This window comes from Ectobacillus ponti (genome assembly GCF_024294785.1).
Lineage (GTDB): Bacteria > Bacillota > Bacilli > Bacillales > Bacillaceae_G > Ectobacillus > Ectobacillus ponti.
Window position 1 is genome coordinate 1 of the sequence record NZ_JANCLT010000004.1, and the last position, 55,742, is coordinate 55,742.

Consider the following 55,742-nt stretch of genomic DNA (forward strand, 5'->3'; position numbering starts at 1 on the left):
TTCTATTCAAAACACCTAAAAAAAGCGCCCTCGCTGCCAAAGGCAGCGAGGGCGCTTCACTAAAGTTGATGGCAATGCTCATTGGGTGTCTTTTTTTTGCTTGCCCTCAGTGCTCATTTGGCGCAACAAAAAAGGACAAGATCTACAGATCTTGTCCTTTTGCGGATGGAGATGATGAGGCTCGAACTCACGACCTCTTGCATGCCATGCAAGCGCTCTCCCAGCTGAGCTACACCCCCGCGCTGTGGTTATGTTCTTATTTTACTCATGGGCAAGCCATTCGTCAAGAGAAAACAGAAAAAAATCTGCAGTGATTTTTCCCTTCGTATAGAAATGCGGCAAAACACAAAAGGTACAGGTAGAACAGGACAAGGAGTGTGGCGATATGAAGCTCGACAAGGACGATCAAGCGATTATTGAGCAGGCCTTGAAGGCAGCGGCCATGAACAGCGCTGACTATCAGGAAATCTACCGGTATGAAAGTGTGCTGCAAAAGCTCGGGACAACATCCGGAGCCGCGCAGCCGGGCGGAGACCATCAGCAGGACGGCTTCCGCTATGATTATGATGATGCTTCTGATGTGCAGTAAAGAGGAAGGCAAGCTCACAAGCTTGCCTTTTTTGTCCGGGCCGGCTTCTTCGGCGCGGGCTTTGTTTGTTCAATGCTGGCGCTTAGCGCCTCCATGATGCTGCCGAGGTCCCGGTTTGGATTGATGACAGGCTTGACGATATCCTCCTGCTCGATTTTCAATTCAATGAGGTCAAGCAGGGCAGAGCGGTATTCGTCCTGATAGGCTTCCGGATCAAAGCGGACGGTGAGCTGGTTGACAAGGGTAATGGCTGCCACAAGCTCCTTCGTCTGGATCGTGAACTGGTCCGCGTCAGGCAGATTTGGCACTTGGTCCACAGTGCGGACTTCATCCGGATAGTGGATGGTCTCCAGAATCAGGCAGTCGTCCAGCACACGGATGATCGCCAGATGCTGGCGGCTGCGCAGCGAAATCTTCACCAGCCCGATTTTACCGGTGCGCTCCAGTGCCTGCCGCAGCAGCAGATAGGCTTTCTCCGAGCCTGGTGTCGGCGAAATGAAATACGAGCGGTCAAAGTAAACTGGATCAATTTCCTCCAGCTGGACGAAGGACATGATGTCGACGGCCTTCACCTCATATTCCTTTTTCAAGGCATCCAGCTCGTTATTGTTTAGAATGACGTACTGATGTGGCCCATACTCATAGGCCTTCACGATATCCTCCGGCTCAATGGCATCATCGTCGCAGCCCGGCGCGATTTTTTCATGGCGGATGGGAACAAGGCAGTCCTTATGAATGCTGATCAGCTTGACATCTTTTTCTTCGACGGCGCTATGCAGCTTAATGCCGATGCTGACGAGGCCGAATGTTAAATTTCCCTTCCAAACGGTATGCATTCCATCACCACACTCTTTTTTTCGTTACTGTGCCCAAACAGGGCAGAAAAAAACCTCTCAGGAGCTGAGAGGCTTTCGTTGCTGCATGCGCTGCACATGGATCAGGCGGAGCAGCAGGAACAGTGCGCCGAAGGCAAGACCGGAAATCAGGCCAATCCAGTAGCCTTTGGCGGCCCAGTCCGTGTACGTTGCCAGCACATGGCCGACCGGCAGGCCGAGCAGCCAGTAAGCGATAAGTGTCATGATGAGCGCCGCATTGACATCCTTGTAGCCGCGCAGGGCCCCCTGCACCGGTGTCGCAATGGCATCGGATGCCTGGAATAGAATCGCGAAAACCAGGAACTGCCGAGCCAGTGTCTGGACAGCCGGGTCTGTCGTATAGATGGAGACAACGGCTTCATCAAATACGAAGATGACGACGGAGTAGACAGCCGCAAAGGCAAGGGCAATGCCGATCCCGAGCCAGCTGTAATGCTTCGCGTCGCGGTACCGGCCGGCACCGACTTCAAAGCCGACCGCAATCGTCATGGCGGTGGACAGGCTGAGCGGTGTCATATACAGCATGGAGGCAAAGTTCAGCGCCGTCTGATGGGCCGCGATGGTTACTGTATCAAAGCGGCTCATCAGCAGCGTGACTGCTGAAAAAATACTTGTTTCAAAGAAGATGGCAAAGCCGATCGGCACGCCAAGCCGCAGCAGGTCTTTCCAGACAGGGAGGGACACCGCGTACAGACGCTCGAAAATCCGGTACGATGAAAACGGCTGCCGGGTGTGCACAATGTAGACCGCGACCAGGAAGATGAACCAGTACGTCACCGCGGAAGCAATGCCGGCACCGACGCCGCCGAGGCGGGGCATGCCGAACTTGCCGAAGATGAGCAAATAGTTCAACGAAATGTTCACGGGAAGAGAGAGCAGGGTAATCAGCATGGTCACCCTTGTTTTTCCGAGCGCATCGATAAAGCAGCGCATGACGTTATAGGCAAACATCGGCACGAAGCCAAAGCACAGCATCATCAAAAAGCGATGGGCAATGTCATGGACCTTTGGCTCCAGCCTCATGTTATCGAGAACAAAGGGAACCGCGAACAACACCGTCAAAATGACCACGGCTGCGACAGCAACCGACAAATAGAGCGCCTGCATGACAAACGGCGCCACTTCCTTATGCTTTTGCGCCCCGTTCAGCTGGGACACAATCGGAGTGACCGACAAGAGGATGCCGGTCAGGCCGGTGCTGATGGGGATCCACAGGCTGGAGCCGATGGCTACGCCGGCGAGATCGGCCGAGCTGGCATGGCCGGACATGGTTGTATCAAAAAAGCTCATGGCAAACAGGGAAATTTGCGTAATGAAGACAGGGATAAACAGATGGAAAAAATGCTTTGTTTTTTGCCAAAGCGTACTTGTTTCGTTCATAGTGCCGTCCTTTCTTTTGCAAAATCCTTCACATTATAGCACATTTTCAGCGCTGCAGCCCAAAAAAGGGAATCGGGTAAATCTGACACTTCCATGCAAAAAGCGTGGAAGGCTGACGAAAAGGCTATGCGAACATCAAGCAAATACGGTATGATGGAAAGTATGTGCATCAGGAATGGATATAAGGAGGTACCTTGCTTTGGCAGATTGGTTAATTGGTCTCATTATGGGGGCCGTGGAAGGCTTGACAGAGTTTTTGCCTGTCTCCTCCACCGGCCATATGATTTTGACAGGACACCTGCTTGGCTTTGAAGACGAAAGAGCCAAGACGTTTGAAATCGTTGTGCAGCTCGGCTCCATTATGGCAGTCGTGGTTGTCTTTTGGAAGCGGCTTTGGTCGCTTGTCGGGATTGGCCGCAAAAAGAATGGCCCGTCCTTGAATTTGCTCCACATTATTTTGGGTATGATTCCAGCCGGCGTGCTGGGTGTGGTGTTCCATGACACGATTAAAGGCGTGCTGTTCGGGCCGGGCCCGGTTGTCATCAGCCTTGTGGCGGGCGGCATTCTGCTGATTGTGGCGGAGCGCTTCTCCAAGCGGCCAACGGCAAACACGCTTGACGAAATTACGTACAAGCAGGCGTTTGCGATCGGCTTGTTCCAGTGTCTGGCGCTGTGGCCGGGCTTCTCCCGTTCCGGCTCCACGATCAGCGGCGGTCTGCTGGTGGGCGTGTCCCATACAGCGGCGGCATCCTACACCTTCATTTTGGCTGTGCCCATGATGGTTGCGGCGACTGGCCTTGATTTGGTGAAGAGCTGGCACTTGCTGTCAGCGGCGGATCTTCCGCTGTTTGCGACAGGCTTCATCACTGCGTTTGTTGTGGCCATGCTGGCGATTGTGTCATTCCTGAAGCTGCTGGCGCGCGTCAGCCTGACGCCGTTCGCCATCTACCGCTTCATCATCGCGGCTGTATTTTATTTCTTTGTTATGCGTTAAGCAACAGGGCGGCTCATCAGGCCGCCTTTTTTTTTGTTGCGGAGCAAGCCTCCTCGGCATACACATGCTGTAGGTACAGCGAAAAGGGAGGCTTTCATATGTATCATCAGCCGCCGTATGGCGTGAATTATTATTATCCGTATCCCGGCTATGAAATGAGAGGAGCAGAGGAAGAGGTATACCGGCCGGATGACGCCGAGGATGCCCCTGCAGGCCCGCCGCCTGCGCAAATGCCGGCGATGCCGGCCACATTCGGTGCGCCGGTGCAAGGCGACCAGCTGCGGAATCAGATGTGCCGCTGCCTTGGCAATTGGGGCGTGATCGGCCTGAACGCGCCGGGTCCGTTTGGCCGGGATTTCTGGTTCTATGCGACGGAAATCCGCAAAAACGGCGTGGCTGGCTACACGTGGCGAAACGGCCGCCGGCAGCGGGTCAGCTACCGCTACCAGCAAATCCGCAATTTTATCTGCTATGGATAGGCCGTCCCCTTGGGGCGGCTTTATTGCTGTCCAGATAGGGCATCTGCCGCCAAATTGCTGAATTCCCGCAAATACTGCAGGTAGTCCCTCCCGCCGTAGTTGTAGTACTTGTTGTACATTTTCACCACAACGGCATCATAGGCCGGCATCACAAGCAAGGTGGGTCCGGTCACGCCGAGAATTTGATAGGAGCCGGCCGGCACCCGTTCCCCCAGCTCGCTGAAAGCGGCCGGCGCCCCTTGTACATACCAGAATAAGCCGTTCCGGGGCAAGTCCGGATTTTCATAGCTCGGGCTTTGGTCCGTCACAGCCATCCGGATGACCTCCGGCGGAACAAGCTGTCTGCCGTGCAGACAGCCTTGCCGCATATGCAGCTGCCCCCAGGCGGCGAGTTCCGGGCGGAGGTGAACAGGTTGGATTCCATGCCGTTCCGGCGTTGCCCCAGCTTAGCCACTGCCGGCTGATCCGGCTCATATACAACCCGCACCAAATTGTCATTTTGCAGGCATATAATACGAGTTTAGCAGAAAACGGGGCATATAAGGGAAGCAGATTGCCCGGCTGTTTTTCAGGATACAGGCTTTGTGGCAGCGCGGTATGATAGAGCTAGAGGAAGCATACATTTCACCTTGTCAGTGTGCAACATCGGGCCTTTGGAGATAACAGTGGATACATAAGGGCCATGATGGCAACGGCCAGGCCTGGGTATGGGTTGCCAAAAATTTGTGAAGGAGGGTCTTGCCTGAGAATTGGGAAAAATGCTATGATGTTCTATATACCTCTGTATTCTAGGTAGGTGAAGAACATGTTTAATCGTGAGCTTGTAAAAGGAAGCACGTCGCTTGTCGTCCTGCAGCTGCTGCAGGAGCGCGACATGTACGGCTATGAGCTGGTGAAGGAGCTGGAGCGCCGCAGCGACCAGCATCTGCAGCTGAAGGAGGGCACCCTGTATCCGGCGCTGCACAAGCTGGAGAAGCAAACGTACATCGAATGCTACTGGCAGGAGCAGGAGAAGGGCCCGGCCCGCAAGTATTACCGCATGACCGAAGCCGGGCGGGAGATGCTGCGGGAGAAGACGCAGGAGTGGGACCAGTTTGTGCGTGTAATGAATCAAGTGATGCGGAGGCCGGAGCATGACCCGTCTTGAGGCAAAAGAGAGATATTTGAAGCAGCTGGGAAAAGAGCTCCGCAGGCACGCGGAGCGCGACAGCATTTTGTTTGACTACGACCTGCACGTATCCGAACTGCTGCAGGAGGAGGCACAGCAGCATTCCGTGGAGGAGTGGCTGGAGCTGATCCATCGGCGTATCGGTTCGCCGCAGGAGGTGGCAGCGATGTGGCGCGAGGAGCTGGCGGTCACACAAAACAGGACGATGCTCCATTTCCTGCTGCTGAATCTATGTTTTTTTCTGGGCGGCGGTTTGCTGACCTTCATCCATGTGTTCCACGGGTTCGCGTGGGTGCGGGTGCTGTGGGATATGCTCACGAGCGTTCCGGTGCTGATTATGGGCATGTATACCGCGTTTTGGGGGCTGCTTGGCTATGAAATCGGGAAAAGCTTTGGCGCCGGCGGGCGGAGGCTGATGCAGAAAACCTTCTTCATCGCCCTGGTGCCGAACCTGACGCTGATGCTGCTGGTTGTGTTCCATGTGGTGCCGCATGCGTGGTTTCAGCCTTTGCTGTCCACAACCTTTATTGTATTTTGTATCATTGCCACTGTTCTGCTCTATCCGGTGTGCTGTCTGGGCTACCGCTGGGGGAAGAAGCAATCGATATAAATTTTTTTGGGTATATACATAGAATTTCTATGTAAGTAGAAAAACGATATATAGGAGGAAACGATGAAACGGGAAGACTGGATCTTTTTGCTGCTGTGTCTGTTGCTTGGGGGGGTGGCTGAACTCGCTTTTTTTCATGCCATGCCGGCCGTGTCCTTCATAGTATTTGTTGCCGCCCTGTATTGGGTGTTTTTCTGGCGCTTCCGCCGTTATGCCTTTGCAAATCGGCGGATCGGCTATTTGCTGCTGACATGCGTTTGGGTGCTGGCGGCCAGCAATGCCATATACGGGGAGGGCATGCTGCAGGTGCTGAACCTGCTCGTCATTCCGGCGCTGTTTGTTATTCATATCGTACTGATTACGGCAAAAGGGCGCATGGCCTGGTACCGTCCGGTTTTTCTCATCCGGGTGCTGTCGCGCCTGTTTGGCGGACTGCTTTACAATAGCCGCTGTCTCAAGGCGGTGCGCCTGCAGTGGCTGGAGAAGGCGGGGAGCGGCGCGTACCGGCCGCTTGTGAAAGTGGGCTTGGGACTGCTTTTGGCGCTGCCGTTTCTGCTCGTGGTCACGCTGCTTTTATCCTCCGCTGACACACAATTTGGCCGGCTGGTCGGTGAATTGCCGAACTGGCTGCTGCGGGTCAGCCTGCTGGAGGGGCTGTTCCGCACGGTTGTGGTGCTCGCCGTGGCATCCGCGCTGTTTGGCTTCCTGCAGCATGTCCGCACCCGTGAACAAACGGAGCAGGAGCGTGAAGCGGCAGCTGTACGCTGGACTTGGGACGGCATCATGATTGCCACGCTGCTGCTGGCGATGAACGCGGTGTATCTGCTGTTTGCTGCCGTGCAGTTTCAGTACTTTTTCGGCGGGGCGCCACAGGATTTGACGTATGCCGAGTATGCCCGCCGCGGCTTTGCAGAGCTTGTCGTCGTCATGGTCATCAATTTGACGATGCTTGCCGGTGTGCTGACCTATACCCGGATGCAGGGCGGGCTGAAGCTGTTCGTCCGGCTGCTCCTGACGCTGTTCGTTGCGGCGACTGCTGTCATGCTTGTATCCGCTTTTCAGCGCCTGTCGCTGTACGAAGCGGCATACGGCTTTACCCTGCTGCGGCTCTTGGCTCATTCCTTCATGCTGCTGCTCGGCGTGCTGCTCGCGTACACGCTGGCGCGGGTATGGCTGGAGAAGCTGCCGCTGCGCCACTTCTACCTCATCGCGGGCCTGCTGTACTATACGGGCTTAAGTGTCGCTGACCTGAACGGCATCGTGGCGTGGCAGAACGTGGAGCGCTTTCATGGCACAGGGAAAATCGATGTGTACTATATGGGGTCCTTGTCGTATGCCGGCACGAGCGCCCTAATCGATGTGTACAAGGAAAAGCCGGATGTGCCGCAGCTGCGCACCGTACTGGTGGAACGGAAGAATGGGCTGCTGCAGGAGGAGAAGCACTGGCAGTCCTGGAGCCTGGCGAAGAGAAATGTGGATGAGAAGCTGCAGCGGCTGCAGTTTGGAGGGCAGCCGTAATGGCGGGCCGGCGGCTTGCAGCTCTGCTGTTGGCGGTATGCTTGCTTGCGGCGGGATACGGGCTGTACCTCCTGGGCGGGCCGCGGCAGGCGCATTTTGTTTGGACAGCGGGCACTTCACTGAAGGGAGAGCGAATTGGCCCGTACCATTTGCGTGAAGAGGTTGGAGAGGCGACGCCGAAAGGAAACTATGAAGAGTATCAGTATTATGCAACAGACGACGGGGCAGAGCTCGCTGCAGGAAAAGGCAGCCGCAGCATTGTGCGGATTCAGCTGAATGCACCAGGCGGCATGACGACGAAAAAAGGCATTGCGGTCGGTGATGCGAAGGAGAAGGTTATCAAGCTGTATGGCAGCAGCTTTTACAATCGGACGGAGCAGGGCATGGCTATTATGGGCTATGTTGATCATGAGCGGCGGGAAACGTTGGAGTTTTGGCTGAGGGAAGAACGTGTTGCCATGCTGCGGCTGGATGACAGCACGATGGAATGAGGGGGTATTCCCCCTTTTACTGATTTGTAATTTCACTTACCATATAAAAAGAGGAAGGACATCCCTGTTTCTATTACAATAGAAGAAAAGGGAGGAATCGTCATGTTTATTTATAAAGAGGCGGACATTCGCCGCGCGGATCAGCAAGCAGAGCAAAGCGGTCTTTCAGTCCAGGCTTTAATGGAACAGGCAGGCCGGAGTCTATATGAAGCGATGGTGCCGCACCTGACACGGCAGCAGCGGATCGGCATCTTGTGCGGCAGCGGCAATAATGGCGGCGACGGCATCGCGCTGGCCCGCTGGCTGCGGCAAAATGGCTATGAGGCGGAGGTGCTGCTGTTGGGAGAGCCCAAAACAGAAGCGGCCGCTTCCCACTTGCGGTATTATGAGGCCTGCGGCTTTTCTGCAGCCGCTTGGAATCGGGAAGCCCGCTATGAGGTGATTGTGGATGCAATGCTTGGCATCGGTGCACGCCTGCCGCTGCGGGGCCGGGTGCTGGAGGCGGTGCAATGGGCCAACGGGCAGAAGGCGCTGCGCTTCGCTGTGGACGTCCCGTCAGGCGTGGCAGCCGATACAGGAGAGGCAACGGAAGCCTTCCAGGCGCACCGGACATTTTGTCTGCACGGATATAAGCCGTCAGCCTTCCTGCTCCCGTCTTCCGTATATTATGGCAAAGCGCATGCTTTGGATATTGGCTTGCCGCAGCAGGGCGCATGGCGCATGTGGGGCGAAGCGGATGTGAAGCGGACGCTGCCGGCACGGCCGTTTGCCGTCCACAAGGGCATATTTGGAACAGGGCTGCTGCTGGGCGGATCTGATGATATGCCGGGCAGTGTGCTGCTGGCGGCCATGGGGGCGATGCGGGGCGGCATCGGCAAGTTGGTCATCGGCACGACCCGTTTTGCCGCGGGGATTGCCGCAGGAAGGCTGCCGGAAGCAACCTATTGGTTGGACGGGCTCGACAAAGCCGCACAAGGCAGCCTTCCCGATGGCATCCGGGCGGCGGCAATCGGACCCGGCTTGGATGATCCGGAGCAAGTGGAGCGGGCACTGGAGCATTTGCTGGTACGCAACATGCCGCTCGTGCTCGACGCGGGAGCCTTGGCCAAGCGCGGCTATCCGCGCCGAAATGCACCCGTTGTATTGACGCCACACCCGGGAGAATTCAGCCGGATGACCGGCTTGTCCGTCAAAGAGCTGCAGCAAAACCGCATGGCAGCAGCTTCGAGGTACGCCGTGGAGCAGGGTGTCATGCTGGTGTTAAAAGGGGCATATACCGTCATTGCCTTGCCGGACGGAACCGGTTATATCAATCCGACAGGCAACGCGGCACTGGCCAAGGGCGGCACGGGCGATACCTTGACGGGTCTGCTGCTGGCATTTCTTTGTACACATGAGGACGCGGCGGCTGCTGTCGCTAACGCTGTCTATGTACACGGGGCCTGCGCGGATGCCTGGACGTCCGCTTATGCTGCAGAAGCCATGCTGGCCAGCGACCTGAGTGGGCAGCTTCCGCTTGTGCTTAGGGAGCTGTCCTTGTCGAATCAAGAGTAAAAGAGTTGGAATTTTTCGGAAAGTTGTGGCGCGCGCTCCCTGTCCCGACCGCTACAATAGAACTAGCGAAAGGAGCGGGCGCTGGTGAAGAAGGTTTTGGCAGGAGCAGGCATATGCGTTTTGTTAATGGGAGCGGGCTTGGGCGCATACATATATAAGGAGGACAGGGAGGAGCGGCAGGCACAGCCGGCTGCTGCTTTCCCGCAGCGGCAGGGAGAATTGCCGCAGGATGAAAAAACGCTGCAGCAATACTTGCTGCCGGTGCCGCAGCAGCTGATTTTGATCAACCGGGAGAGCAATCAGCTCGCCTTTTTTCAGGAGGGGCGATTGGTCAAGGTATACCGCATTTCAACCGGCAAGCGCGCCACTCCGACTCCGGCAGGCGTCTTTCCGGTTGTGAACAAAATAAAGAACCGGCCCTTTTATAAGTTCAACATTCCAGGCGGCGATCCGCGCAACCCGCTCGGCGACCGCTGGATGGGCCTTGATATTGACGGCACGAACGGCACCACCTACGCCATTCATGGCAACAGCAATTCCGCAACCATCGGGTATCATGTCTCCAATGGCTGCATACGTATGTACAATGAAGATGTTCGCTCGCTGTTCGAGCAGGTGGCAGTCGGCACCGTGGTCATCATCGGGGACTTTGATGCGCCCTGGGCTGCTATTGCCCTGCAGCATGGCTACAAGCTGTACGGATAGGGAGGGGGAGTCCCCTCCGCTTTTCTTGGTAAAAAGGCCATGTACGCATTGGCAGTTTCTGATAAGATAAAGAATTTTTGATTATATTTGGAATTCAATTCAGGTACATAAGGGGAGAGACCATGAGTATTACGATGCAGACACTGTTATTTTCCTTTGCGACCGTTTCGCTGCTGACCCCGGTGCTCATCCGGTTTTTGAAGGCCTATAATTTGACCCAGCCGATCCGGGCGGAGCTGCCACCGGATCATCAGGCGAAAAAAGGGACACCACTCATGACCGGGCTTATTTTTCTGGTCAGCGTGCTCATCGCCTGCTTGCTCGTCAAAACATCAACGGTATATTTTCTCGGTGTGATTTTTGTGATGTTTGGCGCAATCGGCTTTTTGGACGATTTCAAAAAGGCGTATTTTCAGGATCCGCAGGGGGCTTCGGGCCGGATGAAGCTTGTGCTGCAATTTCTGGCGGCGGGCACGGTTCTGTTTCTGCTGCTGCAGATGAACATGCTGTCGCCGGAAATCCGCCTGCTCGGCCCATATTCCTGGGAGCTGCCGCATTACATATACATCGGGCTTGTCCTCTTGTTTGTTGTCGGCTCGGCCAACGCCATCAACTTTACCGATGGGCTGGATGGGCTGCTTTCGGTCATCTCCATTCCGACCTTCTTTTTCTTCTTCCTGATTTCCGATCATATTGAGGTGAAAGTATTTTGCTTTGCCATGATTGGCGGGCTGCTGGCGTTTCTGATTTACAATGCCTATCCGGCCAAGGCGTTCATGGGCGATACCGGTTCTCTTGCCATCGGCGGCATCCTGTCGTTTTTGGTGGTGATTGAGCATGTCGAGGTACTGGCGCCGCTCCTGTTCTTCATCTATTTTGCGGAGCAGCTGAGCGTCATTTTGCAGGTGGCTTTCTTTAAAATGACCGGGCGCCGCATCTTCCGCATGTCGCCGATTCATTACCATTATGCGCTGAAATACGGCTGGAGCGAAAATCAGATTGTCGTGCGCTTCGGCTTCGTTGCCTGGGCAGGCACCCTCGTGTCCTGGCTGTATTGGTATTATTACCTGTAACAAAAAAAAGCAGGAGGAGCTCCTGCTTTTTTTGATTTACAATACCTGCTGCAAGCGGTCGGTCACACTTTCCATGACGCTGCGCCAAATCACGGCATCCGTCGTCAGCACCTTCCGGAAGCGGCCGTACATTTCCTTCTGGCGGTCCGCAAAGGACGGGTCATCCTGCGGCGGCAGGGCAGCGCGTTCGGCGGTGATGAGCTCTTGCACGCGCGGCGAGCGGGGGCCCCACACCATTTTTTCGTTGCCGGCCTCATCCATGAAGATAAAAATGGGAATCGCACGGGAGGTGCCGTTTGTCAGATACTGATCCATCAGCTCCAAATTCTCATCGCGCACAAGGAAGCGCGTTTCAAAGCCGGCCAGCTCGCACAGGCGCTGCATGATCGGCACGCAAAGCATCGCGTCGCCGCACCAGTCCGCGGTCAGCACGACCACCTTCCAGTTTTGTCCCTGCGCCTTCGTGAAAACCTTGTTTGCCTCCTCAACAAGCTGCACGCTGTCATAAATGTGCTGCAGCTCCTCCTTGTTGACCGTCATGCTGTCAACATAGGCCTCGTACGTCATTCCTTTTGCAAACCAATCCAACAGTGTCATATGTATTCCTCCTTTTGTTTTATTGTAGCAAATACGGATCCATCTGCACAAAAAAGAAGGAAGGGCGACAGTACCCTTCCTTTTCAAGAATAGCTTGAAAGCAACTGTTATCTGTATCGCCATATTGAGGCCCGCTTATACACGGCTGAAAAAATTTGTTTTGGCGCGGCGAAACGAGGGATACTAAAACGGCAATCCTACAAGAAAAGGGGGGACTCCCGATGACAAGCCGCAATGGCAGCAAGGGCAGCAAAAACCAAGGGTCGCCGCAGGCCGGCCACTATCAGATGGAGCTTGGCGCTGATTTTCAGGCGGGCGACGACAACAAGGGAAAAACGTACCGCTCCCATACAGGGAACAAATCGCATTACAAGCATGAGGACTGATTGGAGTGCCCCGGCAGTATGGCTGCCGGGGTATTTTCTATGGGCGGCAGCCGGCAATCTCATTTCATGTACCATAATAGGTTGACCAACCTGCAAAAGGGCGGTAAAATTTGGGCAATACATAGCAAATGGAGGCTTTCTGAGCATGACAAATAAAGTGGCACTCATTACCGGCGGCACAAGAGGCATCGGCAAAGCAATCGCGAAGCGCTTTGCCCGCGAAGGCTATCAGCTTGTCCTGAACTATATGCGCAAAAAGAGCGATGCTGAGCAAACGAAAAACGAAATTGAAGCGGAATATGGAGTAGAGGTCCATCTGGTTAAAGCAAACGTCAAAGAGATGGAGCAAATTCAGGCGCTGTTTGCGGAAGTAAAGGAGCGCTTCGGCCGTCTTGATGTATTCGTCAGTAATGCTGCATCCGGCGTATTGCGCCCGCTGATGGAGATCGAACCGACGCACTGGGATTGGACCATGGACATCAACAGCAAAGCATACCTGTTTGCCGCCCAGGAAGCGGCAAAGCTGATGGAGCAGGGCGGAGCCATTGTGGCGCTGTCAAGCCTCGGCTCCATCCGGGTTCTGCCGAATTATGTGACTGTCGGTGTTTCCAAAGCGGCGGTGGAGGCGCTGACCCGCTATCTGGCAGTGGAACTCGCGCCAAAGGGTATCGTCGTCAACGCTGTTTCCGGCGGCGCGGTGGATACCGATGCGCTGAAGCATTTCCCGAACCGGGAAGAGCTGCTGAGCGAGGCGGCCCAGCGCAACCCGGCCGGACGCATCGTGGAGCCGGAGGACCTGGCCGAAACAGTCTACTTCCTCTGTACACCGGCTGCCGGCATGATCTGCGGCCAAACCATTATTGTAGACGGCGGATTGTCGCTGCTTTGCTAAGAAAAGGGACCTCGGTCCCTTTTTTTTCTTGCACACATCACCCATATACACAACCCTCCATACATCAGGGCTGTCGGCGCCCTGACTTTCCCGGAGCAGTTTTTTGCTTTCGCAAGGCACGGATTTCCTGCTTCAGCTGCTGATATAACGCAGGGGCACAGCTTGTGGCGCCGTACCGCTCCTGCTCGTAGGCTGCCAAAATGATTTGCGGCTGGCATCTGTTCCATAGGATGTATATACAAAGTCCAAGCCGGAAACAGGCTGTATCGCCGGATATACCATGACCTCTGTGGCCAGCCGCGGCACGGAGGGAAGGTGCACCTCCAGCAATCCAAACGGTTCGCCCGCAATCAGCTCCACCTGCTGAAACTGGTAGACACCGCGCCGCTTTGCCGTAAACGCGACAGTATGGGACAGGCGGGAGCGGGGCGGCATGTGGAAGCTGAAGGTGTGAAGACGGGCTGCCCCGGCCACCTCCAAGGCAGGATGGATGCGAAACAGGCATTTCCCATTGGCAAGCGGCAGCCAGCCGGCATTGTGCAAGGAGAGGGAAAGTGTCCCGGCTTCCTCTGGAAACAGCCTGATACAATCGTCCTCGCTGTCAAGGGACAGCTGCCGCTCCGAAAGCCGGCCGAATTGATGAACGCCAATGGCAAAGAAATAGTAAAGCAGCATAATCAACAGCAGGGGCTTGTACGGCGGCAGGAAGAGATAGCACAGCAGAAACAGCGGCAGTGTCAGCAGAACCGTTTGCTTCTGCAGCCAGATGGGCGCTGTGACAAGACGTTCGCCCCTCATCGCTGCAGCTCCACCGGCACATCCACTTCCTCCAGGATGTCCCGCAGCAGCTCAGACTTTGACACCCGCAGCGCCCCTTCCATGGACAGCATCAGCCGATGTGCCCATACATACGGCACCATCCGCTGCACGTCATCCGGCGTCACATAAGCGCGTCCCTTCAGGAAGGCATATGCCTGTACGGATCTCATCAAAGCCAGTGTGCCGCGCGGGCTGATGCCGGCTGCAAGATAATGATGGGAACGGGTGCGTTGTACGAGATGAAGGATGTAGTCCTCCACGGCTTCCGCCACCGTAACCTCCTTCACCTGCTCCTGCATGGCAACAATATCCGCGAGCGAAACCGCAGCCCCAAGCTGCTCCAGCGGCTGTTGGACGCGAAAGCGGCGCAGCATGTCCCTTTCCTCCTCCATTGTCGGGTAGCCAAGCGGAATCAGCATCAGAAAGCGGTCCAATTGCGCATCCGGCAGCGGGAAGGTGCCTTGTGACTCCAACGGGTTTTGAGTGGCGATCACGAGAAATGGCTTTGGCAGCGGCAGGGTGTGCCGCTCAATGGTTACCTGCCGTTCCTCCATGGCCTCCAGCAGGCTGGACTGGGAGCGCGGCATGGCGCGGTTGATTTCATCCGCCAGCAGCAGGTTCGTATGGATGGGTCCCTGCCGCAGTTCAAATTCTCCTGTCTTCGCATTGAAATATTCGATTCCTGTTATATCGCCAGGCAGTACATCCGGCGTGAACTGGATACGGGAAAAGGCGCCGTCAATCACCTTCGCCACGGTCTTGGCCAAAAGGGTTTTGCCTGTACCCGGCACATCCTCAAGCAGGATATGCCCATTGGCCAGCAAGCAGACAAGCATGGCATCAACAGCTTCCTCCTTTCCAATAAATACGGAAGAAATCGCTTGTTTTATGTTCTTCAACAATGATATACACCTCCTATATAGGTAGGTATATTTTATTAGAATATTCCAGATGTTGGAACTGAAGAATGGCTGAAACTGTTACTTATGAGGAGGGACGGCAAATTGCACACTAAGGAGGAGGAGGGATATCTCATGAAAAAAGTGTTTCTCGCCTTATGTATGCTCACGGTGTTCACTGCCGGCGCGTATTTCATGATCCGCCAAGTGATCTTTCCGTTAAAATATGAAGCCTTCATTGAAAAATATGCCCGTGAATACCATGTGCCTCCTCATTTGGCTGCGGGAATCATCCGTCTCGAAAGCGGGTTTCAGTCCGAGAAAAGCGGTGGACTGATGAATTTGTCCGACCGGACAGCGGCCCGCATTGCCAAGGAAATGGGCATGAAATATTTCGACCCGAGCCTTTTGACCCATCCGGAGACCAATATTAAGCTTGGTATGTGGTACTTGGGGCGCATATACAACCGTCATAACTTCGTGGCGGCTCTGGAGCAGTGGAACGCCCGCAACGGGAGGAAGCTGACGGAGCAGGAGCTGGACCGCTATGTACGGGAGGCTGCTTCCGGCAGAAGCTATTATCAGCTGATACACGGCAGCCGCCTACAGCAATAAAACCAGGAAGAAAGGCTCTTCCTGGTTTTATTATGGATTCTATCTTGTCCTGTTTAGAACAGGGAGAAGAAAAACGAAAGCAGGGCGACCCGGAAAATCAAGGCCAGCAGGGCGGCGGCTGCACCAAGCACAATGCCAATGGTGGCGCTTGCCCCGGCGCCGCGGCTGCGGGCAAATAAGCCGACGAGTACGGCTCCAATGCCGAGAATCACCGGAAAGGTGAACAGAGACAGAATACCGAGTGCCAAAGCGATGAAACCGCTGAGGGTTCCGCCGGCAGTCCGGTCATCCACATCTCCGCGTGTATAGGCTACAGGCCGTCCTGGCGCGACCTCTGCCGCATATTCTTCATCCTCTACAGTTCTTGCAGGAGTGATGTCAGCAGCATACTCCTCATCATCTACAGCTCTTGCAGGAGTGATTTCAGCAGCGTACTCTTCGTCATCCATGAAATCACGCAGCAGGTGACGATTGCGTTCATTGTCTGCCATAGTCATGCCTCCCTTATCAAAATGGCTTTCCATGCGGGAAAGCCTTCTTATTATGAGCCAAGGGCGCGCATTTTATCAGGAAAACCGGTCCTTGAAAAAACTTGGTATGAGAATGAGGTTTTAGGAAAACATAGGAGAGAAAACGACTGAAATGGGAGGATTTGTATGACACAGCATCCGATTGAAGACCTTATGCGCACTGCGATGGAAAATCTGAAAGAGATGGTGGATGTCAACACCATTATGGGCAAGCCGGTTTCCACCCCGAATGGCGGCACTATCTTGACTGTTTCCAAGGTGTCCTTTGGCTTTGGCGCAGGCGGCAGTGATTTTGGCAATGCCAGAGCGAAGGCCCGCCCGCACAATGGCCATCATGCACCTGAAGAACGCCGTGAAGTACAGCATCCGTTTGGAGGCGGAAGCGGCGCTGGTGTTTCCATTAATCCGGTGGCCTTCTTGGTTGTAAATCCTGGGGAAGTAAAAGTGATGCATCTGCAAAGCAGCACACATCTCATTGAAAAAGCAATGGATGTGGCGCCGCAAGCTCTGCAATCTGTACAAAATATGATGGGCTCCGGCTCGAACCAATAAAAAAGATGGCGCTGGCCATCTTTTTTTATTTGGTGTGGAGTGCAGCATGCGCGCTGCCGTGCTGCTTTGTTTCCGGGCGGACATAAGCGAAGGCCTGCCGCCCCATCTGGATCCAGGCCGCCTCGAAGGGCTTGCGCGGCAGCCGTCGGTTTGGCACATCATAGAGCGGATCGTTTACAAGCACGTGGGATGCGCTGCAGCCTGTCAGCAGTACACTATGCTCCGCATAGGTGACCTGCATCGGGCCGTTATTTGTATACCACGTTTCAAAGCGCTCCTCCGGCAGAGGGGCAAAGGTATCGTTGGTGATGAGCCACACAGGGGCGCCGTGGTCCAGCATGCGGTACATGTCCTCCGGTTCGCCGCCGCTGAGGTTCACAAGCCCCTCCGGCACGTAGAGGGAAGCGAGGCGCAGAATCGGCTCGATATAGACACCGAGGCCCGGTCGGCTGAAGGAATACATGTCGCCGACGAACCCCTCGCGCATGCTGCCGTTCAGGCCGTTTTCTTCAAAGGGAACGCAGTCCAGCCGGTGCGCCAGCTCCATTTTGTCCGCGGCGACGCCGGCATGCCGCAGCAGCATGGCCAGGCTCGTCACCTCGCAGCCACGCGGCAGCTCCGGATTTTGCCGGATATGCGGCGCCTGCACCAGCGCCATTTTCTGTGCCTCCTTCCATGTTCTGAAGCCGCAATACAAAGCGGCCGCAACCGGAATGGAGGCAAGCAGCTTCTTCTTGTGCCGTTTCATGATTCCCATCATAGGAACATCTCCTTTCTGTTTGGTATGCTGCCTTCTTACTTCTCGCTGTGGGCGCCTATTTCCTGTACGGGCAGCAGAAAGGAGAACATTCTCAAAATTGACAGCAAGCCTGCCGTATGGGGGGGAAGCCGGCGGTAAAAGCTGTAGAAGAGGAGGGATTGTATGATCAATATAAAACAGTTCTGTATTGGATTGATGATATTGGTTATCGCCTTTCTGATCTATTTCCTGAAGGAAAGGGTGTGCGGCGCCGCTCTCAGACTGGTGCGGGGACGCTGAGGTGAGCCGCTGTGACTGGCTTCTGTCACAGTGGCTTTTTTCTGTAACATATTTACATATTGACAATTGTCTCTGGAAGAGGTATGATTAACTTTCGTGTCTCAGTTACAAAGCAGCCTGTCATGAAACCACTTGTATGTGTGATGGATGAATTGCTGAAGATCGGGCTGACCAGCCAACAACTTCGGTGGTTCTTGAAAGTGAACGCACATAGAGGGAAACTGCCCCTGGCAGCATGCAGGTGAAGAGGAGCGGCCGACGGAGCCGCAGAGGTGGAAGAGAGGAAGGGCTTTCATCATACAGTTAACAGTTACTTTCCCGTATATACAGCATGACGCCCCTCCTGACAAGGAGGGGCGTTTGGTTTTGCGGCCAAGCTGAGCGTCCGCTCGGCGAACGGCAAAAAAATTAGTCGTTGTAAGCGGCTGTAAGCATTTGGCAAATGAAATCCCGGCTTTGATCCTCCTGTACATATTCAAAGGTCTGGCGTTCCGGACGCTGTGCTTCAGGCTTTGCCTGCTCCCCGACCAGCTCAAGCTCCACTGTGCACAATCCGTTTGCCTCCAAAGACTGAAACAGCTGCAGCAGCTCCAACACTTCTTGTTTTGTTCCTTTCACTTGCAAACTCGCCATAATTCGCGCCTCCTCAATTTTTGTTTTCGGTAACAGCTTTTTGAAAATAGGATTATGAGTGCAAAAACATGAATATGCCTATTATTTTTATTCGTGCTGCATGTTTTGTTTTCCACGATGTGGAATACACAAACTCTTGTGGGACAAGGCGTTGCGGCTGCAGCAGTACGGCATATATTGAGTACAATACATTCGGGATTGTTGCATAAATTCCTCCCTCCGGTAAAATATTTTGTATTGCAAAAATTGTCGAAATTCTTTTGGGTATATTTTGTAACCGTTAACAACCTTGATGTGTCAAGGGTTTGAGACTTGTTGTGCAATTCCAATATTTAAAATTTTCTAAAAATTGTTTTGATTTCTGTTTTAACTAGGCGTAAACTAAGTAACAATAAACGCACCAACAACGACATAGAAGCAAATAGGGGGATTGTAAGTGAGCGAGCAGTGGATTTATTTAAACGGGCAATTCGTTCCAAAACACGAAGCAAAGGTTTCAGTTTATGACCATGGCTATTTGTATGGAGACGGGGTGTTTGAAGGAATCCGAGTCTACAGCGGAAACGTATTCCGTTTGAAGGAGCACCTCATCCGCCTATACGAATCAGCGAAATCCATCATGCTGGACATTCCATATACATTGGCAGAAATGACCGAAGCAGTAGCTGCGACGATCCGCCGCAATGAGCTGGTGGACGGCTACATCCGTCTCGTCATATCGCGCGGCGATGGCAACCTGGGTCTTGACCCGGCATCCTGCCCGCGGCCGAACATCGTCATCATTGCTGAACAGCTCGCTTTGTTCCCTGCTGAATATTATCAAACGGGTATCCCGATTATTACGGTGGCGACAAGAAGAAACCGTCCAGATGTGCTGAGCCCGCAGGTCAAATCCCTGAATTACCTGAACAACATTCTTGTCAAGCTTGAAGCGAAGCTGGCCGGTGTGCAGGAAGCGCTGATGCTGAACGAGCAGGGCTATGTGGCAGAGGGCTCCGGCGACAATGTGTTTCTTGTGAAAGGAAACAAGCTCATCACGCCGCCAAGCTCTGCCGGCGCCCTGGAGGGCATCACCCGCAACGCCATTATGGAGCTTGGGGAGCAGCTTGGATACGATGTACGCGAGGAGGTGTTCACCCGCCACGACGTATATGTCGCGGACGAAGTGTTCCTGACCGGCACAGCAGCTGAGGTAATCGCTGTTATTAAGGTGGATGGCCGCACAATTGGCGATGGCACACCGGGTGCGCATACAAACCGTTTACTGGAAGCCTTCCGACAACTTGTTGTACAAGACGGAGAAAAGATTTACACAGCAGATCAGGTGAGTTGAGGGAGGAGATCGTTTTGCGAAGCAATATGATTAAAAAGGGAATTGACCGCGCGCCGCACCGGAGTTTGCTGCTCGCGGCCGGCGTCAAGCCCGAGGATTTTGACAAACCGTTTATCGCCATCTGCAATTCCTACATCGATATTGTGCCGGGGCACATTCATCTGCGGGAAATGGCTGATGTGGTAAAGGACGCCATCCGCCAGGCAGGCGGCGTTCCATTTGAATTTAACACAATCGGCGTTGATGACGGCATTGCCATGGGCCATATCGGCATGCGCTACTCGCTGCCAAGCCGCGAAATCATCGCGGATGCAGCCGAAACGGTTGTAAACGCCCATTGGTTTGATGGTGTGTTCTACATGCCAAACTGCGACAAAATTACGCCGGGCATGCTGATGGCGGCGGTGCGCACGAATGTGCCGGCCGTGTTTGTATCAGGCGGCCCGATGGAAGCGGGCTTGTCCAAGGACGGAAAAGCGCTCTCCCTCGTCTCTGTATTTGAAGGCGTAGGCGCTTTGAAATCCGGGCAAATGACGCTTGAGGAGCTGCTCGATATCGAACGCTCCGCCTGCCCGACCTGCGGATCCTGCTCAGGCATGTTCACTGCAAATTCCATGAACACCATCATGGAAATGCTCGGGGTGGCGCTGCCGGGCAACGGCACCATTCTGGCAACGAGCAAGGAGCGCCATGAATTGATTTATCAGGCGGCCCATCACCTGATGGATCTTGTCCGCAATGATGTGAAGCCAAAAGATATTATCACGAAGGAAGCCATCGATGATGCCTTTGCGCTCGACATGGCAATGGGCGGCTCCACAAACACGGTGCTGCACCTTCTCGCCATTGCAAACGAAGCAGGCATCGAATATGACCTGGAGCGCATCAACGAAGTGGCAAAGCGTGTGCCGTATCTGGCCAAAATCAGCCCGGCTTCCCACTATTCCATGCACGATGTGCATTTGGCGGGCGGCGTGGCTGCCATCATCAAGGAGCTGTCATCGATTCCAGGCGCCATCCATCACCAGCGCATTACGATTACAGGCAAGACGCTGCTTGAGAATGTGGAGCATGCCTCCATCCAGAATACGGAGGTCATCCATCCGAAGGAGCAGCCGTACAGCCAGACGGGCGGACTATCCATCCTGTTCGGCAACCTGGCGCCAAACGGCAGCGTCATCAAGGTCGGCGGTGTAGATCCATCCGTACAAAGCTTTGTTGGCGAAGCAATTTGCTTCGACTCCCACGATGAGGCAGTGGAGGCAATTGATAACGGTCTTGTCCGCGAAGGGCATGTTGTTGTCATCCGCTACGAAGGGCCAAAAGGCGGGCCGGGCATGCCGGAAATGCTGGCGCCGACATCCTCCATCATGGGAAGAGGCCTTGGCACAAAGGTGGCGCTCATTACAGATGGACGCTTCTCCGGTGCAACGCGCGGCATCGCAATCGGCCACATTTCGCCGGAAGCGGCAGAAGGCGGTCCGATCGCTTACGTGAGGGATGGTGACACCATTATCATCAACCTGCCGGAACGGACGATTCACTGGGATGTTTCCGATGAAGAAATCGAAGCACGCAAGCAAGGCTTCACTGCGCCGGAGCCGAAGGTAAAGAGCGGCTATCTGGCACGCTATGCCAAGCTTGTTACCTCTGCAAATACAGGCGGAATTTTAAAGGTATAAAGACAAGTAAGCTTCGACAACTGTTGAAGCAGATAAAGCGTTGATAGGGAGGAGTAGTTGCTTAGCGGAGCCTCACAGAGAGTCGGTGGCTGGTGGAAACCGACGGTCCGCGGCAATGAACATCGCCCTGGAGTGTTAAGCTGAATTGGTAGGCTTAAACGGCGGCCGCGTTATAGGCCCGACTCTTGGAGTTGATGAGGCAGGAGCAATCCTGCGAAGAAGGGTGGTACCACGAAATCTTTCGTCCCTTTAGCACGGCTGACGTGCGGACGAAGGATTTTTTTGTTGTAAAAAACTGAATCTGGAGGGATTCACATGTCTTGGCAGACGCAAGAAAGAACAGCGACAGGAGCAGAATTGCTGCTGGAGGCGCTCCGTAATGAAGGGGTAGAGGTCATTTTCGGATATCCGGGCGGTGCAGTGCTTCCATTGTATGATGCCCTGTATGACTGCGAGATACCTCATATTTTGACACGGCATGAGCAAGGCGCCATTCACGCTGCGGAAGGGTATGCCCGCGTGACAGGGAAAGCCGGTGTTGTGATCGTGACAAGCGGCCCGGGCGCCACGAATGTCATTACCGGCTTGACGGACGCAATGATGGATTCACTGCCGCTTGTTGTATTTACAGGCCAGGTGGCTTCAACGGTCATCGGCACGGATGCGTTCCAGGAGGCCGACATCATTGGTCTGACCATGCCGGTGACAAAGCATAACTATCAGGTCCGCAAGGTCAGCGACCTGCCGCGCATCGTGAAGGAAGCATTCCATATTGCGACAACGGGACGTCCCGGGCCTGTCGTCATTGACCTTCCGAAAAACATGGTGGTGGATGCCGGCATTCGTCCGGACAGTGTGGAACTGGATCTGCCTGGATACCAGCCGACATATGAGCCGAACCGGATGCAGATTGCCAAGCTGCTGCAGGCAGTTGCGGTGGCAAAACGGCCGATCATCCTGGCCGGTGCAGGCGTGCTGCATGCGAAGGCATCTGAGGAACTGACGGCATTTGCCCGGATGTATCAAATCCCGGTTGTTCATACGCTGCTCGGGCTTGGCGGTTTCCCGCCGGATGATGCTTTGTTCCTTGGCATGGGCGGCATGCATGGCACATATACAGCCAATATGGCCATGTATGAGTGTGATCTGCTGATTAATATCGGCGCCCGATTTGATGACCGTCTGACCGGCAACCTTAACCATTTTGCCAAGCAGGCCGTTGTAGCGCATATCGATATTGATCCAGCGGAAATCAGCAAAAACGTGCCGACGGACATTCCGATTGTGGCCACGGCCAAGCGGGCGCTGCAGGTGCTGCTGGAGAAACCGGGCACAAAGGATAACCATGGTGAATGGCTGCGGCTGCAGCAGGACCGCAAGCAAAAGCATCCATTTGCTTATGAGCCTTCCGGGGAAGTCCTGAAGCCGCAGGAAGCGATTGAACTCCTGCATGAGACAACAGAAGGCAAAGCCATTGTGGTGACAGATGTGGGCCAGCATCAAATGTGGGCAGCCCAGTATTATCCGCTCCGCGACCCTGATAAGTGGGTCACATCAGGCGGGCTCGGAACGATGGGCTTTGGACTTCCAGCTGCCATCGGCGCCCAAATCGGCAAGCCGGATGAAATCGTTGTTGCGGTCGTGGGGGATGCCGGCTTCCAGATGACGCTGCAGGAGCTGAGCGTGATGAAGGAGCACAATTTGCCGGTGAAGGTGCTGATTGTGAATAATGAGGCGCTCGGCATGGTGCGCCAGTGGCAGGAATCCTTCTACGAGCAGCGCTACTCGCACTCGCTGGTTCCTTGTCAGCCGGACTTCCTGGTGCTGGCACAGGCATACGGCATCAAGGGCATCCGGATTGAAACGCCGGAGCAGGCGAAGGAAAAGCTGCAGGAGGCGGTTGCCTACCCGGGCCCGGTTCTCATTGACTGCCGCGTTCTCCAGTCTGAGAAGGTCATGCCAATGGTTGCGCCGGGCAAAGGGGTACACGAGATGGAGGGGGTGTAAGTCATGAAACGTATTGTGACAGCGACTGTCCGCAACCAGAGCGGCGTGCTGAACCGGATTACCGGTGTCATGTCGCGGCGGCAGTTCAACATTGAAAGCATTTCTGTCGGCCACACAGAATCTCCGCATGTATCCCGCATGACCATCGTGGTGCATGTCGACAGCCTCGAGCAGATGGAGCAGCTGATTAAGCAGCTGCACAAGCAGATCGATGTGCTGAAGGTGTCCGATATTACCGAAGAGGCCATGATTGCCCGTGAGCTGGCGCTGATTAAAGTGTCCACAAGCGTGGCGACGCGCGCCGAATTATACAGCTTGATTGACCCGTTCCGTGCTACGGTTATTGATGTTGGGAAGGATTCCATCATCGTTCAGGTAACCGGAACGCAGGACAAAATCGAAGCATTGATTGAGCTTCTTCGCCCATATGGCTTGAAAGAAATTGCGAGAACGGGTGTAACTGCCTTTACCCGCAGCATGAAGAAGCAGGAAAAGCCGCAAAAAATGATCATTAACGGACAATGAGGAGGAAATCGGAAATGGCAAAGGTATACTACCAGGATTCAGTAGGAGTAAACGTACTGCAAGGAAAGAAGATCGCAATCGTGGGCTACGGCTCCCAAGGGCACGCACATGCGCAAAACCTGCGCGACAACGGCTTTGACGTTGTCATCGGCGTAAGACCGGGCAAGTCCTTCAACCAGGCAAAGGAAGACGGCTTTGCGGTAAAGACTGTTGCGGAAGCAGCGCAGGAAGCAGATGTCGTCATGATCCTGCTGCCGGATGAGCGCCAGCCTGAAGTATACGAAACAGAAATTGAGCCCAACCTGCAGCCTGGCAACGCGCTTGTATTTGCCCACGGCTTCAACATTCATTTCAAGCAAATCACACCTCCAGAGGATGTGGATGTATTCCTGGTAGCGCCAAAAGGACCGGGACACCTTGTCCGCCGTACATTCACAGAAGGCGCTGCCGTACCGGCATTGTTCGCAGTGTATCAGGATGCGACAGGCACAGCGCGTGAAAAAGCACTTTCCTATGCGGACGGAATCGGCTCCACTCGCGCGGGCGTTCTGGAAACAACGTTCCAGGAAGAAACAGAGACTGATTTGTTCGGTGAGCAGGCTGTACTTTGCGGCGGCGCGACTGCGCTTGTAAAAGCGGGCTTTGAAACACTGGTGGAAGCGGGATACCAGCCGGAAGTTGCCTACTTCGAGTGCCTGCATGAGCTGAAGCTGATCGTGGACCTGCTGTATGAAGGCGGCTTGGCGAACATGCGCTACTCCATCTCCGACACAGCGCAGTGGGGCGACTTCGTGGCTGGCCCACAGATCGTGACAGACGAGACGAAGAACGCAATGAAGAAGGTGCTGACAGACATCCAGGAAGGCACGTTTGCCCATGGCTGGATTGCGGAGCATAAAGCGGGCCGTCCAAACTTCAATGCAATCAATGAGAAGGAAAACCAACACCAAATCGAGGTGGTCGGCCGCGAGCTGCGTGCGATGATGCCGTTCGTGAAGCCGCGCGTAAAATTGGAGGTCTGAGGCTGATGAGACAAATTCTGTTCATGGACACGACGCTGCGGGATGGTGAGCAGTCCGCCGGCGTAAACCTGAATCCGCAAGAAAAACTGCAAATCGCCAGACAGCTCGAGCGTCTTGGTGTGAATGTCATGGAGGCCGGCTTTGCCGCCGCCTCCGAAGGTGACTTCCAATCCGTGCGTGATATCGCCAGAATCGTGCAGAACGCTTCTGTCATGAGCTTGGCACGGGCAAAGGAATCCGACATCCGTACAGCCTATGAAGCCCTAAAGGATGCAGTTGCGCCACGGCTTCACGTGTTCATCGCAACGAGCGACATCCATATGAAGCACAAGCTGCGCATGACGCGCGAAGAGGTGCTTGATACGGTCCGCAGCACCGTTGCGCTGTCAAAATCCTTATTTCCAGTCGTACAGTTTTCAGCCGAGGATGCGACAAGAACAGATTACGCCTTTTTGGCACAGGTTGTAGAGGAAGCGATCCGCTGCGGAGCAGATGTCATCAACATTCCGGACACTGTCGGGTATACCAATCCGCAGGAGTATTATCAGCTGTTCCAATACTTAAAGAATCACGTTCCTTCTTATGATAAAGCAATCTTCTCCTGCCATTGCCATGACGACTTGGGGATGGCGGTCGCAAACTCGCTGGCAGCCATCGAAAGCGGCATTGGACAGGTAGAGGGAACCATCAACGGCATTGGTGAGCGTGCCGGCAATGCGGCGCTTGAGGAAATTGCGGTGGCCTTGCATATCCGCAAGGACCACTACCAGGCGGATACGTCCATCCATCTGAAGGAAATCAAGGCAACAAGCGCCCTTGTCAGCAGATTGACCGGCATGGTTGTTCCGAAGAACAAGGCGGTAGTCGGCGCAAATGCCTTCGCGCATGAGTCCGGTATTCATCAGGATGGCGTGCTGAAGGAAGCATCCACCTATGAAATTATTTCCCCTGAACTGGTTGGAGAAGAAGCAAATAAGCTGGTGCTGGGCAAGCACTCCGGCAGACACGCCTTCATGGACCGGATGCAGGAGCTTGGCTATCAGCTGTCGGAAGAAGAGCGTGACCGCGCGTTCCGTTCCTTCAAGCAGCTGGCAGACCGTAAGAAAGAGGTGACGGAGGAAGACTTGCATGCTTTGATTCTTGGAGAAGCGGCAGCGCATGACCAGCCGTATGAAGTGAAGCATTTGCAGGTGCATTTCGTCTCCAACAGCACGCAATCTGCCACTGTCATGCTGGAAGACCAAGATGGCAAGGTGCTTGAGGATGCAGCGACGGGGGCCGGCAGCATTGAAGCCATTTACAATGCGATTCAAAGAATTCTGGACTTGGATTGCGAGCTGATTGATTATCGCATCCAATCCATCACACAGGGACAGGACGCCCTTGCACACGTACATACGGAGCTGCAGCAGGGCGGCAAGCGGGTATCGGGCTTCGGCGTGGCGCAGGATGTGCTGGAGGCTTCAGCCCGTGCTTATGTGCATGCGGCAGGAAAGCTGAAACGATTGTTGACAGTAGCGAGATAAGGAGTGGGGAACATGGAGAAACGAGTCGTTTGTTTGGCGGGGGACGGCATTGGTCCGGAAGTGATGCAAAGCGCAAAGCGCGTGCTGCAGGTGGTGGAGCGATTGTATCAGCACAAGTTCCACCTGCAGGATGAACTGTTTGGCGGAGCGGCAATTGACGAGGCTGGCCAGCCGTTTCCGGCCCGCACGCTGGCTGCTTGCTTGGCAAGCGACGCCGTGTTGCTCGGAGCAGTCGGCGGCCCGCGCTGGGACCAAGCTGCAGAGCGTCCGGAGAAGGGCCTGTTGGCGCTGCGGAAGGCATTGAATGTGTTTGCCAATGTACGTCCTGTGCAGGTCGATGAGGCGGCAGCGCATTTGTCTCCTTTGCGCGAGGAAATTGTGAAAGGTGTAAACTTTGTTGTGGTCCGCGAGCTGACCGGCGGAATCTATTTTTCTTTTCCAAAGGAGCGTACTGCCGAACAGGCGACTGATACACTGACCTATACGCGCAGGGAGATTGAAAGAATTGTAGAGTACGCATTCCGCTTGGCGCAGTCGCGCGGGCGCAAAGTAACGTCTATTGACAAGGCAAATGTCCTGGAGTCGAGCAAGCTGTGGCGGGAGGTCGCCATTGAAGTGAGTGCACGCTACCCGGATGTGGAGCTGGAGCACTTGCTGGTTGACGCGGCGGCCATGGAGCTGATCCGCCGCCCGTCCCGCTTCGACGTCATCGTGACAGAGAACTTGTTCGGCGATATTTTAAGCGATGAGGCTTCTGTCCTGACCGGCTCGCTCGGCATGCTGCCTTCTTCCAGCCATTCCGAGAGCGGTCCGGCTTTGTATGAACCCATCCATGGTTCTGCGCCGGATATTGCCGGCCAAGGCAAAGCCAACCCGGTTGCGATGCTTCGTTCTGTCGCCATGATGCTGGAGCAGTCCTTTGGGCTGGAAGCGGAAGCGCAGGCAGTAGAGAACGCCATTGCTGCTGTATTGAAAGCAGGACACAGCACAGCGGATCTCGGCGGAACGGAAACGACTGTTTCCTTTACGGACCGTGTTGTGCAGACGATGGAAGAGCAAGTGTTAGTGGGGAGAGGAAGATAATGGGAAAAACGTTGTTCGACAAGCTGTGGGAGCGCCACGTGGTGGCAAATGGTCCAAACGGCTCCGATTTACTGTACATCGACCTTCACCTCGTCCATGAGGTTACGTCACCGCAGGCCTTTGAAGGCCTGCGGCTGGCAGGACGCTCTGTCCGCCGTCCCGACCTGACCTTTGCGACGATGGACCACAATGTTCCGACAAAGGATGTCTGGAATATTACGGATGCTATCGCGAAAAAGCAAATTGATACGCTTGCGGCAAATTGCAAGGAATTCGGCGTGCAGCTGGCAGATATGGATGATGAGCGGCAGGGTATTGTCCATGTCATCGGGCCGGAGCTTGGCTTGACGCAGCCAGGCAAAACAATTGTGTGCGGCGACAGCCACACATCCACACATGGAGCCTTTGGCGCGCTGGCGTTTGGCATCGGCACGAGTGAAGTGGAGCATGTCCTCGCGACGCAGACGCTTTGGCAAAAGAAGCCGAAGTCCATGGGAGTCGAGCTGAAAGGCAAGCTGCCAAGAGGCGTATATGCCAAGGATATCATTCTGCACCTGCTTACAACCTACGGTGTATCCATGGGGAACGGCCATGTGCTTGAGTTTTACGGTGAAGCAATTCAAGCGATGTCCATGGAGGAGCGGATGACGCTTTGCAACATGGCGATTGAGGGCGGCGCGAAAGCCGGACTTGTCGCACCGGATGAAACCACCTTCGCTTATGTGGAAGGGCGGCCGTATACGCCGCAGCCATATGCGGACGCGGTGGCAAAGTGGCAGGAGCTGTATACAGACGTGGATGCCGTATATGACCGGCATGTGACAGTGGATGTCTCCGGGCTGGCGCCATACGTCACTTGGGGCACAAACCCGGGCATGGGCGCCCGCATTGACGATCAGCTTCCTGCAATTGCAAATGAAAACGATGCGCGTGCTTATGAATATATGGGCTTGCAGCCGGGACAAAGCGTGACGGACATTCCGGTGCAGCATGTATTCATTGGTTCCTGTACCAATTCCAGATTGTCAGATTTGGAGGAGGCAGCTTCCTTTGTGAAAGGCAAGAAAGTACAGCCGGGCATCCGGGCAATGGTTGTGCCGGGATCGAAGCAGGTACGCCAGCAGGCAATGGAAAAGGGTCTGCATGAGGTGTTCATCGAGGCGGGCTTTGAATGGCGCGAAGCGGGCTGCTCCATGTGCCTTGGCATGAACCCGGACCAGGTGCCGGCCGGAGAACACTGTGCCTCCACCTCCAACCGCAACTTTGAAGGACGGCAGGGCAAAGGGGCCAGAACGCATCTGGTAAGCCCGGCTATGGCCGCGGCCGCAGCCGTATACGGCCGCTTCGTTGATATTCGGAAGGAGGAGTTCCATGCAGCCGTTTCATACGCATAAGGGTCTTGCTGTCGCGCTCATGCGCGACAATATCGACACAGACCAAATTATTCCAAAGCAGTATTTAAAGCGCATCGAGCGAACCGGCTTTGGCCAATTCCTCTTTGATGAATGGCGCTATTTGGCGGACCGGAGCGACAATCCGGAGTTTCCGCTGAACGCGCCGGACCGAAAAGGCGCGACAATTCTGGTGGCCGGCGAGAACTTCGGCTGCGGCTCCTCCCGTGAGCATGCGCCATGGTCCTTGGCGGATTACGGCTTCCGTGCCATCATCGCAGGCAGCTTTGCCGACATCTTCTATATGAATTGCACGAAGAATGGTATTTTGCCAGTCGTGCTGGATGAGAAAGCCCGCCGGTTCCTGGCGTCCCTGCCGGCAGGTGAACAGGTGGAGGTCAACCTTGCGGAGCAGCTCGTCTGTGCCGGGGGCAAAGCTTTCTCCTTTGCCATTGAACCGGTTTGGAAGGAAAAGCTGCTGCACGGACTGGACGATATCGCGTTAACACTGCAGTACGCTGACGCAATTGCAGCATACGAACAAAAAGCCTGACAAAAACAGGGGCCGACTTATCGGCCCTTTCTTTATGGGGCGGTTTTTGGGAGACCGCGGATACGCTTTGCAAGATTGCCGGAGATGAAGCAGAGCTTGAGCATGAGGTGAGCAGGAATATTTGCGGATGCCCCGGTAAAAACCTCTGAAATCCATCCAACCTCTTTTCCTTCCCGGATGCATTGTATGCCATTATACAGAATAGTAAATGTTTTATGACAAAAGCCCCGATTGAGAATGCGCTTTCATGCAGTCCCCATTCATATTTCTTTGTGAGATAAAGCTTTTATGTTCATATTTTCTACAATCAATTTTGTATAAAAATTCTTATTTTTGCACAAATTCACACCGGTAAACTATTTGACATAAATTTCTTTCCTCTGTATCTTGTAAATAACAACTTTCGTTTTAAATAGGGGTGTTGAAGGATGACGAAATGGAAACGAGCGAACCCGAGCGGGACGCGGGACCTGCTGTTTGCAGAGTCCACGCTGCAGGAGGAAGTCGAGCAGCGGCTGCGCCGGGTGTTTATGGCCCGCGGCTATGAAGAAGTGCGGACGCCGACAATTGAATTTTACGATGTGTTTTCCTTCCATCATCGCCCAATCGATGAAGAGAAGATGTATAAATTCTTCGACCAGCAGGGACGCATTCTTGTGCTGCGTCCGGATATGACCATTCCAATGGCGCGTGTAGTCGGGTCTACGATGATGAAGCCGCCATTAAAGCTGACCTACAGCGGCAACGTGTTCCGTGCCAACACGAGCATGACCGGCAAATATAATGAGCTGACGCAGACCGGCATTGAGATTATCGGTGTGGAGAATCTGCGGGCGGAAGTAGAATGCATTGTCAGCGCCATTCACGCCCTGCAGGCGGTGGGGCTGTCCCAGTTTAAAATTGAGATTGGCCAGGTCGAGCTGTACAAGTCCATTGTCAAGAAGCTGTCGCTGAACGAAGAGGATGAAGCGGCGCTGCGCAGCTATATTGAAAATAAGAGCTATACGGGCCTGACACAATTCTTGCAAAGAAAGAATTTTGATACAAAAGATGAAACCGTGCGCCTTCTGCAGCGGCTGCCGCGCCTGTTTGGCGGCTTGGAGGTCATGGATGAGGCGGAGCGCCTTGCCACCAACAAGGACATGCATAAAGCATTGCAGCGTGTCCGCCAAATCTATGAAGCGGTTGAACGCCTCGGCTACGGAAATTATATTTCTGTTGACCTCGGCATGATTCAAAATCTTCATTATTATACGGGCGTCATCTTCCGCGGCTATGCCCATGAAATTGGCGAGGAGATCCTGAGCGGCGGCCGCTATGACGAGCTGATGGGCTACTTTGGCGAACCGCTGCCGGCTTGCGGCCTGGCCCTGCAGGTGGACCAAATTGTCCGTGTGCTGAAGGACCACAACCCGCCGGCGGAGAAAGCGCCTGTGGACGTGCTGATCCATTATGATTTAGAAACGATTGAGGAAGCGGAACGCCTGCGCGCCCTGTATGTAAAGGACGGCCTGCAGGTGGAGCTGTCCATGATGGCAACGCTGCCGGAAACATTCCATTTTGCGCGCAAGCACGGTATTGAGCGCGTTGTGGATACATCAGGCGACAAGCTGAACGGCTTTGTCTGGCAGGATCAATGGGTGCTCGAGAAGGAGGGGGAAGCATCATGCGTCACATTCAAATTGCGCTGACGAAGGGCCGTCTTGAAAAGGCTGTGCTGCCATTTTTGGAAGGCATCGGCATTGATTGCTCGGAGCTGAAGGAAAAGGGGCGGAAGCTCGTGTTCCACAGCAAAAACACAAATATTTCCTTTATTCTTGTGAAGGCGGTGGACGTGCTGACATATGTGGAGCACGGCGTGGCGGACATCGGCATCGTCGGCAAGGATGTCATTATGGAAAATGAAAAGGAAATATATGAAATGGTGGATCTCGGCATTGGCCGCTGCCGTTTCTGTGTCGCATCCATTCCTTCCTATGATCCAAGCAGCTATAAAAAGAAAACCATTGCCACCAAGTACCCGAATGTGGCTTCCGCCTATTTCCGCCAAAAGGGCGAGGATGTGGAAATTATTAAAATAGAAGGCTCCGTAGAGATTGCTCCAATTCTCGGCCTGGCGGACGCGATTGTCGATATTGTGGAAACGGGCGTGACACTGCGGGAGAACGGGCTCATTATATTTGAAGAAATGCACGATATATCCGCACGTCTCATTGCCAACAAAGCATCCTTAAAGATGAAAAAGGATGAGATGTTCGCGGTCATTGAGAAGATGGAAGAATATATCGGAAATCGTGTATAGGGGGATTTGGAGATGAAAATTGTATACGGTGAACGTGACAGCATTCTGTCCAGCATGGCCGAGCTGCGCGAGCAGGCGACAGCTGTGGAGAAAACAGCGGCAGAGGCAGTAGAGGCAATTGTGGCGGATGTCAAAGCGCGCGGCGATGAAGCGGTGCGCGAGTATACAAAGCGCTTTGACGGCGTGGAGCTTGAGTCATTCCGTGTCGGCGCAGAGGCCGTTGCACAAGCGGTTGCCAGCGTCGAGGCGGACTTCTTGGAGGCATTGGAGGCGGCAAAGCGAAACATCGTCTCCTATCATGAAAAGCAAAAGCGCCAAGGCTTCATGGACGGCGACGGCACCGGCATTATCCGCGGCCAGCTCATCCGTCCATTGGAGACAGTCGGCGTATATGTGCCGGGCGGAACCGCAGCCTATCCTTCCTCCGTGCTCATGAATGTGCTGCCGGCGAAAATTGCCGGAGTCGGTCGGATTGTGATGGTAACACCGCCTGGAAAAGACGGTGTGAATCCGTACATACTGGCGGCTGCGCAAATTGCCGGCGTGGACGAAATCTACAGCATCGGCGGCGCGCAGGCAGTGGCGGCATTGGCATACGGCACAGCCTCGCTTCCGCGTGTGGATAAGATTGTGGGGCCGGGCAACATGTATGTGGCGCTGGCAAAGCGTGCGGTATTTGGCGCGGTGAACATCGACATGATCGCGGGGCCGTCTGAAATCGTCGTCATTGCCGATGAAACAGGCAACCCTGCCTACATTGCAGCGGACCTGCTGTCACAGGCGGAGCACGATGTGAACGCGAGCGCCATTTTCATCACGACAAGCAAGGAACTGGCGGAACAGGTGCGGGCCGAGGTGGAGCAGCAGCTGCAGGCGCTGCCGCGCGCAGAGATTGCAGGCGCTTCCATTGAGAAGAACGGTCTCATTGTCGTAGTGAACTCACTGGAGGAAGCATTCGATGTATCCAACGAGATCGCACCGGAGCACCTGGAGCTGCACATTCCGGACCCGGTGATGGCGCTCGGCCAAATTAAGCATGCCGGCTCCATTTTCCTTGGGCCGTATGCACCGGAGCCGCTTGGCGATTATTTTGCCGGCCCGAACCACGTGCTGCCGACAAGCGGCACAGCGCGCTTCTTCTCGCCGCTGTCTGTGGATGATTTTGTGAAGAAATCCAGCTTCCTTTCTTATACAAGAGAGGCGCTGGAGCAGGTAAAGAATCAAATTACCATTTTAGCGGAAAAAGAAGGCTTGTCTGCGCACGCACGGGCAATCACCATCCGCTTTGATAAATAAGGGGGCACATGTATGGCACGCACAGCTGAGATCGTACGCACCACCACTGAAACAGACATCCGCGTCCGCGTGGACTTGGACAATCCGGAAGAGGTAAGCATTGACACAGGCGTCGGCTTCTTTGACCACATGCTGACACTATTTGCGCGCCATGGCCGCTTTGGCCTGAACGTGCAAGTCAAAGGCGACCTGCACATCGACTCCCACCACACTGTGGAGGATGCAGGCATCGCGCTTGGCGCCTGCATTAAGGAAGCATTGGGCGACAAAAAGCAAATCAACCGCTACGGCACTGCCTATGTGCCGATGGACGAGGCGCTTGGCTTCGTGTCGCTTGATATCAGCAATCGTCCGTATCTTGTATTTGATGCGGAGCTGGCCAATGATCGTCTCGGCACATTTGACACAGAGCTGACGGAGGAATTTTTCCGCGCCATCAGCTTCAATGCCGGCATCACCCTGCACGCCCGCGTGCTGTACGGAAAGAACACGCATCACAAAATTGAGGCGCTGTTCAAGGCGTTCGGCCGTGCCTTGCGTGAAGCGGTTGAAATCAACGAAAAAATCACAGGCGTGAATTCCACAAAGGGGATGTTGTAAGATGATTGCCATTGTTGACTATGGAATGGGCAACCTGCGCAGTGTTTCCAAGGCGCTTGAGCATATTGGCGTGTCCTGTGTCATCACGGATGATGCGGAGACCATCCGCAAAAGCGATGCCATCATCCTGCCGGGTGTCGGCGCGTTTCCGAAGGCGATGAAGGAGCTGCAGGAGCGCGGTCTTGTGTCGCTGCTACAGGAAGAAGCTGCAACAGGCAAGCCATTTTTCGGCATCTGCCTCGGCATGCAGCTGTTATTTGAAGCAAGCGAAGAAATTGAATATACAACAGGCCTCGGTCTTCTGCCGGGTGTGGTGCGCAAGCTGCCGGCCGGCCGCAAGATTCCGCACATGGGCTGGAATGCGCTGGAGAAAAAGCAGGAAACACCGCTCATGAAGGGCTTGGATGAAAGCCCGTACGTCTACTATGTGCACTCCTACTATGCGGACTGCCCGGCAGACGTGATTGATGCCGGCAGCCCATACGGTGTGTTCGCTCCGGGTCTTGTATCCAAGGGGAATATTTTCGGCGCGCAGTTCCACCCGGAAAAAAGCAGCGACGTCGGCTTGAAAATGCTAGAAAACTTTAAGGAGTTGGTTGCAACGTGGTCATCTTCCCGGCTATCGATTTGAAAAATGGACGCTGCGTGCGTCTCTATCAGGGCCAGTTTCAACAGGAAACGGTCGTAAACGAAAATCCGCTGGAGCAGGCGGTTGTGTTTGAGAAACTGGGCGCCAAGGCGCTTCACCTTGTTGACCTCGACGGCGCATTGGACGGAACTCCGACAAATCTGCCGGTCATCCGGCAAATTGCAAGCAAGCTGAACATTCCGGTACAGGTGGGCGGCGGCATCCGTTCCATGGAAACGATTGAAGCCCTTCTGTCTGTCGGTGTGGCACGCGTGATCATCGGTACAGCAGCCCTCCTGAACCCTGCATTTCTGCAGGAAGCGCTGGAGAAGCACGGCGACCGCATCATCGTCGGCATTGACGCGAAGGATGAGTACGTCGCAACGCGCGGCTGGCTGGATGTATCTGATGTACACTACATCGAGCTGGCGAAAAAAATGGAGGAGATGGGTGTCAAAACCATTATCTTCACCGATATTTCCCGGGACGGTACGCTGACGGGGCCGAACCTGGAGCAGCTGGCAGCCTTGCAGGCAGCCGTGGGAGTGGATATCGTGGCATCCGGCGGTGTCAGCTCGCTTGAAGATATCAGCAAGCTGAACGACATGAATCTGTACGGCGTCATCACAGGAAAGGCTCTGTATGAAGGCAAGTTTGCGCTTGAAGAGGCACTGCAGGTGACAGTATGCTGACGAAGCGGATTATCCCGTGTCTCGACGTAAAGGACGGACGCGTTGTCAAAGGCATCAACTTCGTCGGATTGACAGACGTGGGCGACCCGGTGCAAATCGCGGCTGCCTACAACAAGGCCGGCGCGGATGAGCTTGTATTTTTGGACATTACCGCCACACACGAAGACCGGAAAACGATGATTGATGTGGTCGAGCGGACAGCGGCAGAGGTGTTCATTCCGCTGACAGTCGGCGGCGGCATCGGTTCTACAGAGGAGATGTACAACCTGCTGCGGGCGGGGGCGGATAAAATCTCGCTGAACTCGGCAGCTGTGCGCAATCCGCAGCTCATCGCAGAAGGCGCGGAGCACTTCGGCTCCCAATGCATTGTGGTGGCCATTGATGCGAAGAAAACAGGCGAGGGCAAGTGGAACGTATTTGTCAGCGGCGGCCGGATTGATACAGGCTTGGATGCAGTGGAATGGGCAAAGCAGGCAGAGACGCTTGGCGCAGGTGAAATCCTGCTGACCAGCATGGATGCGGACGGCACGAAGCAGGGCTACGACCTGGAGCTGACAGAAGCCATTTGCCAGGCTGTCACCATCCCGGTGATTGCGTCCGGCGGCTGCGGCCATAACGGACATATTGTGGAAGTGTTTGAAAAAACAACAGTGGATGCGGCGTTGGCTGCTTCCATCTATCACTACGGCGAAACAACCATTGCTGAAACGAAGCAGGACATGAAGCAAGCCGGAATTGAGGTGCGCCTATGACACCGGATTTCTCCAAGGGCTTAGTGCCGGCCGTCATTATCGATGACAAAACGAGTGATGTGCTGATGCTGGGCTATATGAACGAAGAATCGTATGCGAAAACGCTGGAAACGAAAACAACGTGGTTTTTCTCCCGGTCCCGCAACAAGCTGTGGAACAAAGGAGAAACCTCCGGCCATTTTCAGCATGTAAAGGAAATGTATCTCGACTGCGACCAGGACACGATTCTGGTGCGCGTGGATCAAATCGGTCCGGCATGCCATACAGGAAGCCGCACCTGCTTCTATACAAAGGTGCTGTAAGGGGGACTACACATGAATGTACTGCAGGAGCTGTTCGCGGATATTTTGGAGCGCAAGCAAAATCCATCCGCTGAATCGTATACCAATTACTTGTTCACAAAAGGCGAAGACAAAATTTTAAAGAAAATCGGCGAAGAGACGACAGAGGTTGTCATCGCGGCGAAGAACAACGATAAGGACGAGCTCATTTATGAGGTGGCGGATCTGGCGTACCATTGCCTCGTGCTGCTGGCGGAAAAGGGTCTGACCGTAGCGGATGTCGAGAAGGAGCTGGAGCGCCGCCGCGGCAAGCTGTCCAAGGTCGGTGACCGGAAGGAAATCGAGAACCTGTAAGGAGAGAGAAGCATGAGAGTGGATTATCATCTCCATTTGGAGGAAGGACCGTATTCTCTGCGCTGGCTGGACCGGACGAACACGGCACTGCAGCATTTTCAGCCGGTGGATGCGCCGAAGCATTCGTGGGAGTGGCTGCTGGAGTCGAAGAAGCGGCTGCAGGAGCGCCTGGACCAAGGGGCGTTCTCTCCATTCTGGATTGACCTGTACCTGGAGGAAGCGCTGAAGAAGGGCTTGAAGGAGGTCGGCATCGTCGATCACCTGTACCGTTTCACGGAAGCAAGAGAGTACTACTATCGATATGTAGACATCAGCGACAGTGATCTGGGCCGCCTGCAGAAGGAATGGCTGGATCAGGTCATGATGGAATCCATCCACCATTTCACGGCTGCCATTGAAGCGGCGAAGGAACGCTGGGCAGCCCGCGGCATCACGCTGCGCCTGGGCCTGGAAGCGGACTACTTCGTCGGCGGCGAAGCCGAGTTGTCAGAGCTGCTGGCGCTTGGCAGCTGGGATTATGTCATTGGCTCTGTCCACTTTCAGGACGGCTGGGGCTTTGACAACCCGGACACACAGGCGTACTTTGCGGGCAAGGATCTCGTGAAGCTGTACGAAAAGCACTTTGCGACAGTGGAAAGCGAAATCCGCTCCGGCTTGTTCGATTTTGTGGCGCATATCGACAACATGAAGGTGTTCAATTACCGCCCGGATGAAAACCTGCTGCTCGGACACTACGAGCGCATCGCCCTCGCGCTGAAGGAAGCAAATGTGGCGACGGAGGTGAACGCCGGCCTGTACTACCGCTACCCGGTCAAGGAAATGTGCCCAAGCCCGCTGTTTTTGACGGTGCTGAAGCGCCACAACGTGCCAATCACCATTTCCTCCGACTCGCACTATCCGGATGATATCGGCAGCTACGTGGCGCAAAATGTGGACACGCTGCTGCGCCATGGCTTCATTGAGGTGGCGACGTTTGAAAAACGCCGGCGCATCATGAAGCCGCTCGTGCAAGGATAATCCCCCCGGGCATTGCTCACACTAAGCGTGAAGCAATGCGAAGGAGGGATTCACAGTGGATGAAAAGCAAGCTTATAAAGACACCGGCAAGCTGACGAATTACCATTACGGCACGGACGAGGACAATCGGACCACGGAGGAGCAGACGCAATTGGCGATGTCCCAGGACAAACCGGTTACGCACAAGCCTGGCAACGGCATGCCTTCCATGGACAACCGTCCGCGCCAATAAACAAGAAAAAGCATGTGGATGCGCTCCACATGCTTTTTGTATCAGTGAGCCGGATGCAGGTGGTTCATGCCATCATGCTCTTCTTCTTCATTGTGCTGCTTCACCACAGCCTTGCGGAGGAATGGGATCACCCAGCGGTCCAGGCCGTAGTAGCCAGCGTTCAGGCCGGCAGCAAGGAGAATGCCGCCCATCAGGATGTCAGTTGGGCTGTGGGACACAGTGCCTGCCATCAGGAAGCTGAAGTTCATTACGAGACCGAAGAATGCAGCGGCAGTTGTCAGGCAGCCAAGCAACAGGCCAAGACCGACTAAAGCTTCGCCAAGCGGAATCACAATGTTGAACACATGGGCATTTGGCAGTGCGAATTCCTTCAGGAAGGAAACATACCAGCCATACACAACGCCGTCAGGACCGGCAACCGGCTTTGCGATTGCGCCGGCGAGGAAGCCGGAAGCGTCAAAGTGCCCGCTTTGGAGTTTGCCGATGCCGGCTGTGAGCCAGGAATAACCAAGATATACACGAATGAGTGTTAAGATAGCAGATGCAATACGGTTTTCTCTTAAAAATTTGCTGAACATAGAAGTTCGCTTCCTTTCAAGTAGGTTGTAATGGATTACACTGTCAGTATATAAGAAAGTCTGTCCCTCATGTTGCATTTGTGAAGTTGTTCACATATCGTTCAAAAGAAGATGGCGGAATTGTGAAGGAGGCGTATGACTTTTGTCAGATGAGAATGTGACGGATGACATCGTTTCAAGATGAGCCTTACCTTCTATACTGAACAAGGAGATATCAGTCTTAAGGCCTACCATAAAATGGAACGTTTGGTGCATGAAGTAAGACCCCGGCCATTTTACAATAGGACTTGTGAAGAATAGGTACATAAGTCAGGAGGAAAAGAAATGGGAGTGTGGACGAAGTTTTCACTGAAAAATGCGGGTGTCATCTTGATTGCGATGATCATGCTGATCGCCGGAGGGGTGTACTCGGTTCAGACCATGAAAATGGAAGAAATGCCGAATGTGGATATCCCTTACGTTATCGTACAGGTGCCATACCCGGGTTCTACGCCGGAGCAGGGGCTTGAGGATATCGGCAAGCCGATGGAAAGTACGCTGTCGGGTGTACAGAAGCTAAAGAATTTGTATGTGGAATCACACAGCAACTATGTCATGGCCATTCTGGAATTTCAAATGAACCGCAAGATGGAGGAAGCGGAAAAGGATGTCATCAGCGCTTTGGCTTCCTTGAAGCTGCCGGAAGGGGCGGAGAAGCCGGTTGTCATGAAGGATGGGCCGTCACAGATGTCTGTTCTGTCCTTTGCACTTTCTTCTGAGAGCGCGGGTGCCGCTGATCTGACAGCCTATGTGAACGAGAAGGTGAAGCCGCTGCTGGCGACAGTCGAAGGCATCGGCAAGGTGGAGGTGCTGGGAGACACGGAAAAGCAAGTATCCATTGGGCTCAATGCTGAAAGTATGCTGGCAAAGGGGATCAGCATGGAGCAGGTCAAGCAGGCGATTGTGACCTCCAACCTGGCGATTCCGGCCGGCCAGGTGCAAATCAAGGACCGGACGCTGAATGTGCAGGCCGACTTCCGGCTGGATTCTCTGGAAGCAATCAAGCAGATTGAGGTCGGCGCGGGCAGAGTGAAGCTGGCGGATATTGCCACAGTGGAACTGAAGGATACAAAGAAGCTAACGCAAACAAGAGTGAACGGAACGCCGGCCATCCTGGTGGAGGTAAAAGCACAGCCGGGCTCCAACGCGGTGGAGCTTGTACGCCAGGCAAAGGAGAAGCTTGACGGGCTGCCGCTGCCTGCCGGCTACAAGCTGACCATTCAGCAGGACAGTGCCGTACAGGTGAAAAAGTCAGTGGACAGCATGCTGCGGGAGGTGCTGCTTGGCACACTGTTTGCAGTTATCGTAACGTTTGTGTTCCTCCGCAATATCCGGGCCACCATTGTGGCTGTGCTGTCCATACCGCTGTCTGTGCTGGCGGCGATGATCACGCTGAAGTTTCTGGACTACAGCCTGAACATGATGACGCTCGCCGGGATCGCGGTGGCAGTCGGCCGTGTCATCGATGACTCGATTGTTGTCATTGAGAATATTTACCGACGCACACTGACAAGCAAACGGCGCAATGAATTCATGGTGCTGGAAGCGACAAAGGAGGTGGCAAGCGCCGTTACCTCTTCCACGGTCACAACGATGGCAGTGTTCGGTCCCCTGTCCTTTGTACCAGGCATTATCGGGCGCTTCTTTGCTCCGTTTGGCATCACCGTGCTGGTTGCGCTGGCATTTTCCCTGCTTGTTTCCATTACGGTCGTTCCGCTTTTGGCAAAGTATTTCCTGCTGCAGGTGAAGCAAAAACCGCACAAGGAAACCGGGCTGCAGCGCACATATAAGCGGGTGCTGCAATGGACGCTGCGCCGCCGCGCCATCACGCTGCTGCTGTCCTTTGTGATGTTCGCCGGATCGCTGGCGCTTGTGACCGTGATCCCGCAAAACTTTTTGCCTGAGGAAAAAGCGGTTGTATTCCAGCTGGCTGCAGACCTTCCGGCCGGCACATCCCTGGCCAAGGGAAATGAGATTGCGCGGAAGTTTGAAGCGATTGTAGAAGAGGAGCCGCATGTCAAAAGCTATGAAACAGTGGCTCAGGGCGAACGGGTTCGTCTGACCATCCTGCTGGAGCAAACCGTATCGAAGGAAGACTCCAAAGCATTTGAAAAAGAAGTGCAGCGAAAAGCGAAAGAGGCCGCGCCGGAGCTGCAGCCGGCTCTATCACCGGTGAGCCTGACCGGCGGCGGACAGATGATGCTCGTTGTGGAGGGCGGCAAGGCTGAGGATTTGAAAAAGGCGGGTGAGATGATTGTGGATGCCATCGGAGATATCGAAGGGCTTTCCAATGTGAAAAGCAATCTGTCGGCGACAAAGCCGCAGCTCAGTCTGGAAGTGAACAAGGAACAGGCAGCCGGGTACGGGCTGAACACCGCCATGATTGCGGGGTTTGTCCGCAGTCTCATCAACGGCGATACCGTGACAAATGTGCAGATTGACGGAAAAACAACCACTCTGCAGCTTGGCATGAAGCAGGGAGACCTGTCTTCTGTGGATGCCATTTTGAATCATACCATTGTGACGCCGGCCGGCAAGCAAATCAAGCTGTCCGAAGTGGCGGCGCTGACGGAAAAACCGGGACCGTCCGCGTTATTCCGCCTGAATCAGCAGGAGTACGTAGAGATTACGGGCCGCTACACAACAGATAATGTGTCCGGCGTACAGGCCGAGGTGGATAAGCGAATGAAAACGCTGGAGCTGCCGGGCGGCGTGAAGCAGCGCTCCGAGGGCGCCGCAACCTCCATGAATGAAGGCTTCCGCAACATGGCAATTGCCATGGGTGTGGCAATCATGCTTGTATTTATCGTGATGCTCGTGACGTTCGGCAGCATGACGGCACCACTTGCGATTTTGACATCGCTGCCATTCCTGTTCTCGGGCGGATTGTTCGGGCTGTATGCGACGAAGCAGGCTCTTGGCATGCCGGCTCTCGTCGGCTTCCTGATGCTGATTGGGATTGTTGTGACAAATGCCATTGTGCTGATGGACCGTGCCGCGCAGAATGAAAAGGCCGGCATGGGGACGGCAGAGGCGCTGCTTGAAGCTGGGGCGACAAGATTGCGTCCGATTCTGATGACAGCCTTGGCCACAATTGGGGCGCTTGTTCCGCTGGCACTGTCTGCAGAAGGCGGCCTCATCTCCCGCTCATTGGCCATTGTCGTGATTTCCGGCTTGCTTACCTCCACGCTGTTGACGCTGATTATTGTTCCGACTGCTTATCATGCGATGAAGGGGATGGGTCAAAGGCTGCGTCGTAAGCCGGCAGCGGTTGTGGCGGAGGAACCTGCATAAACTAAGGGGGCTGATCTATAGAGGTCAGCTCCTGTTTCATGCAGTGGCAGAAGATGACCGCAGCAGACCGGTATCTTATAAACATTTTAGTTGTCAGCTCGTCAGATGACTTTTACAATAAGAGAGAAAGCGTTTTATTTTACTTCGTGAATGAAATGGCGGAAAGGATGGGGAGCAAGCATGGCAAAAATTCTCGTGGCAGGTGCCATTCCAAAGCTGGGACTGCAGCTGTTGGAAGGCCATGAAGTAGAAGTGTATGAAGGAGAGGGACTCATCACGGAGGCAGAACTGCAGGAGCGGGTGCAGGATAAGGACGCGCTGCTGAGCCTGTTATCCACGAAGGTAACAAAGGAAACCATCGCCGGTGCGCCAAACCTGAAAATTATCGCGAACTACGGCGCAGGCTTTGATAATATCGACCATGCCTATGCGGCAGAGCGCGGTATTCCGGTGACAAACACGCCGAAGGTTTCTACAGAAGCAACAGCGGAGCTGACGTTAGGCCTTCTGTTGGCAGCAGCGCGCCGGATTCCGGAAGGGGATGTGCTGTGCCGGACAACAGGCTTCTCCGGCTGGGCGCCGCTGTTCTTCCTGGGACGGGAAGTATACGGCAAGACGCTTGGCATTATCGGCCTTGGCGAAATTGGACAGGCAGTAGCCAAGCGGGCGAAGGCCTTCGGGATGCACATTCTGTATACCGGTCCGAATCGTAAGCCGGCTGTGGAAGAGCAGCTGGACGCTTCCTACGCCTCCTTGGAGGAGTTGCTGCAGTCATCTGATTTTGTAGCCATTAACTGTTCCTACAATCCCTCTCTGCGCCATATGATTGGGGCGGAGCAGCTGAAGCTGATGAAGCCGACAGCGTATCTCATCAATGCGGCCCGCGGCCCGGTGGTGCATGAGCAGGCGCTGGCAGATGCCTTGAAGGCAGGTGTGATTGAGGGAGCGGCACTCGATGTGTTTGAGTTTGAGCCGCAAATTGCAGAAGACCTGAAGACGTTGCCAAACGTGGTGCTGACGCCGCACATCGGCAACGCAACGATTGAAACGCGCGATGCCATGGCGGAGCTGGCAGTTCGCAATATTCTATCCGTGCTGGACGGGCAGGAGCCTGTAACGCCGGTGAACAAACTGAAACAGAAAGTGCAAGCCTAGTAAAAAAACCGCACATTGTGCGGTTTTTTTACTTCATGTTCGTTTTGTCAAAGTGCCGGCGCCGCAGAAACTGGGACGACATGTAGAGCACATATAACGGGATGGCGATAAACAGGAAGGTCGGCATCCGGCTGTACTGCGTCTTGTACAAGGTGAGGATGACACCGATGAGAAACAGCGTGACAATGATGCTGTATTTCGGCAGCGGCACATCCTTCAGGCTTGGAATTTGGATCCGGCTTACCATTAAGAAGGCGAACGCGATAAAAACGATAATAAGTACGATATTTGGAATAGAAAACAGCGTCAAAAAAGCAACAAGCCCGCCCGCAGCGGTAATAGGGACACCAGTGAAGTACTTCAGCGATGTCGAAGTCGGCGTCACATTGAAGCGTGCCAGACGGTAGGCGCCAAATAATGGGAATAAGCCGGCGATATATAGACCGAGGATTCCAAGCTGAGAGAATGATGTGTAATACATTAAAAGTGCCGGCGCAGCCCCAAAGGTGACGATGTCCGCCAAGGAGTCCAGCTCCTTGCCCATTGGAGAATCCACCCGGAGCAGGCGGGCAATGCGCCCATCCAGACTGTCCAGCATCATCCCGATCAGCACCAGGATGGCAGCCGAACGGTAGTTGCCCACAGAGGCATACCCGATGGACAGGAAGCCGCTGTATAAATTACCGAGCGTAAATAAATTTGGTATAGCTGCTCTGTACAAAATAAGATCCCTTACTTTCCTTTTATAATTTCTTAAATAGTGTATGGCATCTTCTATCATATCATACTTTGGGGCCGGACGTGGCATAAATTTCCCTGTTTGCCAAGGGCTGCAGCGGCACAAGCAAGAAGCCCCGGGGAGGTTCCCCGGAGCCCTCTACTCCAGCTTCGTTGTCATGGTGCCTGTAGGATGCGTATTATTTGGATCAAAGCGGAGCAGGTCGCCGTAGATGAGCTTGTCGGACTGCTGCAGCTCCAGCTTGGCCTTCTCCAGATAAGGCTCGCATGCCTGCAGATCAGCCGGCTGGCCCGTCCCCATCTGATAGCAGGTGTTCTTCGTGTACATATAGTCCTTGGATACGAAGCTGCCATCCCGCATGATGGTAAGCGGGTGTTCGTCTTTGACAAACAGGTCCGTGCCAAATTCAATATAAGGCTTTGTTTTGACCCCGAGCAAATGCAGCAGGGTTGGCTTCATATCCACTTGGCCGCCGATTTTGGAGATGGTTTGTCCGGACTGTCCGGGCACATGAATCAAGAACGGTACACGCTGCAGCTGCATGGAGTCATACGGCGTAATTTCGGCCTTGCCAAGGAACTGCGCCATCGCTGCATTGTGATTTTCGGAAATGCCGTAGTGGTCGCCATAAATGACGAACACTGTATTCTCATACAGGCCTTCCTCCTTCAGCCGCTTCACAAAGTACTTGAGGGCTTCATCCGTATAGCGGACAGTCGGAAAGTACCGGTTCACGATTTGGCTTTCCGAATGATATTCATCAATGTACCGGTCCTTCGCGTCCAGTGTGAACGGGAAGTGGTTTGTCAGTGTAATAAACTTCGTGTAAAACGGCTGCGGCAGCGATTTCAGCTTCTGAATCGACTGTTCGAAAAACTCTTTATCCTTCAGGCCCCAGCCGACGGAGTTCTGCTCCAGTCTGGTGAAATCATCCTTGTTGAAATACCGGTCATAGCCAAGTGCCGGATACATCAAGTCCCGGTTCCAAAATGTCTTATCGTTGGAATGGAATACGGCAGAGTAATAGCCGCGGTCCTTCAGCATCTCCGGCGTCGCCGTAAATTCATTTTGATAATGGGTGAAGAATACGGAACCGCGGTCGAGCGGATACAGGGAGTTTTCCACGATGAACTCGGCATCCGATGTCTTTCCTTGTCCCGTTTGATGATAGATGTTGTCAAAATAGAAGCTGTCCTTAATAAAATCGTTTAAAAACGGCGTAATTTCCTTGCCGTTTACCTTCTTGTTAATGACAAAGGACTGTGTGGACTCCATAGAAACCACAATCACATTTTTGCCGGCGGCAATGCCGAACAGGTCAGGATTTGTCTGCCGGTTCTTTGATTGCACGTAGTTCGCGATCTCCGTGTACCCGTCACTGCTGGCAAACACCCGCTGGGCGGAGGAGCGCGACTGCAGCAGTACATCATACAGATGGTACGTATACAGGCCGAGATGCTTCACAATCGTGTTGCGGTCAAAGGAACGGCTGAAAAATTGCGGCTTATGTAATTCGGCGACGGCAGCATTCACGAGAAGCAGTGCGGTTGCCGCCAGGTAGTAGGCCGATCTTTCTGTCCGGGTTAAAGGCGCGGTGCTGGCAAAGCGCGGAAATCGGCGCAGTACAAACCACAGAATGAACAAGTCTGTAAATGCGAGAAGTGTTTTATACGTCACCAGCTCTTTAATACTTGTCCCAAGGTCAGCCATGTTATTTGTCTGAAACAGAACAGGAACGGTCATAAAGTCGTTAAAAAAGCCGTAAAAGACGGCATTGGCAAACAGCAGCACAGAAAGCAAAAAGCTCGTGGCCATAATCCAGCGGTTGCGGCGCTTTCCCGCAAACAAGGAAAGCCCGACCAGCAAAAGCAGCGAAGCCACCGGGTTGAAGAACAAAATCACTTCCTCGGACGCATCTTTAATTTTCATATCAAAGGCAAGCTTATACACTGCATACGTCTTCAGCCAAAGCAGCACCACTGCCAAAAGGGCAAAGCGTATTTTTGGAAACAACTCTTTCATGCTAAACTCCTCTCCCAAAACCCTAAGTCATCTGATGTCTCCTGTACAAGTATATGTTAGGAAAGAAACGCTGTATGCGTATCTTTTCTGCATATTCTGTACCTTCCATTATACAGAAACAGCGGAGTATTGGCAGACTTCTTTTTTGAGAAACGACAGGTTTTTCACAAGGGGACGGCAGCTCTTCTTGGCGGGTTGAAAAGAACGCAGCCGGATACACTAACGGAAAAAGGAAGGAGGGGGTTTGTTGTGAAAACCATGATTCTTTCTATGTGTGCGGCGTTATGCCTCTCTGCAAGCCCGTGTGTGCAAGCCGCGCAGTCTCCGGACATGCTGGAGGATGCGTTGTATTCTGTGCTGTTTCCCAAAATCAACATGGCGGTTGAGAAGCATTATGGCCGGACGCAGAAATATGACTGTCTGAAGATTGCCAGTATGAAAAAGGTATACAGCGGCACATACGTATTTCAGGCTGAGATTGAACTGATTACCTTTCGGGCAGTGCCGGGCGGCGAGCCGAAGCCGCCATTTGAAAAGGTGACAATTCCCTTCAACAATGAAGAGGGGGAATGGGAGGCAGGTCCGGTGAAAATCCAAAAGCTGCCGGATGATACAAAGCTGAAGTGCCGCAAGCCGCTCTAGTATATGCATATTCTTGCAGTTTGTTACATAAAATAAACAATAAAATAGAAAAATCGTTTGACAACTCTTGTTGTCCTCTGTTATTTTAAGTACAGTAATTCATAAAAACGAATATAACAGCCTCATCTAAACTCTCATTGGTAGAGGTTGCAATTGTCAAAAGTAAACAGCGCAAGACTTGTGGAGTCCGTGACCGCTGCCGAAAGGGGCAATTGCCGAAGCGGGATGCAGCCACACTGCAAGCTGCTGGGTCTGCATTGAAGAAGTGCAGAACTGTCACAAGCAAGCCTTGTGAAGAGCTATTCGGAGATGTTGATGCGGTTTCTTATTGAAAAAGCCTGCTTTTTCGTGATGTCCGTACATCATTTTTCGTAAGAAACGCGTGTGAACATAGGTTCCGCGCGTTTTTTTATTGGTCCGAATACGAGGGGAAACCTGTTTTGATAGGAGTCTGAAGAAGCAAAAGGGGGAGTTTTCGTGTATTTGCACGGCACAAGCAGAATTAATGAAAAAGGACATCTTGAAATTGGCGGATGCGATACAGTAGAATTGGCAAAAACATATGGAACACCGTTGTATGTATACGATGAAGCGTTGATCCGCGGCAAATGCCGTGCGTTCCACCTCGCTTTTAAGGAAAGTGGGTTTTCCTACCAGGTGGCATACGCCAGCAAAGCGTTTCTATGCATGGAAATGTGCCGTCTGGCGGCAGAGGAAGGAATGTCTCTTGACGTTGTGTCCGGCGGCGAGCTGTACACGGCGCTGCAGGCGGGATTCCCGGCTGAACGCATTCATTTCCACGGCAACAACAAGACAGAGGAAGAGCTGCTAATGGCGCTTGAAGCCGGCATTGGCTGCTTCGTGGTTGACAACTTCTTCGAGCTTGAAGTGCTTCATGATTTGGCACAGCAGCGCGGGCAGAAGGTCAATATTCTGCTTCGCGTGACGCCGGGCGTGGAGGCGCACACGCATGAATATATTACAACTGGCCAGGATGACTCCAAGTTCGGCTTTGGCGTTTCCAGCGGCCAGGCGCTGCAGGCGCTCAAAATGGCTACGCTTAAGCCGTACTACAATGTACTGGGCATCCATTCCCACATTGGCTCACAGATTTTTGAAACAGACGGCTTCGTCCGTGCGGTTGAAATTCTGGCGGCCTTTGTGGACCTTGTGCGCACTGAAACCGGCCATACAATGCCGATCCTGAACCTCGGCGGCGGCTTCGGCATCCGTTATACGGAGGGCGATACACCGCTGCCGGCTGTGCAGTATGTACAGGAGATGACGGAAGCCGTGCGCGAACAGTTCTCCGCGCGCAATTATCCGCAGCCGGAAATCTGGATTGAGCCGGGCCGCAGCATTGTCGGAGATGCCGGCACAACACTGTACACCATCGGCTCCATTAAAGAAATTCCCGGCATCCGCAAGTATGTGGCGGTGGACGGCGGCATGACCGACAACATCCGTCCTGCGCTGTATGGTGCAGAGTACGAAGCCATCTTGGCAAACCGCGCCGACGAGCAGCCGGAGGAAGTCGTGTCCATCGCAGGCAAGTGCTGTGAAAGCGGAGATATGCTGCTGTGGGATGTGAAGCTGCCGGCTGTCGCTTCCTGGGATACGCTGGCGGTTTCTTGCACAGGTGCATACGGTTATTCCATGTCCAACAATTACAACCGCATTCCGCGCCCGGCTGTTGTATTTGTAAAAGACGGCCAGTCTCATACGGTGGTAGAGCGTGAGACATTCCGTGACCTTGTGAAGCAGGATCGCACACGCGCGCAGGAGCTTGTATAAGCAAGAGCCGGCTGGGATTCCCAGCCGGCTCTTTCGGCTTTGCGGGCAACCTGAGGTGCCGTGAGCAAAATTTACAGAATGTTGGGTGAATATATGCTACAATGAAGCAATCTTGTGTGCCAATGCGCTTTTCTCTCCATATACATGAGGTAAAAATCTATTTCCCTAAAAAAATATCGAATTTATCGGAAATGAAGCATTGAAAAAGTTTTGAATTGTGCTAGAATACAAATTAACATACTTATCCAGAGCGGTGGAGGGAACTGGCCCGGAGAAGCCCGGCAACCTGTCAAGAGCAAGGTGCCACATCCAGCAAAATGGGACCCATTTTGAAAGATAAGGTAAGACATTGCCTTTGCCGATCTTTTCAAAATGAAAAGGTTTTTTTATTGCCAAAAGAAATTGGGTGCCGTGGAGGGAAAAAGGACCGCAAGCTGCCGCAGCACATTCCCGGAAGGATGGGAGAGCCGTTCTGCCTGGAGATATGGGAAGGCACGCTTATAATAGAGGAACCGCTAAGAAGGAGGAATTCATTTGCTGACATATGAAACATGGGCAGAGGCTACAGTGCCCTTTGATCAGGAGGATGGAACGAAGGGAGCCCTGTCTGTATTGCGCTGGGCGTACGAGCAGTACGGCGAAGAAGTGGTCTATGCCTGCAGCATGGGCGTCGAAGGCATGATTCTGCTGCATCTGATTTCACAGGTAAAGCCGGATGCCAAGGTTGTCTTTCTGGACACCAACAAACACTTTAAAGAAACATATGAGTTGATTGACCGCGTGAAGGCCCGTTTCCCGCAGCTGCGCATTGAAATGAAGCAGCCGGACTTGACGCTGGAGGAGCAGGCAGCCGAGCATGGTGATGAGCTGTGGAAGACAAATTCGAACCTGTGCTGCCAAATCCGCAAGGTGCGCCCGCTTGAAGAGGCGCTGAGCGGAGCAACAGCCTGGATTTCCGGCTTGCGCCGCGAGCAGTCGCCAACGCGTGCCAACACGCAGTTTTTGAATCTGGACAACAAATTCCAATCCATTAAAATCTGCCCGCTCATTCACTGGACGTGGAAGGAAGTATGGCGCTATGTATACAAGAATGACCTGCCATATAACCCGCTGCATGATATCGGCTATCCGAGCATCGGCTGTGAAACCTGCACGCTTCCGGCAAACGGGGATTCCCGTGACGGCCGTTGGTCCGGCTCGACGAAAACTGAATGCGGTCTGCATCAGTAGGGAGATGAAGCTATGATTCTCGCTTTTCTTGTTGCTTTCTTTTTCGCCATGAATATTGGGGCGAGCGGAGCCGCAGCTTCTATGGGAGTCGCATACGGCTCCGGCGCCATCAAGAGGCGCTGGGTTGCTTTGGTCATTTGCGCAGTGGCGATTGTCGGCGGGTCCGTCTTCGGCGGACAGAAGGTTGTGAAAACCATCAGCTCAGGCCTTATTCCGGAGCAGGTGTTCACGGTGCAGGTGGCCATGCTGGCACTGCTGGCGGCAACCTTGTCTCTGTTTATTGCCAATGTGCTGGGCATTCCGCTTTCCACCAGTGAGATCACGATTGGAGCAGTGGCGGGAGTGGGAATCGCCTATCATGTCCTGTATATCAAGCAGCTGTTGTTCATCATCATGTTTTGGCTCATTACGCCGGTTGTCGCTTTTACCCTTACATTTGTCATCGGGAAGCTCATTCACAGGGTTAAATCCAAGTATCCGGATTTGGAAAACGGAAAATGGCGCCCTCTCTTTATCTTCCTGGTGATCCTGACCGGCTTTTTTGAAGCATACTCAGCCGGTATGAAAAATGTCGCCAACGCGATTGCGCCGCTGGTCGGGGCGCATCTGTTGACTATAGATACAGCTTTGCTGCTCGGCGGGTTGTTCGTGGCGCTTGGCGCCATTCTGCTGGGCCGCCGCGTGCTGGAGACGAACGGAAAGAAAATTACCAAAGTTTCCTTGCTTGAGGGAATTTCCATTTCGGCAACAAGCTCCACACTCGTCATTTCAGCTGCCCTGTTCGGCATTCCGCTGCCGATCGCGCAAATCACCACCTCCTCCATTGTCGGCATTGGCTCGGCGCAGGAGGGATGGAAGGTATTTCAAAAAGGGATTGTCACCCAGATGCTGAAGGTCTGGTTTGTGGCCCCGTTCATCTCCATGCTGCTTGCCTACTCGTTCATTAAAATGCTGCAAAGCGACGGCTATGCCATCTTCATGGTTGCGGCCGGAGTGTTGGCAACACTTGGAGTCATCAGTTTGTTAAAGGATACAAAACAGAAGAAGCATGTAGGAGGAATTTCACAATGAGTTTACCAGCTCACGGAGGAACACTAATTCAACTTGTAGACGAAACATACGAAACCGCTCATCTGGCAAAGGAAATCGCTTTGGATGCAACAGCGCTGAGCGACCTGGAATTGATTGCAGTCGGCGCTTACAGCCCGCTGACAGGGTTCCTGAAGCGCGCTGACTATGAAGCGGTTGTGGAAGGCATGCGCCTGGCAGACGGCACTGTATGGAGCATTCCGATTACCCTGCCCGTAACAGAAGAGCAAGCAGCCGAGCTGGCAATTGGGGAAGAAGTGCGCCTGACGCATACTGGCGTGACATACGGTGTGCTGAAGGTGGAAGACATCTATACGCCTGACAAAGAGAAGGAAGCCGCGCTTGTCTACAAGACAACAGAACTGGCTCACCCGGGCGTGAAGAAAATGATTGAGCGTCCAAACGTATATATCGGCGGCTCCATCGTTCTTGTCAAACGTGTGCCAAAGGCTGATTTCGCAGAGTTCCGTTTGGATCCGGCAGAAACACGCGCAAAATTTGCGGAGCTTGGCTGGAAGACAGTTGTCGGCTTCCAAACGCGCAATCCGGTGCACCGCGCGCATGAATATATCCAAAAATCCGCTCTGGAAATCGTTGATGGCTTGTTCCTGAACCCGCTTGTCGGCGAAACAAAGTCTGATGATATTCCTGCGGATGTGCGCATGGAAAGCTATCAGGTTCTGCTTGAGAACTATTATCCGAAGTCCCGTGTCTTCCTGGCGGTATTCCCGGCGGCCATGCGCTATGCCGGCCCGCGTGAAGCGATTTTCCACGCAATGGTGCGCAAAAACTTTGGCTGCACGCACTTTATCGTCGGCCGTGACCATGCCGGTGTCGGCAGCTACTACGGCACATACGAAGCACAGGAGATCTTCTCCAACTTCACACCTGAAGAAATCGGCATCGCGACGCTGTTCTTCGAGCACAGCTTCTACTGCAATAAGTGCGAAGCTATGGCATCCCACAAGACTTGCCCGCATACTGCTGAGGACCATGTAATCCTGTCCGGCACAAAAGTGCGTGAACTGCTGCGCAACGGCGAGCTGCCGCCAAGCACATTCAGCCGCAAGGAAGTCGTGGAAGTGCTCATTCGCGGGATGAAGCAGAATGAAGTCAAAGCGTAAGGGGGAGCAGGGAATGTCTACAAATATTACATGGCATGACGCATCTGTTACAAAGGCGGAGCGCCGGCAGGCAAACGGCCGACACAGCTTTGTACTTTGGTTTACTGGACTTTCTGCGTCCGGCAAGTCTACCGTGGCAAACGCGGTGGCGCGCAAGCTGTTTGACCAGAAAATTGGCAACTACGTCCTGGACGGAGATAATATCCGCCACGGCCTGAATAAAAATCTGGGCTTCACGGAAGAAGACCGCAAAGAAAACATCCGCCGCATCGGCGAAGTGGCAAAGCTGTTCGTGGACAGCGGCACCATCGTGCTGACAGCCTTCATTTCTCCATTCCGCGCGGACCGTACGCAGGTGCGGGATCTGCTGGAAGCGGACGAGTTTATTGAAGTGTTTGTGGATTGCCCGATTGAAGAGTGCGAAAAGCGTGATCCAAAGGGTCTGTACCAAAAGGCGCGCAATGGCGAAATCAAGCATTTTACGGGGATTGACTCTCCGTATGAAGCGCCGGAGCAGCCGGAGCTTGTCATTCATACGCACCTTCATTCCATTGAAGATTGTGCGGAGCAGGTTATCCAATATCTGCGTGAAAAAGCGTTCATCTAAAAACGGGGTGGCGGAGATTTCCTCCGCAATCCCGTTTTTTTCTAGGCAGCGGAAGAAAGAGAGGAAGCAGGATGGGAAAGGTATATATTGTCGGTGCCGGGCCGGGGGACCCAGAGCTTATCACAGTGAAAGGTCTCCGCTGTATTCAGCAGGCGGATGTCATCTTATATGACCGCCTTGTCAATAAAGAGCTGCTGGCCCACGCAAAGCCTGATGCCGAGCTGATTTATTGCGGAAAGCTGCCCAATTATCATATTATGCAGCAAGAAACCATCAATGCTTGTCTGGTCAAGCATGCGAGACAGGGGAAAACGGTCACCCGGCTGAAGGGCGGCGATCCCTTCGTATTTGGCCGGGGCGCAGAGGAAGCCGAAGCGCTGCACCGCCACGGCGTTTCATTTGAAGTAGTCCCGGGCATCACCGCCGGGATTGCAGCACCCGCCTATGCCGGTATTCCTGTCACGCATCGGGATGCGGGTGCCAGCTTTGCTATTGTTACCGGGCACCGCCGCGAGGGAAGTGAAGAGGAGACGAAGTGGGAGAGCCTTGCGAAAGGCATTGATACACTGGCCATTTACATGGGCGTCGCCAATCTTCCTTATATATGCGCACAGCTGCTGAAGCATGGAAAAAGCGAGCAAACCCCTGTCGCATTGGTGGAGTGGGGCACAACGGTTTCGCAACGGACCGTGACAGGCACGCTTGGGACCATCGTCACCATTGCCCAGAAGGAGGACGTGCAGAACCCAAGCATGATTGTTGTAGGCGAAGTCGTGCGTTACCGGGAGCGTGTGCAGTGGTTTGAGGAAACATTGCGGCAAAACTATATGAGTGAGGTGCTATAATGCAGGCAGTATTGTACATTTGTCACGGCAGCCGGGTGAAGGAGGCGGGCGAGCAGGCCCGTTTCTTTGCGGAACGCTGTATGGAAAAAGTGGATGCGCCCATTCAGGAGGTGTGCTTTTTAGAGCTGACTGAGCCGTCCATTGAAGAGGGCTTTCGCCGCTGTGTGGAGCGCGGCGCGACAACAGTGGCAGCCGTGCCGGTGCTCTTATTGACGGCAGCCCATGCAAAGGAGGATATCCCGCAGGAGCTGGAGAAGGTGCGCCTGGAGCATCCGCACATCCCGCTTACATACGGCCGTCCGCTCGGCGTGCATCAGGATATCGTGTCCATTTTGCTGGAGCGTATTGGGCCGGAGCGCATCGGCGAGGATGCGATGGCGCTTCTGGTGGGGCGCGGCAGCAGCGACCCGGATGTGAAACGCGACTTCCGGCAGATTGCGGATTTGCTGCAGGAGACGCACCCGTTTCAGCGGGTGGATGTCAGCTACTTGGCGGCAGCCGAGCCGACCTTTGAGCAAGGGCTCGCAGCTGCGCGTGAAACAAGTCATCAGCAGATTTTTGTAGTTCCGTATTTGTTGTTCACAGGTTTGCTGATGAAAGGAATGGAACGAACCATTCGTAAGCTGGCCGACGAGCGCATCATTCTTTGCGAGTATCTCGGCTATCATGACAAGCTGGAGCGTGTGATGGTGGAGCGTGTACGGGAAGCCATAGACAGCGAGCCGGTCACTTCCTTTATAAAATGATGCAACCCCTGAGGCAGCCGCCTTGGGGTTTTTTTATTGTGTGGATTGCAACCGGCAAAGTGACGAGTGGGGTCGTTGCTTCCTGATAGATGGAATCAGTTTGCCCTGTTTTTTTGCTCTGTCACATTTTTTAGCTTGGCAGGGCTGTACATGTTAGCAGGTCAATCTTTTGTGCTGTATATTTCGTTCATATATTTAAGGGAAGAGAACGAAATGCCGGGGACAGTACACTTGTCCAGCTTTCGTTTGCAGGAGGAGGGGGCATATGAGGAAAATAGGATTTCTCGGTTTATCAGTCCTGCTGGCGTCCGGTTTACTGAGCGGATGCGGCCTGTTTCAAAAGGAGGAGCCAAAGCCAGAGCCGCCGGCAGCGGCGGATCAGCAGGGAGGCAATTCAGGACAGCAGGGAGGCAATTTAGGAGGACAGCAGGGAGACAGACTAGGAGGACAGTTGGGGAATCAATCGGGGGAGCAGCCGTCTCAAACCTACAAGGATGTGTTTGAACAATATAAGATTTATCAGTTCATTACAAGCTTCAATGATGCCGGTACCGAACTGAATATGTCTCTTTCCAAGCCTTCCGTATACAAAGAGACAGACACCTTTATTGTGTTTGATATTCCCGCCAACAACGGCTGCTACGTGGACGTTTTCGCTTCCAAAGCAACCGGCAAGTATTATTTTGTCGGGATTACGTCTCCTGGCATTGATGCCGATTCCTATAAGGCGTTTTACAGTGGGGTGGTCATCATGCTGTTTCTGCTGGACCCTTCTATGACTTCCGACCGCAGCGAAGCTTTGCTGGGGCAACTGGGATATGGCACAAGTGCCGTGCAACTGAATCATAAGATCAGTTTTGGTAATGCGACTATCGAGGTTTCCTACGACAGTGCCTCAGAGAGGCTCTATTTTGGTTACAAGCAGCCGGACGCCAAATAAAGCTCAACAGCCAGTACAGGCAGTTTGGCTGAAGTGCGCTGAGATGTTTTGTCAAATTTTTCAGCTTGGCACACCTGTCCATTTTATTGGGCCAATCTTTTATATACATATCGTGCTCATATATTGAGCGTACAGAGAAAGGCAAGGCCGGGAAAGACTGTCCGGTCTGCTTTCGCTACTATCTGATGAGGGGGCGCATATGTATGAAAAAGGTATGGTCCGTGGGCGTATCAGCTCTGCTGGCAGCAGGTCTGCTGAGCGGATGTAATTTGTTTGGCAAGGGGGAGACAAAGCCGGCAGCACCGACACCGCCGGCGCAACCGGCGCAACCGGCACAGCCAACACAACCGGCACAGCCAGCACAACCGGCACAGCCAGCGCAACCGGCACAGCCAACGCAACCGGCACAACCGAACACGAACGTGTTTGAGCAGTATGACATCAATCAATTTATTTCCACATTCAACTCCACAGGAAGCCAGATCGGCGTATCGCTCGCCAACCCGAAGGTGTATCAGGACACGAACGAGTATATCGTGTTCAGCATCCCGGCCAATAACGGCTGCGGTATCGGCATTACCGTAAGCAAGGCAACCGGAAAATATTCAGCTGTCGCCATTGCTTCGACAGGGGTGGATCAAAAGGCATATCAGGACTTTTACAATGCGGCCACGGTTGTGCTGTTTATGGTTGACAGCTCCCTGACATCGGACCAGGGTGCTTCTCTCCTGAAGCAGCTTGGCTACGGCGTTGCGGCCACCAAGCTGAACCACAGCATCAGCTTCAGCGGCGGCACCATCAAGGTGACCTATGACAGCGGCCATAATGACCTGATGTTCCTGTATGAGCAAAAATAAACGAAAAAAGTCTCAACCGCTCCCGGGTTGAGACTTTTATGGTTCCAAATACGGCTTTGGATCGACCGCGTTTGATTTGGCCAGATTCCATTCCCCGACATGCAGCTCGAAGTGCAGGTGCTGCCCGGTAGAGTCGCCGGTGCTGCCCATTACGCCAATCTGCTGTCCTTGTGACACGGATTGTCCGGTGGCAACGTTGTAGCTGCTGAGGTGCGCGTATACGGTCGTATACGTTTGGCCATTAATGCGGTGCGAAAGAAAGACTACATTTCCGTATGTTGCGGAATGATAAGCACGAATGACAGTGCCGCCCGCAGCCGCACATACAGAAACATAGCCGGGCTTAGCAATATCCAGTCCATAGTGC

General features: G+C 53.9%; 58 protein-coding genes, 1 tRNA gene, 1 pseudogene, 2 riboswitches and 1 other annotated feature (1 of these 63 running past the window's edge). Of the genes and pseudogenes, 46 read left to right on the top strand and 14 right to left on the bottom strand.

The genetic code is table 11. The features are described from left to right. Positions 1–166: 166 nt before the first annotated feature. Positions 167–239 (bottom strand) — tRNA-Ala (locus NK662_RS08710). Positions 240–385: 146 nt separating this feature from the next. On the opposite strand from NK662_RS08710, the gene NK662_RS08715 reads away from it, so the two are divergent. Beyond that, a complete protein-coding gene (locus NK662_RS08715) occupies positions 386–589 on the top strand; it encodes a hypothetical protein (protein WP_254758543.1) in 204 nt (67 codons plus the stop codon). A gap of 14 nt (positions 590–603) precedes the next feature. On the opposite strand, the gene ku is transcribed toward NK662_RS08715, so the two are convergent. Then, positions 604–1,425, bottom strand: a complete 822-nt coding sequence (gene ku, locus NK662_RS08720; protein WP_254758544.1) for a non-homologous end joining protein Ku — start codon at positions 1,423–1,425, stop codon at positions 604–606. Between the two features lie 57 nt (positions 1,426–1,482). Further along, entirely contained in the window at positions 1,483–2,844 is a 1,362-nt protein-coding gene (locus NK662_RS08725) for an MATE family efflux transporter (RefSeq protein ID WP_254758545.1), read from the bottom strand. A 199-nt stretch (positions 2,845–3,043) separates the two neighbouring features. On the opposite strand from NK662_RS08725, the gene bacA reads away from it, so the two are divergent. Both bacA and NK662_RS08735 read left to right on the top strand, forming a co-directional pair. Then, the gene (gene bacA / locus NK662_RS08730; protein WP_254758546.1) at positions 3,044–3,838 is read left to right on the top strand and encodes an undecaprenyl-diphosphate phosphatase; all 795 of its coding nucleotides are present in this window, start codon (positions 3,044–3,046) and stop codon (positions 3,836–3,838) included. Between the two features lie 98 nt (positions 3,839–3,936). Then, complete coding sequence (locus tag NK662_RS08735) at positions 3,937–4,317, top strand: hypothetical protein (protein ID WP_306470825.1); 381 nt, start codon at positions 3,937–3,939, stop codon at positions 4,315–4,317. Positions 4,318–4,337: 20 nt separating this feature from the next. Here NK662_RS08735 and NK662_RS08740 read toward each other — a convergent pair. Beyond that, positions 4,338–4,819: pseudogene (locus NK662_RS08740) on the bottom strand (penicillin-binding protein); the annotation flags it as partial. 303 nt (positions 4,820–5,122) lie between these two features. Here NK662_RS08740 and NK662_RS08745 point away from each other — a divergent pair. The 7 genes from NK662_RS08745 to mraY all read left to right on the top strand — a co-directional run bounded on the left by NK662_RS08745 (position 5,123) and on the right by mraY (position 11,436). Continuing rightward, positions 5,123–5,464, top strand: coding sequence for a PadR family transcriptional regulator (locus NK662_RS08745; RefSeq protein ID WP_254758547.1), 342 nt, complete (start codon positions 5,123–5,125; stop codon positions 5,462–5,464). Continuing rightward, complete coding sequence (locus NK662_RS08750) at positions 5,451–6,095, top strand: HAAS signaling domain-containing protein (RefSeq protein WP_254758548.1); 645 nt, start codon at positions 5,451–5,453, stop codon at positions 6,093–6,095. The genes NK662_RS08745 and NK662_RS08750 overlap by 14 nt, the downstream gene beginning before the upstream one ends. 63 nt (positions 6,096–6,158) lie before the next feature. Further along, on the top strand, positions 6,159–7,613 hold the full coding sequence (locus NK662_RS08755) for a DUF4153 domain-containing protein (RefSeq protein ID WP_254758549.1): 1,455 nt from the start codon (positions 6,159–6,161) through the stop codon (positions 7,611–7,613). Beyond that, a complete protein-coding gene (locus tag NK662_RS08760) occupies positions 7,613–8,104 on the top strand; it encodes a hypothetical protein (protein ID WP_254758550.1) in 492 nt (163 codons plus the stop codon). Before NK662_RS08755 ends, NK662_RS08760 begins: the two co-directional genes overlap by 1 nt. A gap of 102 nt (positions 8,105–8,206) precedes the next feature. Then, the gene (locus NK662_RS08765) at positions 8,207–9,658 is read left to right on the top strand and encodes an NAD(P)H-hydrate dehydratase (RefSeq protein ID WP_254758551.1); all 1,452 of its coding nucleotides are present in this window, start codon (positions 8,207–8,209) and stop codon (positions 9,656–9,658) included. A gap of 84 nt (positions 9,659–9,742) precedes the next feature. Beyond that, the gene (locus NK662_RS23570; protein ID WP_368736062.1) at positions 9,743–10,363 is read left to right on the top strand and encodes a L,D-transpeptidase; all 621 of its coding nucleotides are present in this window, start codon (positions 9,743–9,745) and stop codon (positions 10,361–10,363) included. A 122-nt stretch (positions 10,364–10,485) separates the two neighbouring features. Continuing rightward, the gene (mraY, locus tag NK662_RS08775; protein ID WP_254758552.1) at positions 10,486–11,436 is read left to right on the top strand and encodes a phospho-N-acetylmuramoyl-pentapeptide-transferase; all 951 of its coding nucleotides are present in this window, start codon (positions 10,486–10,488) and stop codon (positions 11,434–11,436) included. A 36-nt stretch (positions 11,437–11,472) separates the two neighbouring features. On the opposite strand, the gene NK662_RS08780 is transcribed toward mraY, so the two are convergent. After that, complete coding sequence (locus NK662_RS08780) at positions 11,473–12,033, bottom strand: thioredoxin family protein (RefSeq protein WP_254758553.1); 561 nt, start codon at positions 12,031–12,033, stop codon at positions 11,473–11,475. 221 nt (positions 12,034–12,254) lie between these two features. Here NK662_RS08780 and NK662_RS08785 point away from each other — a divergent pair, with 221 nt between their 5' ends. Further along, positions 12,255–12,419: an imidazoleglycerol-phosphate dehydratase gene (locus NK662_RS08785; protein WP_254758554.1), complete on the top strand. Its 165-nt coding sequence runs from the start codon at positions 12,255–12,257 to the stop codon at positions 12,417–12,419. Between the two features lie 145 nt (positions 12,420–12,564). Further along, the gene (gene fabL, locus NK662_RS08790) at positions 12,565–13,311 is read left to right on the top strand and encodes an enoyl-[acyl-carrier-protein] reductase FabL (RefSeq protein ID WP_254758555.1); all 747 of its coding nucleotides are present in this window, start codon (positions 12,565–12,567) and stop codon (positions 13,309–13,311) included. A gap of 132 nt (positions 13,312–13,443) precedes the next feature. Here the strand turns inward: fabL and NK662_RS08795 are convergent, their stop codons facing one another. Together NK662_RS08795 and NK662_RS08800 are read right to left on the bottom strand one after the other, a co-directional pair. Then, a complete protein-coding gene (locus tag NK662_RS08795; RefSeq protein WP_254758556.1) occupies positions 13,444–14,109 on the bottom strand; it encodes a hypothetical protein in 666 nt (221 codons plus the stop codon). Next, the gene (locus tag NK662_RS08800) at positions 14,106–15,032 is read right to left on the bottom strand and encodes an AAA family ATPase (RefSeq protein ID WP_254758557.1); all 927 of its coding nucleotides are present in this window, start codon (positions 15,030–15,032) and stop codon (positions 14,106–14,108) included. The genes NK662_RS08795 and NK662_RS08800 overlap by 4 nt, the downstream gene beginning before the upstream one ends. 132 nt (positions 15,033–15,164) lie before the next feature. Between NK662_RS08800 and NK662_RS08805 the strand changes: the two genes are divergently transcribed. Continuing rightward, complete coding sequence (locus tag NK662_RS08805) at positions 15,165–15,644, top strand: transglycosylase SLT domain-containing protein (protein ID WP_254758558.1); 480 nt, start codon at positions 15,165–15,167, stop codon at positions 15,642–15,644. 53 nt (positions 15,645–15,697) lie between these two features. On the opposite strand, the gene NK662_RS08810 is transcribed toward NK662_RS08805, so the two are convergent. Next, positions 15,698–16,135, bottom strand: coding sequence for an imidazole glycerol phosphate synthase (locus tag NK662_RS08810; protein ID WP_254758559.1), 438 nt, complete (start codon positions 16,133–16,135; stop codon positions 15,698–15,700). 165 nt (positions 16,136–16,300) lie between these two features. Between NK662_RS08810 and ytfJ the strand changes: the two genes are divergently transcribed. After that, positions 16,301–16,726, top strand: coding sequence for a GerW family sporulation protein (gene ytfJ, locus NK662_RS08815; RefSeq protein WP_254758560.1), 426 nt, complete (start codon positions 16,301–16,303; stop codon positions 16,724–16,726). A gap of 25 nt (positions 16,727–16,751) precedes the next feature. Here the strand turns inward: ytfJ and NK662_RS08820 are convergent, their stop codons facing one another. Continuing rightward, complete coding sequence (locus tag NK662_RS08820) at positions 16,752–17,486, bottom strand: C39 family peptidase (RefSeq protein ID WP_254758561.1); 735 nt, start codon at positions 17,484–17,486, stop codon at positions 16,752–16,754. Positions 17,487–18,173: 687 nt separating this feature from the next. Then, entirely contained in the window at positions 18,174–18,398 is a 225-nt protein-coding gene (locus NK662_RS08825; RefSeq protein ID WP_254758562.1) for a DUF3911 family protein, read from the bottom strand. Positions 18,399–18,834: 436 nt separating this feature from the next. Here NK662_RS08825 and ilvE point away from each other — a divergent pair, with 436 nt between their 5' ends. From ilvE to NK662_RS08925, 20 genes are all read left to right on the top strand, one after another. Then, on the top strand, positions 18,835–19,731 hold the full coding sequence (gene ilvE / locus NK662_RS08830; RefSeq protein ID WP_254758563.1) for a branched-chain-amino-acid transaminase: 897 nt from the start codon (positions 18,835–18,837) through the stop codon (positions 19,729–19,731). A 14-nt stretch (positions 19,732–19,745) separates the two neighbouring features. Then, positions 19,746–21,413, top strand: a complete 1,668-nt coding sequence (gene ilvD / locus NK662_RS08835) for a dihydroxy-acid dehydratase (RefSeq protein ID WP_254758564.1) — start codon at positions 19,746–19,748, stop codon at positions 21,411–21,413. A 31-nt stretch (positions 21,414–21,444) separates the two neighbouring features. After that, positions 21,445–21,665, top strand: a binding site (T-box leader). A gap of 63 nt (positions 21,666–21,728) precedes the next feature. Further along, positions 21,729–23,420, top strand: coding sequence for an acetolactate synthase large subunit (ilvB, locus tag NK662_RS08840; RefSeq protein WP_254758565.1), 1,692 nt, complete (start codon positions 21,729–21,731; stop codon positions 23,418–23,420). A gap of 3 nt (positions 23,421–23,423) precedes the next feature. Then, entirely contained in the window at positions 23,424–23,945 is a 522-nt protein-coding gene (gene ilvN / locus NK662_RS08845; RefSeq protein ID WP_254758566.1) for an acetolactate synthase small subunit, read from the top strand. A gap of 14 nt (positions 23,946–23,959) precedes the next feature. Further along, entirely contained in the window at positions 23,960–24,967 is a 1,008-nt protein-coding gene (ilvC, locus tag NK662_RS08850) for a ketol-acid reductoisomerase (RefSeq protein ID WP_254758567.1), read from the top strand. Positions 24,968–24,972: 5 nt separating this feature from the next. Then, complete coding sequence (locus NK662_RS08855; protein WP_254758568.1) at positions 24,973–26,493, top strand: 2-isopropylmalate synthase; 1,521 nt, start codon at positions 24,973–24,975, stop codon at positions 26,491–26,493. Positions 26,494–26,505: 12 nt separating this feature from the next. Continuing rightward, positions 26,506–27,576, top strand: coding sequence for a 3-isopropylmalate dehydrogenase (gene leuB, locus NK662_RS08860; protein ID WP_254758569.1), 1,071 nt, complete (start codon positions 26,506–26,508; stop codon positions 27,574–27,576). After that, the gene (gene leuC, locus NK662_RS08865; protein ID WP_254758570.1) at positions 27,576–28,970 is read left to right on the top strand and encodes a 3-isopropylmalate dehydratase large subunit; all 1,395 of its coding nucleotides are present in this window, start codon (positions 27,576–27,578) and stop codon (positions 28,968–28,970) included. Before leuB ends, leuC begins: the two co-directional genes overlap by 1 nt. Next, positions 28,948–29,520, top strand: coding sequence for a 3-isopropylmalate dehydratase small subunit (gene leuD, locus NK662_RS08870; protein ID WP_254758571.1), 573 nt, complete (start codon positions 28,948–28,950; stop codon positions 29,518–29,520). Before leuC ends, leuD begins: the two co-directional genes overlap by 23 nt. A gap of 428 nt (positions 29,521–29,948) precedes the next feature. Next, the gene (locus NK662_RS08875; RefSeq protein WP_254758572.1) at positions 29,949–31,211 is read left to right on the top strand and encodes an ATP phosphoribosyltransferase regulatory subunit; all 1,263 of its coding nucleotides are present in this window, start codon (positions 29,949–29,951) and stop codon (positions 31,209–31,211) included. Next, a complete protein-coding gene (gene hisG / locus NK662_RS08880) occupies positions 31,187–31,822 on the top strand; it encodes an ATP phosphoribosyltransferase (protein WP_254758573.1) in 636 nt (211 codons plus the stop codon). The genes NK662_RS08875 and hisG overlap by 25 nt, the downstream gene beginning before the upstream one ends. A gap of 12 nt (positions 31,823–31,834) precedes the next feature. Continuing rightward, complete coding sequence (gene hisD / locus NK662_RS08885; RefSeq protein ID WP_254758574.1) at positions 31,835–33,118, top strand: histidinol dehydrogenase; 1,284 nt, start codon at positions 31,835–31,837, stop codon at positions 33,116–33,118. A 12-nt stretch (positions 33,119–33,130) separates the two neighbouring features. Then, on the top strand, positions 33,131–33,718 hold the full coding sequence (gene hisB / locus NK662_RS08890; RefSeq protein WP_254758575.1) for an imidazoleglycerol-phosphate dehydratase HisB: 588 nt from the start codon (positions 33,131–33,133) through the stop codon (positions 33,716–33,718). A 1-nt stretch (position 33,719) separates the two neighbouring features. Further along, a complete protein-coding gene (hisH, locus tag NK662_RS08895) occupies positions 33,720–34,349 on the top strand; it encodes an imidazole glycerol phosphate synthase subunit HisH (RefSeq protein WP_254758576.1) in 630 nt (209 codons plus the stop codon). Further along, a complete protein-coding gene (hisA, locus tag NK662_RS08900; RefSeq protein ID WP_254758577.1) occupies positions 34,322–35,038 on the top strand; it encodes a 1-(5-phosphoribosyl)-5-[(5-phosphoribosylamino)methylideneamino]imidazole-4-carboxamide isomerase in 717 nt (238 codons plus the stop codon). Before hisH ends, hisA begins: the two co-directional genes overlap by 28 nt. Then, the gene (hisF, locus tag NK662_RS08905; protein ID WP_254758578.1) at positions 35,032–35,790 is read left to right on the top strand and encodes an imidazole glycerol phosphate synthase subunit HisF; all 759 of its coding nucleotides are present in this window, start codon (positions 35,032–35,034) and stop codon (positions 35,788–35,790) included. Before hisA ends, hisF begins: the two co-directional genes overlap by 7 nt. Next, entirely contained in the window at positions 35,787–36,092 is a 306-nt protein-coding gene (gene hisI, locus NK662_RS08910; protein ID WP_254758579.1) for a phosphoribosyl-AMP cyclohydrolase, read from the top strand. Before hisF ends, hisI begins: the two co-directional genes overlap by 4 nt. A 12-nt stretch (positions 36,093–36,104) precedes the next feature. Beyond that, positions 36,105–36,425 carry a phosphoribosyl-ATP diphosphatase gene (locus NK662_RS08915; protein ID WP_254758580.1) on the top strand — a complete coding sequence of 107 codons (321 nt, stop codon included), beginning with the start codon at positions 36,105–36,107 and terminating at the stop codon, positions 36,423–36,425. Positions 36,426–36,437: 12 nt separating this feature from the next. Then, positions 36,438–37,442, top strand: a complete 1,005-nt coding sequence (locus tag NK662_RS08920) for a histidinol phosphate phosphatase domain-containing protein (RefSeq protein ID WP_254758581.1) — start codon at positions 36,438–36,440, stop codon at positions 37,440–37,442. A 55-nt stretch (positions 37,443–37,497) separates the two neighbouring features. After that, positions 37,498–37,674 (top strand): hypothetical protein, encoded by a 177-nt coding sequence (locus NK662_RS08925; RefSeq protein WP_254758582.1) that lies wholly within the window; start codon positions 37,498–37,500, stop codon positions 37,672–37,674. Positions 37,675–37,715: 41 nt separating this feature from the next. Here the strand turns inward: NK662_RS08925 and NK662_RS08930 are convergent, their stop codons facing one another. Next, positions 37,716–38,252, bottom strand: a complete 537-nt coding sequence (locus NK662_RS08930) for a DoxX family membrane protein (protein WP_254758583.1) — start codon at positions 38,250–38,252, stop codon at positions 37,716–37,718. A 324-nt stretch (positions 38,253–38,576) separates the two neighbouring features. On the opposite strand from NK662_RS08930, the gene NK662_RS08935 reads away from it, so the two are divergent. Both NK662_RS08935 and NK662_RS08940 read left to right on the top strand, forming a co-directional pair. After that, positions 38,577–41,585 (top strand): efflux RND transporter permease subunit, encoded by a 3,009-nt coding sequence (locus tag NK662_RS08935; protein ID WP_254758584.1) that lies wholly within the window; start codon positions 38,577–38,579, stop codon positions 41,583–41,585. Positions 41,586–41,765: 180 nt separating this feature from the next. After that, a complete protein-coding gene (locus tag NK662_RS08940) occupies positions 41,766–42,740 on the top strand; it encodes a 2-hydroxyacid dehydrogenase family protein (protein WP_254758585.1) in 975 nt (324 codons plus the stop codon). A 28-nt stretch (positions 42,741–42,768) separates the two neighbouring features. Here NK662_RS08940 and pssA read toward each other — a convergent pair whose 3' ends face one another. Both pssA and NK662_RS08950 read right to left on the bottom strand, forming a co-directional pair. Next, on the bottom strand, positions 42,769–43,461 hold the full coding sequence (pssA, locus tag NK662_RS08945; protein ID WP_254758586.1) for a CDP-diacylglycerol--serine O-phosphatidyltransferase: 693 nt from the start codon (positions 43,459–43,461) through the stop codon (positions 42,769–42,771). Between the two features lie 156 nt (positions 43,462–43,617). Next, positions 43,618–45,501: an LTA synthase family protein gene (locus NK662_RS08950; RefSeq protein WP_254758587.1), complete on the bottom strand. Its 1,884-nt coding sequence runs from the start codon at positions 45,499–45,501 to the stop codon at positions 43,618–43,620. A gap of 258 nt (positions 45,502–45,759) precedes the next feature. Between NK662_RS08950 and NK662_RS08955 the strand changes: the two genes are divergently transcribed. From NK662_RS08955 to NK662_RS09000, 10 genes are all read left to right on the top strand, one after another. After that, complete coding sequence (locus NK662_RS08955; protein WP_254758907.1) at positions 45,760–46,143, top strand: DUF3888 domain-containing protein; 384 nt, start codon at positions 45,760–45,762, stop codon at positions 46,141–46,143. Between the two features lie 133 nt (positions 46,144–46,276). After that, positions 46,277–46,453, top strand: a riboswitch (Lysine riboswitch). A 167-nt stretch (positions 46,454–46,620) separates the two neighbouring features. Then, positions 46,621–47,937, top strand: a complete 1,317-nt coding sequence (lysA, locus tag NK662_RS08960) for a diaminopimelate decarboxylase (RefSeq protein WP_254758588.1) — start codon at positions 46,621–46,623, stop codon at positions 47,935–47,937. A 238-nt stretch (positions 47,938–48,175) separates the two neighbouring features. After that, positions 48,176–48,280, top strand: a riboswitch (SAM riboswitch). A gap of 191 nt (positions 48,281–48,471) precedes the next feature. Further along, positions 48,472–49,167: a phosphoadenylyl-sulfate reductase gene (locus NK662_RS08965; RefSeq protein ID WP_254758589.1), complete on the top strand. Its 696-nt coding sequence runs from the start codon at positions 48,472–48,474 to the stop codon at positions 49,165–49,167. Positions 49,168–49,179: 12 nt separating this feature from the next. Further along, positions 49,180–50,238, top strand: a complete 1,059-nt coding sequence (cysP, locus tag NK662_RS08970) for a sulfate permease (protein ID WP_254758590.1) — start codon at positions 49,180–49,182, stop codon at positions 50,236–50,238. Then, positions 50,235–51,380 (top strand): sulfate adenylyltransferase, encoded by a 1,146-nt coding sequence (sat, locus tag NK662_RS08975; RefSeq protein ID WP_254758591.1) that lies wholly within the window; start codon positions 50,235–50,237, stop codon positions 51,378–51,380. Before cysP ends, sat begins: the two co-directional genes overlap by 4 nt. Before the next feature lie 13 nt (positions 51,381–51,393). Next, a complete protein-coding gene (gene cysC, locus NK662_RS08980; protein ID WP_254758592.1) occupies positions 51,394–51,987 on the top strand; it encodes an adenylyl-sulfate kinase in 594 nt (197 codons plus the stop codon). Positions 51,988–52,058: 71 nt separating this feature from the next. Next, the gene (gene cobA / locus NK662_RS08985) at positions 52,059–52,832 is read left to right on the top strand and encodes a uroporphyrinogen-III C-methyltransferase (protein ID WP_254758593.1); all 774 of its coding nucleotides are present in this window, start codon (positions 52,059–52,061) and stop codon (positions 52,830–52,832) included. Continuing rightward, complete coding sequence (locus NK662_RS08990) at positions 52,832–53,578, top strand: sirohydrochlorin chelatase (RefSeq protein ID WP_254758594.1); 747 nt, start codon at positions 52,832–52,834, stop codon at positions 53,576–53,578. Before cobA ends, NK662_RS08990 begins: the two co-directional genes overlap by 1 nt. 265 nt (positions 53,579–53,843) lie before the next feature. After that, positions 53,844–54,518: a hypothetical protein gene (locus tag NK662_RS08995; protein ID WP_254758595.1), complete on the top strand. Its 675-nt coding sequence runs from the start codon at positions 53,844–53,846 to the stop codon at positions 54,516–54,518. Positions 54,519–54,721: 203 nt separating this feature from the next. Then, positions 54,722–55,375 (top strand): hypothetical protein, encoded by a 654-nt coding sequence (locus NK662_RS09000; protein ID WP_254758596.1) that lies wholly within the window; start codon positions 54,722–54,724, stop codon positions 55,373–55,375. 36 nt (positions 55,376–55,411) lie between these two features. Here the strand turns inward: NK662_RS09000 and NK662_RS09005 are convergent, their stop codons facing one another. Then, positions 55,412–55,742, bottom strand: partial view of a murein hydrolase activator EnvC family protein gene (locus NK662_RS09005; RefSeq protein ID WP_254758597.1) — the 3' portion only. The gene runs 863 nt beyond the window's last position; only the last 331 of its 1,194 coding nucleotides appear in the window; its start codon lies off the right edge, out of view; its stop codon occupies positions 55,412–55,414.

What these genes read in the sequence shown, in the direction of transcription:
- NK662_RS09000 (WP_254758596.1), top strand. Translation starts at nt 54,722, where the DNA reads ATGAAAAAGGTATGGTCCGTGGGCGTATCAGCTCTGCTGGCAGCAGGT.
- fabL (WP_254758555.1), top strand. Translation starts at nt 12,565, where the DNA reads ATGACAAATAAAGTGGCACTCATTACCGGCGGCACAAGAGGCATCGGC.
- leuC (WP_254758570.1), top strand. Translation starts at nt 27,576, where the DNA reads ATGGGAAAAACGTTGTTCGACAAGCTGTGGGAGCGCCACGTGGTGGCA.
- NK662_RS08810 (WP_254758559.1), bottom strand. Translation starts at nt 16,135, where the DNA reads ATGGCAGACAATGAACGCAATCGTCACCTGCTGCGTGATTTCATGGAT.
- NK662_RS08995 (WP_254758595.1), top strand. Translation starts at nt 53,844, where the DNA reads ATGAGGAAAATAGGATTTCTCGGTTTATCAGTCCTGCTGGCGTCCGGT.
- ytfJ (WP_254758560.1), top strand. Translation starts at nt 16,301, where the DNA reads ATGACACAGCATCCGATTGAAGACCTTATGCGCACTGCGATGGAAAAT.
- ilvC (WP_254758567.1), top strand. Translation starts at nt 23,960, where the DNA reads ATGGCAAAGGTATACTACCAGGATTCAGTAGGAGTAAACGTACTGCAA.
- sat (WP_254758591.1), top strand. Translation starts at nt 50,235, where the DNA reads ATGAGTTTACCAGCTCACGGAGGAACACTAATTCAACTTGTAGACGAA.
- cobA (WP_254758593.1), top strand. Translation starts at nt 52,059, where the DNA reads ATGGGAAAGGTATATATTGTCGGTGCCGGGCCGGGGGACCCAGAGCTT.
- hisF (WP_254758578.1), top strand. Translation starts at nt 35,032, where the DNA reads ATGCTGACGAAGCGGATTATCCCGTGTCTCGACGTAAAGGACGGACGC.
- ilvB (WP_254758565.1), top strand. Translation starts at nt 21,729, where the DNA reads ATGTCTTGGCAGACGCAAGAAAGAACAGCGACAGGAGCAGAATTGCTG.
- NK662_RS08725 (WP_254758545.1), bottom strand. Translation starts at nt 2,844, where the DNA reads ATGAACGAAACAAGTACGCTTTGGCAAAAAACAAAGCATTTTTTCCAT.
- cysC (WP_254758592.1), top strand. Translation starts at nt 51,394, where the DNA reads ATGTCTACAAATATTACATGGCATGACGCATCTGTTACAAAGGCGGAG.
- NK662_RS08715 (WP_254758543.1), top strand. Translation starts at nt 386, where the DNA reads ATGAAGCTCGACAAGGACGATCAAGCGATTATTGAGCAGGCCTTGAAG.
- NK662_RS08855 (WP_254758568.1), top strand. Translation starts at nt 24,973, where the DNA reads ATGAGACAAATTCTGTTCATGGACACGACGCTGCGGGATGGTGAGCAG.
- NK662_RS08955 (WP_254758907.1), top strand. Translation starts at nt 45,760, where the DNA reads ATGATTCTTTCTATGTGTGCGGCGTTATGCCTCTCTGCAAGCCCGTGT.
- hisB (WP_254758575.1), top strand. Translation starts at nt 33,131, where the DNA reads ATGGCACGCACAGCTGAGATCGTACGCACCACCACTGAAACAGACATC.
- mraY (WP_254758552.1), top strand. Translation starts at nt 10,486, where the DNA reads ATGAGTATTACGATGCAGACACTGTTATTTTCCTTTGCGACCGTTTCG.
- NK662_RS08825 (WP_254758562.1), bottom strand. Translation starts at nt 18,398, where the DNA reads ATGGCGAGTTTGCAAGTGAAAGGAACAAAACAAGAAGTGTTGGAGCTG.
- NK662_RS08760 (WP_254758550.1), top strand. Translation starts at nt 7,613, where the DNA reads ATGGCGGGCCGGCGGCTTGCAGCTCTGCTGTTGGCGGTATGCTTGCTT.
- NK662_RS08920 (WP_254758581.1), top strand. Translation starts at nt 36,438, where the DNA reads ATGAGAGTGGATTATCATCTCCATTTGGAGGAAGGACCGTATTCTCTG.
- NK662_RS08785 (WP_254758554.1), top strand. Translation starts at nt 12,255, where the DNA reads ATGACAAGCCGCAATGGCAGCAAGGGCAGCAAAAACCAAGGGTCGCCG.
- cysP (WP_254758590.1), top strand. Translation starts at nt 49,180, where the DNA reads ATGATTCTCGCTTTTCTTGTTGCTTTCTTTTTCGCCATGAATATTGGG.
- NK662_RS08750 (WP_254758548.1), top strand. Translation starts at nt 5,451, where the DNA reads ATGACCCGTCTTGAGGCAAAAGAGAGATATTTGAAGCAGCTGGGAAAA.
- NK662_RS08805 (WP_254758558.1), top strand. Translation starts at nt 15,165, where the DNA reads ATGAAAAAAGTGTTTCTCGCCTTATGTATGCTCACGGTGTTCACTGCC.
- NK662_RS08765 (WP_254758551.1), top strand. Translation starts at nt 8,207, where the DNA reads ATGTTTATTTATAAAGAGGCGGACATTCGCCGCGCGGATCAGCAAGCA.
- NK662_RS08935 (WP_254758584.1), top strand. Translation starts at nt 38,577, where the DNA reads ATGGGAGTGTGGACGAAGTTTTCACTGAAAAATGCGGGTGTCATCTTG.
- ku (WP_254758544.1), bottom strand. Translation starts at nt 1,425, where the DNA reads ATGCATACCGTTTGGAAGGGAAATTTAACATTCGGCCTCGTCAGCATC.
- hisH (WP_254758576.1), top strand. Translation starts at nt 33,720, where the DNA reads ATGATTGCCATTGTTGACTATGGAATGGGCAACCTGCGCAGTGTTTCC.
- NK662_RS08735 (WP_306470825.1), top strand. Translation starts at nt 3,937, where the DNA reads ATGTATCATCAGCCGCCGTATGGCGTGAATTATTATTATCCGTATCCC.
- NK662_RS08795 (WP_254758556.1), bottom strand. Translation starts at nt 14,109, where the DNA reads ATGAGGGGCGAACGTCTTGTCACAGCGCCCATCTGGCTGCAGAAGCAA.
- NK662_RS08755 (WP_254758549.1), top strand. Translation starts at nt 6,159, where the DNA reads ATGAAACGGGAAGACTGGATCTTTTTGCTGCTGTGTCTGTTGCTTGGG.
- NK662_RS08915 (WP_254758580.1), top strand. Translation starts at nt 36,105, where the DNA reads ATGAATGTACTGCAGGAGCTGTTCGCGGATATTTTGGAGCGCAAGCAA.
- NK662_RS08875 (WP_254758572.1), top strand. Translation starts at nt 29,949, where the DNA reads ATGACGAAATGGAAACGAGCGAACCCGAGCGGGACGCGGGACCTGCTG.
- NK662_RS08930 (WP_254758583.1), bottom strand. Translation starts at nt 38,252, where the DNA reads ATGTTCAGCAAATTTTTAAGAGAAAACCGTATTGCATCTGCTATCTTA.
- NK662_RS08780 (WP_254758553.1), bottom strand. Translation starts at nt 12,033, where the DNA reads ATGACACTGTTGGATTGGTTTGCAAAAGGAATGACGTACGAGGCCTAT.
- NK662_RS08950 (WP_254758587.1), bottom strand. Translation starts at nt 45,501, where the DNA reads ATGAAAGAGTTGTTTCCAAAAATACGCTTTGCCCTTTTGGCAGTGGTG.
- hisD (WP_254758574.1), top strand. Translation starts at nt 31,835, where the DNA reads ATGAAAATTGTATACGGTGAACGTGACAGCATTCTGTCCAGCATGGCC.
- ilvN (WP_254758566.1), top strand. Translation starts at nt 23,424, where the DNA reads ATGAAACGTATTGTGACAGCGACTGTCCGCAACCAGAGCGGCGTGCTG.
- NK662_RS08990 (WP_254758594.1), top strand. Translation starts at nt 52,832, where the DNA reads ATGCAGGCAGTATTGTACATTTGTCACGGCAGCCGGGTGAAGGAGGCG.
- NK662_RS08745 (WP_254758547.1), top strand. Translation starts at nt 5,123, where the DNA reads ATGTTTAATCGTGAGCTTGTAAAAGGAAGCACGTCGCTTGTCGTCCTG.
- NK662_RS08940 (WP_254758585.1), top strand. Translation starts at nt 41,766, where the DNA reads ATGGCAAAAATTCTCGTGGCAGGTGCCATTCCAAAGCTGGGACTGCAG.
- hisG (WP_254758573.1), top strand. Translation starts at nt 31,187, where the DNA reads ATGCGTCACATTCAAATTGCGCTGACGAAGGGCCGTCTTGAAAAGGCT.
- NK662_RS08820 (WP_254758561.1), bottom strand. Translation starts at nt 17,486, where the DNA reads ATGATGGGAATCATGAAACGGCACAAGAAGAAGCTGCTTGCCTCCATT.
- hisI (WP_254758579.1), top strand. Translation starts at nt 35,787, where the DNA reads ATGACACCGGATTTCTCCAAGGGCTTAGTGCCGGCCGTCATTATCGAT.
- leuB (WP_254758569.1), top strand. Translation starts at nt 26,506, where the DNA reads ATGGAGAAACGAGTCGTTTGTTTGGCGGGGGACGGCATTGGTCCGGAA.
- leuD (WP_254758571.1), top strand. Translation starts at nt 28,948, where the DNA reads ATGCAGCCGTTTCATACGCATAAGGGTCTTGCTGTCGCGCTCATGCGC.